The organism is Acinetobacter sp. YH16042, assembly GCF_013417245.1.
GTDB classification, from domain to species: Bacteria; Pseudomonadota; Gammaproteobacteria; order Pseudomonadales; family Moraxellaceae; genus Acinetobacter; species Acinetobacter amyesii.
Genome location: NZ_VPEJ01000018.1, coordinates 1 through 57,671 on the forward strand (window position 1 = coordinate 1; position 57,671 = coordinate 57,671).

Genomic DNA, 57,671 nt, shown 5'->3' on the forward strand with positions numbered 1-57,671 from the left:
TTTGGCCAGAAAAATGAGTCGTTCTCGCTGTTCTAAACTAAGTGGTACAGAAACAATCCGAGGCATGTGTGAACATCTGTTAACTAAAAAAACCTTTTCGCATGATTAGTTATTTTTGTCAACTTATAGTTTCATTTAACCTTAAAAACAGAAAAAAATGTTCAGATGAAAGAAGAATAGATATCCAAGTAGTTATTGATTTTGCAATTTACTAAAAATATTTGGATAAATGTCAAAATCTGATGATTTAGAGTGCTTGTTTATTGAGGCTGATGCTCATCAAAATGCAGTTGGTACACTCCGTATTGCAAATAAACATCTTTGGAAATAACCTCAAAATACATTTAGCTGAGGATACTTATGGGGGACAGATAATGTATAAATTGCACCGAATCTACTTGATGCATTCGATATAGAGTTGGCTGGTATTTTATGTGTTGGTAAGAAATATGATTCTAAAAAATTATCGAAATAGATGCTAAAGTGAATTTAAAACTTTCTCTGATCATATGGGTTGACGGCTATATAAAATCAGGTGCTTAGTTGAAAATCCCAGTTGTGGAGTGGAATATTCTATAAAAATTTCAACCTGATATGACAAGCTAAGGCGTAACGATGAAAGTCCAATTGGCTTAGCTTGTATATGTATTTGGTTGCCATTATAAAATACCTACAGATGCCAACCTGTATAATTTTTATTTTGGGAAAAAGAGGAATAGAGTCATTCCTTCTCCGCATTACCTTTCAACACCATATAAATCAAACCGACAAAGATTAATAATGCACCTGCAAGGCTGCTGACACAGAATAAAACGATTCGGTTATAGGTGGTTAAGTTGAATAATTCATTGGCTAAAATGTAGCGCATGAACAACCATTGTACGACAGAAAAAACAATCAACACGATTGCACGACGACGGACTTCAGGACGCATAGCCATAGGAGAATCACTTAAAGTGGAAATTGAGGCTATTATGCCACTGTCGATAATCGATCTCAATTGAATAAGATTAATCCAAACCCGTGATACACAAATCTTAAGGTTGAGTTTTGTTCAGATCACCTTTATTTACGGTACATATTGATGTTGCCAAAGCAGACCCGAAAGCGTTTATAAGACCAGATATACTGTTCAGGTGCTTGGTTAATGATGTCTTGCATCGCGATGTTCAGTGCGTCGACTGAGCATTGTAAATCTTTAGAGGAAATCTCTTCTGCTAAGGTTTGGCAATGCACATCAAAGTGCCTTAAGTTAGGTTGTCGGATACAACTTAATCCAATGACATTGCATTGGGTTTTTGCAGCAAGTTTTGAAACAAGTGTGATCGATAAAGTATTTTGCCCAAAAAAATTGGAATAAATGCCGCCTGAAGGCTTTGGTAAATGATCAGGTAAAATGACCGTCAGACCACCTTGTTTCAAATGTTTAAAAATGGCACGGATCCCTGTTTCATCTGTCGGGACTAGGGTTGCATTAAACTTCTCACGTGCTTCTAACAGATACCGATTGATTCCTTTATTTTTATTTGGTTTATACATAATCATGGGTTCTGTATACAGATTCAGCCATGCATTGAGTAATTCCCAGCAGCCAAAATGAGGAACCACCACGATCACACCTTTTTTATTTGCCAGTGCTTCCGTGAGGATATTTTCACCATAAATGTTTTTCAATAAGCTCAGGCTATAACTTGGCGGCATGCCCCAACATTTAATAAATTCAATATAGGTCAGGCATTGGCTGCGGATACTTTGATTGATGAGCTGTCTCTGCGCAGTCTCTGACAAATCGGGGTAGGCCAGTTGAATGTTGATGCTAGTGATACGTTTGATCGATGAATTAAATAGATTAAGAATAAACGCGATCATCAAGGCCAAGTTTTGTAACAGCCAAAGTGGCAATAGCGCGATGATTTTGAATATAAAGTACATGAATCACAAGGTCTCAAAATTGACAGCATGGGATAAAATAAATTTTGCCAAGAGACCGGACTTATTCAGTGAAAAGTACAAAAAGATCTGAATCTAAAAACAAAATAATTGGAAGTGGAAAATTGAGCTGTCCATTGCTCAAACGAAGTGGTGCATCATCATAACGTACTTGAAGCGTTTTGATATTAGCAAAGTCAATCAAATCTTTAATTTATGTTTTGTAGGTTTTCGACCACCTTTTGTAGGTTGAAATAAAAAAACCCTGCATAGCGCAGGGTTTTTTGAACCTTAAAATCTAAATCTTAAAATGTAAGATTATTTAGATTCTTCAGCTTTTGGTTTTTCACGTAAGCGAATACCTAAGTCACGTAATTGGTTCGCTTCAACTGGCGCAGGCGCTTGAGTTAAAGGACATTCCGCAGTCTTAGTTTTCGGGAATGCAATCACGTCACGGATAGAAGATGCACCAGTCATCAACATCACTAAACGATCAAGACCGAATGCTAAACCACCGTGAGGAGGCGCACCGAATTTCAAGGCGTTAAGCAAGAAGCTGAATTTCTCTTCTGCTTCTTCTTCAGAAATACCAAGCGCTTCAAAGATCGCTTTTTGCATTTCTAGATTGAAGATACGTAATGAACCACCACCGATTTCAGTACCGTTCAATACCATATCGTAAGCAACAGAAAGTGCAGCACCTGGGTTGTTCTTCACTTCTTCAACGCTTGATTTTGGCAGCGTGAATGGGTGATGAACAGACGTCCATTTACCGTCATCAGTTTCTTCGAACATTGGGAAGTCAACAACCCAAAGTGGCGCCCACTCGCAAGTTGCAAGTTTCATGTCGTGACCGACTTTAATACGTAAAGCACCCATCGCATCGTTTACGATTTTCGCTTTATCTGCACCGAAGAATACGATATCGCCATTTTCAGCGCCAACACGTTTCAATAGATCAAGCACGATTGGCTCGATGAATTTAACGATTGGAGATTGAAGACCTTCAATACCTTTTTCAAGTTCGTTGACTTTGATGTAAGCCAAGCCTTTCGCGCCATAAATGCCAACGAATTTAGTGTATTCGTCAATTTGGCTACGTGGAAGCGCGCTAGCACCTGGTACGCGAAGCGCAACAATACGGCCTTTAGGATCTTTTGCAGGACCTGCGAATACTTTGAACTCAACGTCTTGCATCATGTCTGCAACGTCAACCAATTTCAAAGGAATACGTAAGTCAGGTTTATCAGATGCATAGTCACGCATTGCATCTGCATACGTCATACGTGGGAACTTGTCGAACTGAACGTTTAGAAGTTCTTTGAACATCTTAACCGTTAAACGTTCCATCAAATCCATAATGTCATCGTCACTCATGAACGATGTTTCAACGTCGATTTGTGTGAATTCAGGCTGACGGTCAGCACGTAAATCTTCATCACGGAAACATTTCGCGATTTGGTAGTAACGATCAATACCACCCACCATCAACAACTGTTTGAATAGCTGTGGAGATTGTGGAAGCGCATAGAAGCTACCGTTAGAAACACGGCTTGGTACTAAGTAGTCACGTGCACCTTCAGGAGTCGCACGCGTTAAAATAGGTGTTTCAACGTCTAAGAAACCATTTTCTTCGAAGTAGTTACGAATTAGGTTAGTCAATTTAGAACGGAAACGAAGACGATCTAACATTTCTGGACGACGGATATCCAAGAAACGATATTTCAAACGTACTTCTTCAGAAATATTTGTGTTGTCGTCATTCAATGGGAATGGCGGAGTTTCTGAACCAGCAAGCACTTCGATTTCTTTACCAAGAACTTCGATTTGACCGCTAGTCATATTCGCGTTTTCAGTACCTGCGTAACGACGACGTACACGGCCTGTAATTTTTAATACGAATTCTGAACGTGATTTATCAGCAGTCGCGAAAGCTTCAGGAGTATCAGGGTCAATCACTACTTGAACAAGGCCATCACGGTCGCGCATGTCAAGGAAGATTACACCACCGTGGTCACGGCGACGGTGAACCCAACCGCATAATGTAACGGTTTGGTCAATTTGGGCTTCAGTAAGTGAGCCGCAGTAATGAGTTCGCATCATAGCGTTAGAAATCCAACTATATGGGTTAAGGTCAGCGAATACGTAAACAGCGTACCGCTTTTATTCGAATAGGGGATTATGCCTCTTTTTGGCTGTTTTGTCACAAGGACTTATTGCTAAAACAGCCAAATTTACAGCAAATTTTCGGTCAATGAAGGGCTTAAGCCGATGACGTAGAAAAAATGTTAGTGCTCTTGCTTAAGATCAGAAATATCAGACTACCAAGGCTAAACGTGGCCAAAAATGCACGAAAAAAATAATTAATGGCTTTGCCGACATAGGCATACAGGTCATGCACAAAGGCATCTGAGTAAATACTGTCAGCAAAATAAAAATAACTTGCGATTCCCGCAGCTAAAGACAGGGCCGCTAAACCATATACATAGACTTTGATGGATGTGGGGATGCTTACTATACTTCGATAGTGAAGATGATGACGATAAATCATCCATGCTAAAACGGGGAGCGCCAATCCAGATAATCCAATTTGCAACACACGATGTAGGGGATATGAATGACCGAAAAATTGAATCGGCAGACTTAACAGATCCTTAAAAGCAAAGGTGCGAAAGTCAACATGGGTCAAGCCATCCCAAACAATATGCGTCGAAGTTCCAATGATGAGTGCGAGGATGAGGCTGAGGATAAACCCACAACATTGATTAAGACTCTGTAGATGCAGCGGCTTATTTAAACCAAAAAAAGCAAATAACATCGGGCGATAGAGCACATACCACAGCACACAAAACAGCAAACCAAGGATTAAGTTTGGAACAATTAACCCCGACCATTGATGGGATCCATTGTAGTCAGCATTAGTAAATAAACGGAATAAATCCGGCACCATGCTACCAATTGCGAGTGCTGCAATAGGCAGGCGGTTTCCGCTTAACTTGGAAATAGGCGGTGCGAGTACAGCATGGGATATGGTAAAAGGCATTGAACTAAAATAAATATATGAATAAATACAATGTAGTATCGGTGAGTGTATATGATTTGGGCAGATTAGAATGTTTTTTATTGCAAAACGAATGGAATGTTATATTATAACATTATTCAAAAATAGCCTGATTTGAGTCTCTCCAACATGTCTTTTCATAAGAATTTAATAACTGTTTCGATTTTTGCAGTGATTGCACCCAACCTTTATGCCGATGACCCAGAACAACAGGTACAAAAGCTCGAAGCCATTAATGTTCAGGTCCATCCCTTAAACCAAAGTGCGGCAGATTTTGCTGTTGCCGATAATGTCATTCAACATAAAGCCCTTGCACAAGGTGGCGTCACAATTGGTGATGCGTTAGCCGGACAGCCGGGTGTATATTCAAATCAGTTTGGTGCAGGTTCAAGTCGTCCTGTGCTGCGTGGTCAAGATGGCCCTCGTGTCAAAGTCTTAGAACACGCCTCAGAAACTGCAGATGTTTCGACTTTATCTCCTGACCATGCGGTTACGGTAGATCCGATTTTGGCAAAACAAATTGAAGTGATCCGTGGGCCATCAACACTGTTATACGCGGCAGGCACAGTTGGCGGTTTGGTTAATGTGACGGATCAAAAGATTCCTACCTCTATTCCTGATAAAGGTTATGAAGGGCAAGTTGGGGTTCGTTATAACTCAGGCAGTGATGAAAAATTGGCGAGTGCCGGTGTGACGGCTGCTTTAGGTGAGCAATTTGCCATCCGTGTAGAAGGTTCGAAACGCAAAGCCAATGACTATATTGCACCCAATTATTTCCATGATCATGATGGTGAATTAGAAAAAGAACGCCGCGTTGGCAACACTTTTGCAGAAGGGCAAAATGTCAGTGTGGGCACGTCATGGATTCATGATCGTGGTTTTGCTGGACTGTCTTATACGAATCGTCAGGATCAATATGGCTTGCCAGGTCATAGCCATGAATATGAAAGCTGCCATCCACATGATGATCATTTGCATTGTGACGGGCATGATAATCATGATCACAGCGATGAGCATGACCATTCTGCCCATGACGACCACGATCATGACCATGATGCTGCTGGTCCGTGGGTCGATTTAAAGTCAGAACGTTATGATTTTCGTACCGAACTTGCGAATCCGTTTGCGGGCTTCCAAAAAATCCGTGCACATGCAAGTTATACCGATTATCAACATGATGAAATTGAAGGTGATACAGCGGCAACTACCTTTAAAAGTCAGGGCTATGATGGCCGTTTAGAGTTGGTGCATAACCCAGTTGCGGATTGGGAAGGGGTAATCGGTACCCAGTACAATCAGCAAAAGCTCAATATCAGTGGCGAAGAGTCATTGATGAACCCAAATAAAACCCAAAAATGGAGTGTATTTGGTTTAGAACATAAACAATTTGGTGATTTTCATGTCGAGCTGGGCGCCCGTGTCGATCAGCAGAAAATTCAAATCGATTCTGCACAAAAAGATTATGATGATTATGGCATCTCTTATTCAGGTGCTGTGAATTGGGCGTTTGCACCCAATTATAAATTGTCCTTGGTGGGTTCTCATCAAGAGCGTTTACCGTTGGCGCAAGAGCTGTATGCAGATGGCAAGCATTTTGCGACCAATACCTATGAACGTGGGAATGAAAATCTAGATGTTGAAAAATCTAATAATCTAGAATTAGGTTTCCATTATGAAAAAGATCAGTTGGATTATCACGTTCATGTGTATCACAACTGGTATGACAACTACATTTATGCTGCAACCAAAGATAATTTTGAAAACTTCCGCTTAGTTGATTACACCCAAGACAAAGCCAAGTTCTATGGCGCGGAAGCTCAAGTGGGTTATGCAGTAAATGACATGTATAAACTCAGTGTCTTTGGTGATTATGTACGCGGCAAAATTGATGGTGAAAATGCGCCACGTGTGCCTGCAGGGCGCTTAGGAACCAAGGTCGATGTTGACTTTGCCGATGGTTGGTCAGGTCTTGCAGAATATTCACATGTATTCAAACAAGACAAAATCACTGCATTTGAGCGTGAAACAGATGGCTACAACATGGTGAACTTGGGTGTGGCCTATAGTGGTCAGTTGAAAGATCAAAATGATTATCGAGTCTATTTCAAAGCCAACAATTTATTGGATGAAGATGTTTATTCTCACACGTCATTCCTTGCCAATATTCCTCAAGTCGGTCGTAATTTTACGGTCGGTCTTGAATTTGGTTTCTAATTGAATTTGCACAGACTTTTCTAAGTAAGTCTAGGTTAAGTCACAGAAATCCTCTTGAAAAATCAATGAATAAAACCTAGTCTGAGCGCATTAGACTAGGTTTTTTCTTATGCGCATCATTCAACGAATACATCACAAGCTCAATTGGTCACGTCGTCGCTATGTGGGCGTGGTCATTGGTTTATTGGTTTTAGGTTATTTGGCATCGGCAACTTATCACACGCTGAAATCACTCCCCGAAGGGCTGAACTACACAGGAAAACTTCGCCATGCCGAAGTGAACTTTTTAGTGGATGAAACCTATATCGATGCGCAAGGAAAGCAGCAACAGGAACATCGCATTTTTAAAGAAATGCTGAAAATGATTGAGGAAGCACAATCCACCATTGTGATGGATATGTTCTTGTTTAATCAGCAAGTGGGCGACTCTCAACTTGAACATGAGCAGCTTACGCAAGAATTAACTGATGCGCTGATTATTAAGCGTCGATTATCACCACAAGTTGAAATTTTTGTCATTACTGATCCAGTGAACTCCGTCTATGGTGGCATTCAACCTGAACATTATCGTCAATTGCGTCAAGGTGGAATTGAGTTAATCGAAACCAATTTGGTACCGCTTCGTGCATCCAACCCAGCATGGTCAGGTTTTTGGTATATCTGCTGTCAAGATATTGGCAATAATCCTGAACAAGGCTGGTTACCGAACCCATTGGGAACCGAGAAAGTGACGATCCGCAGTTATATGGATCTTTTCAACTTTAAAGCCAATCACCGAAAAACTTTGGTGGTGGATACCGTAGATGGGTGGAAAGGCTTAGTCACCTCTATGAATCCACATGATGGTAGTTCGCGACATTCGAATGTTGCCCTGACTGTAAAGGGAATGACTGCAATTGATCTATTAAAGACCGAGCAAGCCGTAGGCATGATGTCCAAAGCCAATATTCCATTTGTAGTGATTAAAGATGTTGAAGCCGCGAAAACTCAGCCACAGGTTCAAGTGCTGACTGAAAAAGCCATTTATGATGCCACACTCGACTTAATTGATAGTGCGAAGAAAGCTGGAACTGAAATTGATATTGCTATGTTCTACTTGTCAGAACGTAAAATTACCAAGGCACTCATTGCTGCGCATGAACGTGGCGTGAAAGTTCGTGTATTACTCGATCCGAATAAGGATGCTTTTGGGCGGACTAAAAATGGCATTCCAAATCGACCTGTAGCATCCGAATTACATGATGCGGGTATTGATGTACGTTGGTGTAATACCCATGGTGAGCAGTGCCATAGCAAGATGATTTTAAAACGAACTGCTTATCAAGCCGATATGATTTTAGGTTCGGCAAATTTCACGGCGCGTAACTTGAAAAACTATAATTTAGAAACGGATTTACGCGTGATTGGTCTGAAAGATGCGCAAGTTTTTAAAGATGCATCACAGTACTTCAATACGGCTTGGTCAAATCTGGATGGTAAACAAATGAGTGTCGATTATAGTAAATATGCGGATGAATCGACCTTGAAATATGTGTTGTATCGCTTTATGGAATGGAGCGGAATATCTACTTTTTAGAATTGTCTTAATCTCCCAAATCCCTCTTTTTTAAAGAGGGACTTTCCTCCCTTTTTTAAAGGGAGGTTAGGAGGAACTTAATCAGTTTTAATTCTTCGGTACAGGATTCGGCGGAACGATTTGATCTAAATCTTTATCCGTCATTTGATCCAATTCTTTAATATCGGTTTTGATTTTCCATTTATCGGCATCATCTACTGGTTGTGGCAAACGAGCTTCTAACCAGTCACAGATGATATCTGGTGGAAAATCGGCATGGTTACATTGAATCACCCATGATAAAAATTGTTTGGCTTCACCATTCATATACGGTGGTGGAGAAACAGGTAAAAACTGTGTCGGTAAACGTTCGTTCTTGGAAATATAATTTAAAACGTGACCCAACTCTTGAACAGTTTGCCATGCCAAAGGATGGTCGACATTGATTTGAAATTTAAACCACCAAGCAGTTTTACCATCGGTTCCGTACGAGTCAATGAGTTGTTCTTGAATACTTGGAACTTTAGAAAAAAATTGATGAAGTCGGTCAAAACTTAATTCAGACACAGCGTTGATCCACTACGAAATAAAAGGCATCTTAGCATATTCCGTCGAAAATCGAGTGCATCATCTGCTGATCCGAATCGGGTGGATGATTTAACAAATTATTGCATTTGATGGATTTTTATCCATTTTTTCTCCTACAATGGAATTTATACTGAGCGTATAAACCGTTGAGGAGAGCTTAAGTGAAAACCACATTATTCTATGCGATTGCAGGTGTGATGCTGATCAGTGCTTCAGCCAGTACTTTTGCGGAAAACAAATGGGCAAATTACCAAGGTGTAGATACATCAAAACCACAACACCGTCCACCGTCGATGAATCGGCCTGGCTATCCGCAGCATGCGCCGAATTATCCTCAACATTATCCTCAGTATCCAAGTCGTCCGCCGGTTTATCCGCAATATCCAAATCGACCTTATCCGCAGTATCCTCAGAGTGGCATTAGCATTCAATACAATGCACCGACCACGATTACTCAAAATTCACAAAGCTATAGTTGGGTCAATGGCGATCCTGCGAGTGCCAGTATTTCCAGTTCGACCTATACCTTTATCAGCGATTGGAAACGGATTGGTTTACCAGCACCCCCAAGTGGCATGTATTGGATCTTTGAAAATGGTCGCTATGTATTAGTGCCGAATCGGTAATTTAATCTCCCCAAACCCCTCCTTAAAAAAGAGGGGCTTTAATAAGACTAAGCTAACTCATCATCTTGCGGACGTGGGGTTTTTCCTTCAGGCAGTGGCTTCTCGGAATGCTTATCTCGAATAACCGAAGGATATGTCCAAGAGGCATAGCGCACAATCAAAATGGCCACAGCAAGGATGAGGATCGAACCTGTAGTAATGACCAAGCCCATATCCGCTTTATGGTCATGTTGAATGTCCGAAATCAGTAAACGGGTCAGGGCAGTAATAGCAATATAAATCAGGAAGCGAACAGGCATGTGGTTGGTTTTAAAATAAATACCAACCATGGCACCGAGTTCGAGGTAAATAAACAATAATAAAATATCGTCAATCGTGGCGAATTGCTTAACTGTAATAATTTCAAAAATGGTATGACCCGCAGACCATAAGATCATACAGCCGATGACAAACAGCGCAAGATAATGAAAACCTTCTACAGCAAGATTGCCAAGTCGGTCGAGGAGGGCTTCAATTTTTTCTACTTTAGGATCACGGTGTGTCATATATCTTCCTCCTGTGTAAATTGCGTGAATATTCAATCAAGAACAAGTCATTAAATACCAAGCAAATTTCATGCACATGAAGCGCATATGACAAAAATATTTTTTAGGTTAAATAAAGTCTTTAATGTTAAGTTTGAGCTTAAATTTTGTCCTATAAGAATGAAGCGACGATGTATCAACCAACGCATTTTAAACAGAATGAACTCCTTGATCTGATTGATCTTATGCGTAAGCATGCTTTGGCGACAGTAATACTGACGGCACCCAATGGTGAGTTGGAAGTGAATCATTTACCACTAGAATATGACACTGAGTCAGGCGAATTGGGTATATTACGCGGTCATATTGCTAAGGCCAATCCAATGTTTGAATTGCTAAATCAGTCAGCACAAACCTATGTGATTTTTCATGCCGACGAAGCATATATTTCGCCAAATTGGTATGACGGCAAGCAGGAACATCATCGCGTTGTGCCGACATGGAATTACCGTGTGGTGCATGTCAAAGGCACAATTCGTAAAGTTGACGATGAAAAATATTTACGAGGGGTTCTGGCTCGGTTGACTCGACAACATGAAGCAAGCCAACCCGTGCCATGGAAAATGGGCGATGCGCCTCATGATTTTATTGCGGAACAACTGGAAAAAATTGTAGCAATTGAAATCGATATTCAGTCGATGATCGGGAAATTTAAAGTGAGTCAAAATCGCAGCGCTATAGATGCAATGAATGTGGAAAAAGCTTTGGAAAGGTCGAATGCTGAAATGGCGGAGTCGATCAAAAAATTTTATCCCATGAAATAACAGGCTAAACAATCATGCCCAATATGATTGAAACTGAACGTTTATGCCTGAGAAAGTATCAGTTAGGAGATGAAATTTCATTATTTGATACATATTTTTCGAATATAGAAGCAACTCGTTATCTGCAGCGGTTGCCACATAAAACGATTCAACAGACTAAGAGTGTTTTAGAAAAGTGGGCAGATCATTATTGGTCGATACACAATCCTGATTTTGCATGGGTGATTAGTGATAAGAATACGCATTTAGCGATGGGCTTACTGTATTTCTTCAATCAAGAAAACCATGGAGAAATACATTTTGGGTTAGGGGGGAATTTTCATGGTTGTGGTTATATGACTGAGGCTTTAATTGGAGGAATTAAGTATTTAAAGCAGAATCATGTCACGAAGGTTGTTTCATCTTTTTGTGCTGAGGAACATCTAGCATCACAAAATGTCTTAATGAAGGCAGGATTTAAACAAGATAAAGATACAACGCATTGGGCTACATTTCCAATGCTAGACGATCAGCTCCATTCTTGTTTTACATATCGAATGGAATTATGAGATTATGAATAAGTAAATATGCTTATGATTTTTTGAAAAAGTTGCACTCAGTGTTTATGTAATAAGAGCAGTAAAATAAAAAAATGCCCGATAAATCGGGCATTTTTGATTTTGTACGGCTAATTAAGCTTGGTTGGTAAAGTAATCTTCAGAGAAGTTCATGATCACTTCAGAACCTGCTTTCACTTTAGCAATGCGTAAAGCCAATTCAGGCAAAATACGCTGCGTGAAGTAAAGAGTCAGTGCAAGTTTGTTTTGGTAGAACTCGCCATCTTTGTTTTTTGCTGCATCTGCAATGCGGGCAAACATATAGGCAAAGCTGAGTAGGCCTACAGCATGTAAGTAATCAACTGCTGCTGAGTTCGGGAATTCAATGTTTTCACGAGCAGCTTCAAGTACATATTGAGTCACAGCTTCAACTTCAGCTGCTGCATCTAATGTTGCATCTTTGATGTAGTTCAAGCTGGCATCTAAGTTGTTGGCAAAATCACGAATTTCTTGGATATATTCAGCAATGAATTCACCATTGCACTTAATGGTTTTACGACCAATTAAGTCTTGAGATTGAACGCCGTTGGTCCCTTCGTAAATCTGTGCGATACGCAGGTCACGGATACATTGTTCCATACCCCATTCACGAATAAAGCCGTGACCACCGAAGACCATTTGGGCATCTAGCGTTGCTTGGAAAGCTGTATCTGTTAAATACGCTTTCGCAATAGGTGTTAACAGCGCAACACGGTTATTGGCTGCTTTGACTGCTTCTGGGTCAGTAGAGAACTTGGTAATGTCCAGTTGTTGACCAACATAAACCGCAAATGCACGAGACGCTTCATTGTTGGCACGTGCGTTCAGCAACATACGACGTACATCACCATGAACTAAGATGCTGTCTGCAGGTTTTGCAGGCGATTGAACGCCAGAAGCGCTACGGCCTTGTAAACGATCAGTCGCATATTGCGCTGCATTTTGATAAGCAAATTCAGAAGCACCTAGGCCTTGAATACCCATAGACAGACGTTCGTAGTTCATCATGACGAACATCGCTGCAAGGCCTTCATTTTCTTTACCAACCAGGTAGCCTTTCGCGCCATCAAAGTTCATCACACATGTTGCAGACGCTTTGATCCCCATTTTATGTTCAATAGAACCAGGGCCTACAGCATTACGCTCTCCCAATGAACCATCTGCATTCACCAAGAATTTAGGTACGATGAATAGTGAAATTCCGCGTGAGCCCGCAGGCGCATCAGGCGTTTTCGCTAAAACTAAGTGGATGATATTTTCAGAAAGGTCGTGGTCACCGCCAGTGATGAAAATCTTCGTACCTGTAATGTTATAAGTACCGTCTTCATTACGTTCGGCTTTAGTTTTGATAATACCTAAATCTGTACCTGCATGCGGTTCAGTTAAGCACATGGTGCCTGACCATTCGCCTGTATACATTTTTGGTAAATAAGTTTCTTTTTGCTCTTGTGATGCATAGCTGTTTAATGCCATGCCTGCACCTACAGAAAGAAGCGGGTAGAGCATGAATGATGGGTTGGTTGCAAACAGCATTTCGTCAGACAGAACAGTCAGCATTTTTGGCATGCCTTGACCGCCCCATTCTTCATCTGCGCCTAGACCAATCCAGCCGCCTTCTGCATATTGTTTAAATGCTTCTTTGAAACCAGCAGGAGTCGTGACATTGCCATTGCTATAGGTTGCGCCTTCTTCATCACCTGTGCGGTTTAAAGGATGAGTGACGTTTTGCGCAAATTTTGCCATTTCTTCAAGAATGGCTTCTGCAGTTGCAGCATCAACGTGAGCAAGATTTTCGTTGTTTTGCCAGAATTGTTCTGCTTTAAAAACATCATTTAAGATGAATTTCATATCTGCAAGCGGCGCATTATAAATTGGCATGTTCGTTCACCTGTTTATTGTTTGAATCTGTGGACTTGGGGCAATTTGTATCGACACAAAGCGTGGAGAAAATTGACCAAAGTAAAATTATGGGACTATTTATAAAGAAAAAGGACTGCCAATGCTATGACCGTCCTTTCTCTATTTCTGCACTCAAGAGTACAATTTTTTGAATATGTTTTAGATATTCACATTAGAATGCAAAGTGTTCTGCATCCAATGCCATAAGAGGATCTAGGCCACCTGCAATCACTTCTACATGAGAGCGAACGCGTGGTAAGATTTTCTTGAAGTAGAAGCGAGCAGTCGTTACTTTTGCATTGTAGAAATCAACATCTGTTGTTCCTGCAGCTAAAGTTTCTTGTGCAACTAGCGCCATGCGAGCCCATAAATAAGCAAGCGTCACATAACCAGAGAAGTAGAGGTAATCGACTGCAGCAGCACCTACTTCTTCAGGGTTTTGCATTGCTTTCATACCAATCTGCATGGTTAAGTCGCCCCATTCTTTGTTTAGCGCAGCAAGCGGCTCAACAAATTCTTTCATGGCAGCGTTGTCTTTGTTAGCTTCAACAAATTTATGGATGATCTTGGTGAAGTCTTTCAACATTGCACCTTGCGTACCCAATACTTTACGGCCTAACAAGTCAATTGCTTGAATTTCAGTCGTACCTTCGTACAAGCATGAAATACGTGTATCACGTACAATTTGTTCCATACCATGTTCAGAAATGAAGCCGTGGCCACCAAATACTTGAACACCGTGTTTTGCAGATTCAGAACCTGTTTCAGTCAAGAATGCTTTAGCAATTGGAGTTAGTAGAGACAAAATGTTGTCAGAGAACTTACGTTCTTCTTCCGTTGCACCTTGTTCCACGATATCGGCATGGAAAGATAATAAGTAAACCAGAGCACGACCAGCTTCAGCAAATGATTTTTGCGTAAGCAGCATGTTGCGCACTGCAGGGTGCACGATAATTGGATCTGCTTCTTTTTCAGGTGCTTTAGGGCCTGAAAGTGAACGCATTGCCAAACGGTCTTTTGCGTAAGCAAGTGCACCTTGGAAAGCACCTTCAGAAGCTGAAAGACCTTGTACAGCAGTACCGATACGTGCAGTGTTCATGAATGTGAACATGCAGTTTAGACCGCGGTTTTCAGGGCCAATCAAGAAGCCTTTTGCGTTATCAAAGTTGATGACACAAGTCGCGTTACCATGGATACCCATTTTGTGTTCAATCGAACCACAACGTACAGCATTGCGCTCACCAATTGAGCCATCAGCATTTACATTGAATTTAGGTACGATGAATAATGAAATACCTTTCGTGCCTTTTGGTGCACCTGGTAGACGAGCAAGGACGATATGGATGATGTTTTCAGCCATGTCGTGTTCACCAGCAGAGATAAAGATTTTCTCGCCAGAGATTGCGTAGCTACCGTCTGCTTGTGGTTCAGCTTTAGAACGGATAATACCTAAGTCAGAACCTGCATGAGATTCTGTTAAGCACATCGTACCTGTCCATTCACCTGAAACAAGTTTAGGCAGGTAAGTGTCTTTTTGTTCTTGAGAGCCGTGATGTTCTAATGTGCGGACAGCACCGTGAGACAGACCAGGGTACATACCCCATGCCCAGTTCGAAGTACCCACCATTTCTGAAATGATATTGCCTAAAGAAACCGGTAAGCCTTGACCGCCGTATTGCTCTTCAGCAGATAGAGATGGGAAACCGAGTTCGATATATTTTTGATACGCTTCTTTAAAACCAGTTGGTGTTGTGACAACGCCATCATTCCAAGTACAACCTTCACGGTCGCCGACTTGGTTAAGAGGAGAAAGTTCATTTTCACAGAAGTCAGCAGCAGCTTCTAGATATTGGTCAACCAACTCACGGCTTACGGTGTCAGAAAATGCAGGCAGTTGTGCATAGTGATCTTCTGCTTTTAAAAGTTCATGCAGAACAAATTGCATATCACGTAAGGGCGCTTTGTATTGTGGCATATCGTTTTCCTCAATACTGGTTTCTACCAGCGTTAGTAATCCTAAATAAACATTTGAACGTGTCTTCAATGACACGTATTGGAATGGTTCTAATCGTGCAACATCTTCTTATTGGGTACAAGCATTTCAGGGTGATTTGTTGGTGACTGTAAAGTCAAAGAAATATCCCTTGAAAATGCTAAGTGCATTGAGTGTAAACACTTTTGGCTGAAAATGAATGACACAAATAGTCAAAAAGCGTAAAAAGATATGTCCAATAAAAAAGGCACTCCTGGGAGTGCCTTTTTTACGCAATGATATCGCGATCTAAGTTTGGATTATTTTACTGGTGCTGGCGTTGGGGCAACAGGGGCTTTAGGTTGGAAACGCACTTCACATTTACCATTGATTTGCTGTTCGCCAACTTTAATGGCAACTGCACTGCCATCAGTCTTGCCTTGACATGCTTTCATAATCGCTTGTTGCTTCGCTTGGCGTTCTGCTAAACGTTGATCAAACTGTTTAGTCAGTTCTGCACGTTTTGCATCAGTCAGTGGCTCACCGCGTTGCATCTGACCACGCATATCGCCACGCATTGGACGGTGTTCACCGCGCATTGGTTTGTGTTCACCACGTGCTTTTTTCATGTCTTGACGGTCTGCTTTGAACACCATGGTACATGTACCATCAATGCTATTATCGCCAGCTTTTACTTGAACTGTTGAACCTGTAGTCTTGCCATCACAGGCTTTTTGCATATCAGCAAACACTTGACGTTGCTCGGCACGCATTTGTTTAAAATGTTCACGTTGCTCAGGTGACATACGACGATCTTGATCACCATGATGTTGTTTCATCATACGGCCATGATCGTTATCTTTTGGTGCGGTTGTCGATTGACAGGCAGTTAATGTACCCATGCTCAATACGCTTGCACCGATTAAAGCCATTTTGGTCATTTGTTTCATAGTCTTTACCCCACCAGATTAGATATTTTTTTCGATGGTTAAAGATTAAATAATAAAGATGTAGAAACAATGGAGAGTTTTTTAGTTGCGTGTTCGCTACAATAATGAATATAGAAGAAAAATGAGAGTTCTCTTTTGAAAATACGTCGTATCCCGATTGCCCTACGCTTGTTTCTGACTGTGCTGTTGACGACGCTCGTCATCACAACGGTAAGTCTTGGCGTTTTGCATTGGAATATGCAGCGTAATTTCACCAAATATGTGGCCGATGTCGAGATGCAAAAGCTTGACCATGTCATTGAAAATTTAGCCGATGTGTATACGGTCTATCATGATTGGGGCAATGCGATTCAGGCACAGATTCTGCAAATTGAAGGGCAGGCAGCACCAGATGACTATGATCGTCTCTCTCGGTGGTGGCTGCGTCGTCAATATGACATTGCATTGCAGCAGCGCTATTTCCAAGATCATAGTTTGAATGCAGCATCGATGTTGGCAACGCCACAGCAAACGGCAGAACAAAAAACTGAAGAGCTAAAATGGCTTGAACAAAACTTACCGTCTGAGTTTCAACCCTTTGAAGGTTTAAAATTTCCTTTAAGCGCGAATCAAAATGTGTTCCGCCCCAAAGAGTCGAATGCGGATGAAAAAGATAAAGATGCCGGTCAATCCTCTCAAAACAATACCAACAATGGTGGTAAAAAACAGTTTATTCAAATGCCTGACCGCTTGGGCTTGAGTTCACGTTTATCTTTATATGATGCACAGCGCCAATTTGTGGTGGGTGAGCCGACAGATGAACAGATTTCTTATCGTCCGATTATGGTGAATAATCAAATCGTGGGATATTTGGGGCTCAAACCTGTCCTCGATCAAGATGATGCGATCAGTATTAACTTCTTTAGTAAGCAAAAACGTTATTTATTATTGGTTTATGTGCTTAGTTTTATTGCGAGTTTGATTGCAGCATTGTTATTGGCAACATACTTTAAAAAACCGATTCAGCGTTTGTTAATGGGAACACGTGAATTAACCAAGGGCAATTATCAACATCAAGTTGCAGTGAACCGTAATGATGAGCTTGGTGATTTATCGAATGAATTGAATCAGTTGGCCGTAATTCTCGATCAGCATGAAACGTCACGTCGTCAATGGGTGGCTGATACTTCACATGAATTAAAAACGCCATTGGCGGTGTTGCAGGCTCAAATTGAGGCGATGCAGGACGGTATTCGTAAGCCAACGCCAGAGCATTTTACTTCGATGCTGAATCAAGTGAGTAGTTTGAAAAAATTGACCAAAGATTTGGCAGATTTGGCACAAGCCGATGCACAACAACTGAATTGTTATTTGACCACGCTCAATCCTTGGGATGTAGTGATCCAAGAGGTTGAAAGCTTTAAGCCGAAGTTTGAGCAAGCAGATTTGAAAATTACCGCAATGGGCGAAGGGACTTCATTACAATTAGATATAGACCGTTTTAAACAGATTATGGTCAACTTATTGGGTAACAGTATTCGTTATACGGAAGCTGGTGGTGAAGTGCATGTTCATACTGAGCAAGATGAAACCCAGTGGACCGTGTATGTTGATGACAGCCCATTTGGTTTAACTGATGAACAGTTGGCACGTTTAGGTGAGCGTTTCTATCGTGTGGATGATTCACGTACGCGTGCAACTGGTGGTACAGGATTAGGATTGGCGTTATCCGTAAAAATAGCTAGAGCATTGGGTGGAGAGTTGAGTTTTGATCATTCTCCATTGGGCGGTTTGCGTTGCAAATTGACATTTCCCAAACAGATGAAATATTAAAAGGAAGCATGCATGAAACATATCATGTTGGTTGAAGATGAAGTGGAACTTGCACAGCTAGTGCGTGATTATCTAGAGGCTGCAGGCTTTGAAGTCAGCATGTTTCATGATGGTCAAGAAGCCTATGAGAGCTTCACGCAGCGTAAGCCGAGTCTAATGATTTTGGACCTAATGGTGCCACGTATGGATGGCTTAACCATTTGCCGTAAAGTCCGTGAGCAGTCTGATCTGCCAATTATTATGGTGACTGCACGCACTGAAGAAATTGACCGTGTATTGGGGCTCAATATGGGTGCTGACGATTATGTCTGCAAACCGTTTAGTCCGAAAGAATTGGTGGCACGTGTGCAAGCGGTATTACGTCGTTTAGAACGTAAAGCAGAGCCAGAGGTGAATGATTTATTCCGTATGGACAAAGCACAGCAACGTATTTGGTATCAACAAAAAGCGTTGAGCTTAACGCCAACAGAGTTTCGTTTACTTGAGTTGTTTTTAGAGCATGTAGGGCAGGTGTATTCACGTGCGCAATTGCTTGATCATATTAACCCAGACAGTTTTGAAGTGGCTGACCGTGTGATTGATAGTCATATTAAAAATTTACGTCGTAAGATTTCAGATGCAGCGGAAACTGGCAACCGTCATGAGTGGATTCAAGCCGTGTATGGCGTTGGCTACCGTTTTGAATATCCAGAAGATTAAAACATAGATTGTAAATTCTAAAAGACAGGCTTTGGCCTGTTTTTTTGTACATACCTAGCTAAATTAATTTTAAAAACAAGAAAAACAAAGCAATAAAAACATAAAATGTGAAATTTGCGCATTTAGTGGAAATTGGGTATTATTTTGCTTGAATATTGACCAGTATGTTTGGGCTGGCAGAGTTCAATGTAGACATAACAATTTTTAAAAATGGAACAGCCAGAGGGCAGAACAGATGAAAAATATAGCATTTGCAAAAATAATAATGGTCACGGGTGTCTTGGGTTTAACGGCATGTGGTGGTAGTGATCGTGATGAGACAGGAAGCGTACCGTCAGAGCCAGTTGCCGATGCCATGGTACAAAAAAGTGTAGAAGAGCTGACGCTGTTGGATGTAAATAATCTTGCATTAAATGCTGCGTCGATTCAGATTTTAAGTGATGAAGAATGGCAAAAAGTACAAGCAGGCAGTCTGAAAATAGCAACGAATACAATTATAGCGGATGATTCTGAACAGTTATTTCCACCGATCAATAGTTTACCGACAGCGACTCATTTTAAAGGTCAAAGTTACCTTGCTAATGCTCAAGGCATCGTTAAGCTGCCTAAATTGGCTGCAGGCACATATTATGTTTTGGTCACTAAAAATGGACAGTCTGCAGTTTCAGCATTCTTGATCCATCCTAAAAATACCAATAAGAGCATTGTGCTGAATGTAGTCCTCAACTGTTTAGATCAAGACTGTCAGACTCTAAGTGATGCGCCAGTCAATGATGCCGTGGTCGGAACATTGTCTGGTCAAGTGATTTTTAAAGGGAAGCCATTGGCGAATGCACAAGTCGCATTATCTGGCGGTGCGGCGACCAATGGCGCATTTGTCAGTGCTTTGACCGATGCCAATGGTTATTTTAGTTTGTCATTTAATGTGAGCAATGATCTGCTTGAAGCATTAAAAAATGCCACGCTCACCATTAGCAGTGCAGGAATTAATACCATTACGAAAAAAGTTACGGTCATTGCTTCTTCTGCATCGGGCTATCAATTTGAAGTGCTGCCTGAAACGACATCTGCAGATGCCATATGGCGTGAAACTTTTGAAGCGGACTCTGCTACTCGCAATGCATGGACAAGGTCACAGCCTAGTGTGGCCAATGTCGATTGGCAGCTGCTCAACAAAGGTCACAATATTCGTAATAATCAAGTGAATCAACGTGTACGCTTAGCGCCGAATGACCAAAGTCAAGGCAAGGTGCCTGAGCCACTGCAAGGTAATACGGCATATTGGTATGGTGATAAAGTAAATGGCAACTTTATTGGCGCTTTAAGTGATTCATCTACGGCTCCAGAGTTTGATGGTGGCACTTCGCAGTATGACAATAGGGGAGAATTGATTTCACCTGTCATTAATCTGAGTCAATATCATGCGCCTTTGAGTTTAAGCTTTAAAACATGGTGGGAAATTGAGTCGGTCAATCCAAATAATCAGGGATTCGACTTGATGAATATTTTAGTTTCTACCGACGGCGGCAATAGCTTTAAGACTTTAGCTCGTTTAAACCCGCTGGCAGATCCATCCTCTGCATATGAGCGCGCGCCGATTCCATACAGTAATTTAGGTTTTAACCTTGCACCAGCTGCTGTTCAGCAAGAAGCAATTTCATTAGATGAATATGCAGGCAAGGCCAATGTTCAGCTGAAATTCCAATTCAGAACAGTCGATCAACTTTATAACGGTTTCCGCGGCTGGATGATTGATGATGTGGTGATTCAGAAAAAAGCCGGAACTTTCCCATTATTTGATGGTGCGAGTTTTGATGAAAATTTAGATGGTTTCTCTCAGGACTATAATGGCGTCGCTGCAAAACAAGCGGGCGTTTTGTTGAAAAGCACGAAGAGTTATGCACGGTGGGCTGACGAGCCACAGCGTAAATAAGCACTTATAGATGTTAATTATCTAAGTTACTGATGTTACGCACGTAAAAGTACTTATGCACTTTTAAAATGATTTTTAAGTCTATTCGACGGAGTCTTACATCTAAGGATTGAATAAAGGGATTAGCCTTCGGCTGGAGGTACTTTTGTTTCGGCAAAAGTACCCAAAACCATTGTCATCCGCAAAACTCGTTCACTACCGTCAAATTATTCAAAGCATCGCAAAAACATTTTTGATTAGAAGTAGTCCTGTCTCAAACACTTGCGGATGACGTTACCGCGTATCGCTGTTTTATTTGAATCAAATTGCACTTCTGGTGTTACTGCGTAACATCAGTAAGTTACATATAAGTGATCAATCACTGCGGATTCGCTTTTAAAACAGCGCTCAATTGGGCGCTGTTTTTATGATGTAGGGCATATTGCTGTGTGATGAAGCCTCAAAAATATTCAATAAAAGTATAAATTTGAAAAAAATAGGCAAAAGATTGTCTTGACCTAAGTTATTTAAACCAATCAATAAAACTTTACATTTGATGCTCATCTGATCTGTAAAAATACCTTTAAGTTAAAATTGTTGGATATCAAGATGTAGTTCTTAGCGGATGCACAGGCTACAATCCACTTTTTTATAAGATGAGAACATGTTGTGAGCAGCGAAATGCCTCAACTACAGCGCCGATTAAAGAACCGCCATATTCAGCTGATTGCTATGGGCGGGGCGATTGGTACAGGGCTATTTTTAGGTTCTGCGCATATTATTGAGTCTGCAGGGCCATCGATTATTTTGGGCTATTTGATTGGTGGCTTGATTGCTTTTCTGATTATGCGCCAGTTGGGTGAGATGATTGTACAAGAGCCAGTCACAGGTTCATTCAGTCATTTTGCTTTTAAATATTGGGGCAAGTTTTCGGGCTTTTTAACGGGCTGGAACTACTGGATTCTGTATATTTTAGTGGTGATGACCGAGCTGACCGCGATAGGCAAATATGTCAATTATTGGTGGCCACATGTGCCTGCTTGGGTTTCAGTTCTGGTGTTTTTTATGGTGATTACCCTTGCCAATTTAGCCAATGTCAAACTGTATGCAGAATCTGAATTTTGGCTGTCGATGATTAAGGTTGTGGCGATTGTTGCTATGATTGTTTTTGGTGTATATCTGCTACTTACAGCAGGCGCAGACTCTACGGCTTCGATTAGTAATTTATGGGTACATGGCGGCTTTTTTCCGCATGGCTTTGATGGCCTATTTTATATGCTGGCCTTTATGATGTTTGCTTTTGGTGGCATTGAGCTGATCAGCATGGCGGCGGCTGAAACTGAAAATCCAGATCAAAACATTCCCAAAGCCGTAAATCAAACGGTGATCCGCGTGTTCTTATTTTATATCTGTTCTTTGGCGGTACTGCTGTCGCTAGTGCCGTGGAATCAGTTGAAACTTGGTGGTTTGGATCATAGTCCTTTTGTGATGATTTTTAATCAGATGGGGATTGATTGGGCAGCGCATTTGCTGAATTTTATTATTTTGACGGCATCCGTTTCGGTCTGTAATAGCGGTATGTATGCCAATAGCCGCATGCTGCTCGGTTTGGCAGAACAGGGCAATGCGCCAAAAACGTTTAAACAGGTAAATAAACACGGCACGCCGATTGCCGCGGTTTTATTTTCTGCTTTGCTGATTTTTGGTTGCGTGCTGCTGAATTATTTCTTGCCTGAAAAAGCCTTAAGTTACCTGATTTATATCGTGGTGAGTGCTGCGGTGCTGAATTGGATGTTAATCAGCTTGATTCATTTGAAGTTTAGAAAAGCGATGCAGCAGCAGGGTATACAGACCAAGTTTCCTGCTTTATTTGCACCGTTTACCAACTACTTTGTCTTAGTGTTCATGCTGATGATTTTGTACATCATGTGGAATCAGGGCTTTATGCTATCGGTGTTGATGCAGCCGCTATGGATTTTACTGCTGTATGTGCTGTTTAAAGTGATGCAAGCAAAGAAGGTTTAATACCATGAAGGCTTAGGGAAGAGCCTTTTGAAGTTTTAAATTCTTGGTTTAAAGTTGTTTAACAACGATTTTGAAAGAGTTTTATTAAATTGCTTGAATTAATAATTTGGTTTATTTAAGTAATTAAAATGTAAGTTAAAATATGTGATTTGTGTTGATTTTAGAATCAATAAATTTCATTTATTTTCTTGAATGATAAGTAAAATGAATAATTTATCAATTAACTCTCCTAATTCTCGCTGGGTTAAATCTTAGTTTTACTTTGGTTGCTTTAAGTTTCTTTGGGCTATCAAAGGAGCTTGCTTTAGCAGGAGTTTCAAGTACTTTAGGATTCTTATGTTTTTGGTGTCTGTGGAGTCAAATGACGGGGGGAATCTATCAAGAATTTTTTAAAGTGGATGATCAAGTGGCGAGTAAGTCTTATACCTATTTAACACTCATTGCTACTCATGAATTTCATGATGATCGATTTATTACCTAATGGATGGTAATAAAAATGAAGCATACTACATTAAGTCTATTTATTTATTTGAATTATATTAAAATATTTAATAATGGAAGCAGAAAAGATTTTAAATTTTAGTTTTAAATTCACCTAAATGACTTCAAAAAATTAAAGTCATTTAGGCGTACTTTCACTTTTTATGGATTGAGGGCTTCTTTAAACATTGGAACTAAAAGCTTATTTCCATATTCACTTAAGTGATTACCATCACGATAAATCGGGCGTCCTTTATACTCAGAAATACATTCATTTCCTTTACATAGATGTAATGCAGGGTCTAAGACTTTGGCCTGACATTGCTCTGCACTTTCTTGAATAATTTTGCGAATCTCTCCTGATCTTTTTAAATATGTGTCGTGTGAAATAAATATTTTTTCATTACGCTTGTAGAATACATTCTTAATGATTCTTTGCGGTAAATTGAAACCAACTTCTGGAATGGGTTGCACGATATAAACAGGATTGGTCTTAGAGGTCTGACACAAAACTTCAGTTAGATTCTTTTGAAATGAAATCATTCGATTCTTTTGAGTGATGTTTGGATTATCATCAAAATAAACAATAGGTTTAGAACTCTTAGCATCCATGATATCAGGGTCATTTTCTCCAATTAAATAGCTTGGGTACCTTGCAATGAAAACCATTGGAATATTTTCATATTTTTTGGATGCAATTAAGTTTAAGCGTTTCTGATTAATTTCTGGGCAAGGACTTTTATCTTTGTAAAACTGTAGATTGGGAATAAATGGGCAGGCAGAAGTTGTAAATGAAATGATACCGTCAGCTTTCAAATTAAAAGTGGTTGCCACAGAGGTGGTCATTGCATCAGCATGGCTATCTCCAATAACAATGGCTTTAATTTTAGTTGGGTTTCCTATAATACATTCATGCAACTCTTGTTGGTCACAATCATAAGGATTGGTATTATTGATTTCTTCATTTGCGATTTTAGCTACTTCTGGAAGTCGAGAATCGACACCATCATTAGATTTGATGAAATGGCCGACGCCTAAAAGGAATAAAGCGAGATAAATTGCTTTCACTTTATAAAGCTTTTTCCAAGATGAATAGCGTGGGAAATGAATCTTTTCAATAGCGTGATAACTTAAGACGCCACATAAAATTGACAGAGGGATTCCGTATATCCACCAATTTTCGAGGCCAAGATAGAAACCCAAAACAACCAAGGGCCAATGCCAGACATAAATTGAATATGACCATTTTCCAACGTGGTTAAAAATTGGATTATTAATCAATATATTTTGCTGATGATTACTCACAATAATTAAATAAGCACCAAATACAGGAATAAGGGCCATATAACCCGGCCAAAGTGTTTCACTAGATATAAAGATATACGATGCTAGAATCAGAACGAGTCCTAAGCATTGTGTCATGAGCTGTGATTTTTTGTTTTTTAGTGACCAAGGATAGAGGAATGCTAAACCACCTATGAGCATTTCCCATGCGCGACTTGTTAGTAGAAAATAGGCAGTTTTGCTGTCTTTATAGGTTGCAAAAATACAATAAATAAAGCTGACTAAAAAGAGCAAAAACACCACGCGTTTTAAATTATGAAGGTTTAAATATTTTTTTAAAAACAAAATGATAAGTGGAAAAACAATATAAAATTGCCATTCAACAGACAAAGACCATGTGTGTAATAACCATTTTGTGTGTTCAGCAGTATCAAAATAGCCACTGCCTTTTGAAAAAAGAATATTGGAAATAAAGAAAGAGCTTTTTTCGACTTGTCGTCCTAAATCCTTGTAATCAACTGGTGCTAAATAGAACCAGCCAAATATGACTAAAATGATAGACATTGTGGCTAAAACAGGAATAATTCGGTTTGCACGCGCTGTATAAAATTTAAATAGATTAAATGTGTTTTTTTCTATGCCATTAAAAATAATGGCGGTCATCAAGAAGCCTGAGATGACAAAGAAAACATCGACGCCTGCGAAGCCGCCGGTTAGCCATTGTGGATTAAAGTGAAATAGTACAACGGCCAATACGGCTATGGCCCGTAATCCATTGATATCGTGTCTGAATTGCATAAATAAAATAGCTAATCATTTAATTTTGGATGATTCTAACTTTAATTGGAGAGTGATCGATTAAAATTTCCATTTTTTTAATTTTTTGTTCAAAACAGGCAGACTGTTTTCCAATTTGATTTGAAATGATTTTAGATCAGTGAGGTGCTGTTTTTATTTTGAGTTTTGAATTAGAAAATAATAGTTAAAAATTAAGCTATAGACGTTGGAGGAGCTCAATCCTCTGCCGCTGTCCTTTGTTTAACTTCGATACCACCAATTCATAAGAGTTCAGCACCAAATCTTGCAGAAGTTCTTCTTCTAATTCTTCATCTGTAAAAACAGAAATCCAATGCTGCTTATTCATATGCCAGCCCGCACGAATAAAGGGATAAATATCTTTAAGCATTCCGCCATTGTCTGGCAGCACTTTTAAATTGATAGCTGCTTTGCCTTCTAAATGAAAACTCAGCATAAAAACCTTATCCATCACTTTAAACACATCACAGCCTTCACCAAAAGGCTGGCTGCATGTGGTTTCTGGCAGGGCTAAGGCTGTCTTCGCAGCTACAGCATGTAATGCAATCATAGGGGATACCCAAAAATAAGCCTGAGCGTTAAAGCCTAAGGATGAATATTAATCGCTGTATCATTATTCACCAGTTGCCAAATTTCATCCATATCAATATTGCGCACTGCAATACAGCCCCAAGTCCAATCTTTTTGTGGGAAATACGTCATCAGTTGTGGTGCAGCTTTTATTTGTAAACTGGTCGCCGAACCATGAATCATAATGTCACCACCTGCAGAAACCCCTAGATTTTTAGCCTTCTGTTTATCGGCCGCATTGGGGTAAGAGATATGCAAAGATTTATAAAATGCGCTTTGCGGATTGCGCCAATCTATATGATAAGTTCCTTCTGGCGTCTTGCCATCACCTTCTTGAACTTTATGTCCAAGCGGTTGAAAACCCAGACGCATCGGGTAACGCCGAATGACCTGATCCTGATGTTTTAACTCTAAATAACGCTCAGCTTTATGTACTTGAATACTGTCGATCGGCGTTTCTGTGCGAATTTTTTGAATTTGCAAATCACTTAATTTAGGTGGAAAGGCCAGTACATTGGTAGGTGTAGGTAGATATTTTTCAAATTTTTGATAGGCAAGGTAGGCCGCCACAATACAGAAGAGGGTAGCGAAACTAAAAATAGCGATACGTTTTCTTGTCATTATTTTTTAGAGGATGGACGGCATTACAGTCCATCCATTTCGGTATTGTGGATAATGTCTAAATTATCCACAATTTTGCTTCGATTGATGCATGAATTTGTGGATAAATGTTTAAGACGAGCAGCTCACCATCACTTCAGGCACATCACTTGGCAAGGGGCCTAAATCTTCTGTTGTTTCCAGTTCAGGCTGTTTCAGATAAGGCTGGCTTAGTAATATAAATAAACGTTCTACCTCTGAAAAATCATTGCGTTCAGCTAGCTCAATCGCCTTTTGCGCCATATGGTTGCGCAAAATATATTGCGGATTGGCCTTTGCCATTTCAGCATCTAAAGCATCGGTGTCCTGATGCGCACGGATGCTTTCATATTGGGCCAAGAAACCTTCAAATGCGCGACGGTCTAAACAGTCATCTTTAATGGCTTCATATTCATGATTTTGCAGACGAATAAAGCTTTGCGTGTAATCCAGCTGTTCACTTTGCAGAATACGCAAAAAGGCCATGGCGCAGTCAAAGCTGTCTTTATGAAAACTTGGCAAACCCATTTTCTGAGCTAAGCCCAATTTATAATGTTCCAAGAAGGTCAGTTCAAAATGCTCTAAGCACTTAGCTAAATCTTCTTTCCACTGTTCTTTGTCATAGTCCGTAGGGCAGAGCGGAATGAGATTATTCAGCCATTGCCATAAATTCCAATGCCCAATGCTCGGCTGCTGCTGATAGGTATAGCGGCCTTGGTAATCCGAATGGTTGTTGATCCAATTTGGACGGAAACGTTCCATAAAGCCATAAGGGCCGAAGTCCAAAGTTGAACCTGTAATATTCAGGTTGTCGGTATTCATCACGCCATGCGCAAAACCAATCAGCTGCCATTTGGCAATCATCACTGCGGTACGCTGAATGACTTGAGTGGCAAAAGCTAAAATCGGTTGTACGGCATCCAAGCATTCAGGGTAGTGCCACTCAATACATTTTTGCGTGAATTCAGGTAGCAAATCACCCTGATATTGATTGATCCATTCAAAATGTCCCAATCGGATATGACAGTCAGATGTACGCAGCATCATCGCGCCGAGCTCGAGCTTTTCACGCTGCACGCCTTGCTCGGAACTGGTAAAACCCACTGCATTACTCGATGCAACACCTAAGCTGTTCAGCACATGTCCTGCCAAATATTCACGAATAGTCGAGCGCAATACTGCACGACCATCGCCCATGCGTGAATAAGGCGTAGAGCCGGCACCTTTAAGGTGCAGGTCAATGGTTTGCCCATGTTTATCGATGATTTGCCCAATCAATAAGCCGCGTCCATCGCCCAATTGGCCGGCCCATTGTCCAAACTGGTGACCTGCATAGACCATGGCCAAAGGTTCAAATTCAGCAAAGGTTTTTTGACCGCTGCAGATTTCAACCCAAGCCTGTTTATCTGTCTCAGACCATTGCAGCTCATCTGCAAGAGCCGCATTAAAATGCCCAGCTTTTGTGCCTTTTAAGGGTACAGGCTGTTGATGGTGGTACAGGCGAGGCGGCAGGGTGTTATAGCGGGCATTGAACTGCATAATGATCTTTAAAAAATTCAAGTTATGTTGGAACTATAGCAAAGACCAGATAGAAAAACTGTAGCTTAAAATCAATAAAGCCTCCACAAGGGAGGCTTTACATTTGAGAGGCTTAAAAGAATTAAGCAGTTTTCTTTTTCAAATTACGCATCAATTGATTCAATGCTTCACGGTGCTGTGACAAACGCTGTTCAACTTGTAGGAATTCAAGTTTGAGTTTGTCATCCATCTGATGAATTTTTTCAGCAACTGCAGTTTTCTTCGCTTGAATTTCCTGTTCTTTTAATTTTGCCCAGTCATTCAAAGTTTGCGAAAACGCATCATATTCTTGAGAAATACGTTGCTTAGCGGTCGCAATATCATCGGTCATGTTGAGACCATAGATCGCAAGGTCTTGTTCCGCATACTTGAACTTCATAGCCAACTCAGCTTTTTTAATATTAAAGCTAGGAATACGGCGTAAATTTTTGGCAAGGCCTAATTTAGAGCAGCTCCAAATTAACCATTTTGTTGGATCGTATTGCCACCATTTCACACCATTACGGTAGTCGTATTGGAAAATGTGGTGATAGTTATGATAACCCTCACCCCAAGTAGCAATAGCGAGCCAGAAGTTATCACGAGCGGTATTTTCGTCAGTATATGGACGTTTACCCCACATGTGGCACAGTGAGTTAATAAAGAACGTCACATGATGGCTCAAGATTAGACGCATTAAACCGCCCAATAATAGAACGCCCCACATGTCGCCAACAGCCCAACCAATTGGCACTAAAATCGCTGCATGCACAGCAATCACCAGTGGAATGTAGTATTTATCTTGGAACAAAACGACTTTATCTTTTAAAAGATCTGGCGCGTTTTTGTAGTTCGGTTCTGCTGCTGGATAATCACGAAGCATCCACCCGATATGGGCATACCAGAAACCACGATTAATCGAGTATGGATCTTGGTCAATATCGTCTACATGACGGTGATGTGTACGGTGACCTGAAGCCCAGAACAAAATACTGTTCTGAACAGCAAAAGTACCCATGAGCATTAAAATGATTTTTAAAGGCAAGGTTGCTTCATAAGCACGGTGTGCCCATAAGCGGTGATAACCTGCGGTAATACCTAAACTGCTGACACCCAGTAAAACAAACATACTGATCCAAGCAGCGGCACTAAAATCATGATTAATGGCATATAACGGAATTGCAATAACTGCGACAATAGGTAAAAACACCAATGCAAAAATAGCAATCCAGTTCATTGGGGCTTTGGGTAGGGGAGCATTCATCTCCAACAGCACTCCTGAAACCTTGGGAGGTATAGATAGGACGAATCCCATTAATTTTTTAAGGGATTTTAAACGTACAGAATAGTAGCACGGGAAAACCCGTTTTCACCACTGTTATTGTACAGTTGTATTGTTCTAAACAGTAACATAATACGACTGAAGTTATTTGACTTTTTGTGGGGTAAAAAAGATGCTAAAAAAACAGCAAAATCGTCAAAATAATCCGCAATTTTTTGTCAAACACTGTATCTGTGGCGGCTTTCTGATCAGTTGTCTAGGACTCATGGCCTGTCAAAGTTCTCCAACGCAGAAGGTGACTACAAAGTCACAAGGGAAGTCACATGGCAACAGTGTTGAACAGCCATTAAAAGTCATTCGCATGAATGATGGGATACAAGATATTCCATGGACGATTGTGCAAATTGCAGGGCAAAAAGCCAAGTTCTTTCATCATCAACCTTATTTGCAGTTCAGTTCACAATTTCGCCAAATTCAAGGCAATACGGGATGTAATAACATCAGTGGCACTTATGTGATTGATACCTTAAAACACAGCATTGATTTGAATGCGCGAGCAGGCTATTTCAGTTGTGATTCGGCTTTGGCTCAAGAGGCTGAACTTTCAGATGCATTGCAAGCCGCAACACAGTTTCAAATTCAAGCGAAACAGATGACAATGCAAAACAGTCGGGGTCAAACCGTGTTGGTTTTAGAACGAAAATAGGCCAGTTGAAAAAGCCACGTGTTGATCGAAGACTGAATTACATAAAACTAGGGGAATAAAGCAGCATTAAAAATGCTGCATCATTAATTTAGGATAGTCGGTAATTAAGCCGTTAATGCCCCAATCTTTAAGTTGTTTAGCACGATCAACGTCGTTGACAGTCCATACGCTCACATTTAATTTTGCCTGCTGCGTGGCCTGAATAATGTCTGAATTGGCGAGTTGGTTCATCCAACCGATTTGGATACAACCTAATTCAAGTGCTTGTTCAATCGCTTTAAATTTTACGTCCGTTTCAACCAGTAGCCCGCGTTTGAAACCGGATTTTTTTTGTTGCAAAGCAAGATGAATTTTAGGGTCAAAACTGGTGATCACCGCGGAATGTTCGAAACCTTGGAGCTGTTGTTCCAAGGTTTCAGTCAGCGCTTCAGCTTCAGTCTGTGTCTTCACTGCTTTCACTTCGACTTCAATATGATCGAAGTTATGAATAATTTTGAGCGTTTGTTCGAGCAGTGGCGTCGGCTCAACTTTATTCCATTCTGACCATGTCACTGCATGGTTATAGGGTTCTAACTCTTGTGAACTACATTCATATAGATGTTTATCTTGACCTGTCGTTCGCATAAATTGGTCATCATGCATGATCACTAGGGCACGATCTTTAAGTTGCCGAACGTCAAATTCGACAGCACGAATCCCTAAGTCTTGAATATATTGAAAACCACCAAGGGTGTTTTCAGGTGCTTCGCCACGAGCGCCACGGTGTCCGATTATGCGCATAAAGGGCCTGCAAAATTGAAAGATAAAAACATAGTGTCCTGTAAGCATGACAGGGAGATGACACTATTATTTTGATCCGATCATCCTGAAATACAAGAATGATCGGACGAAATGTTTCGATTTATTTCAATGTAAAATAGACTTTTAATTGGTCAAAGGATTTGAGCAATTTTTGAATCCAAAACTTATTGATCAATCGTGTCGTTAATATTTTTCTGCCACAGCACCTCAGAACCACCTTCAGCGCGTTGTAATGTACGCGATGCGACAAATAACCAGTCAGAGAGTCGGTTAAGTAGCTGCAATGACGGTGCTTGAATGTTCTGGTCACGGTTATGTACAGCCATTAAACGACGTTCTGCACGGCGGCAAACTGCACGCGCTTGATGGGCAAAGCTGCACACCAATGTTCCTGATGGCAGGATAAAGTCTTTGAGCATTGGCAGTGCTTCATTCATACGGTCAATGTCATTTTCCAAAAACTCAATTGACACAGGTTGTACCAAGTTGAAGTTTGGAATGCAAACTTCACCGCCAAGGTCGAATAACCAATGCTGAATCAGGCTGAGCGATTTATCCCAAGCCGCTTTGTCTTCAATACTGCTTAGTGCGATGTGCGAACGCAGAATACCAATGCTTGAATTGAGTTCATCGACATCTCCTAAGGCTTCAATGCGTAAATCATCTTTGGCTACGCGTGATCCGTCGCCAAGACCTGTCGTACCTGAATCGCCTGTGCGGGTATAAATTTTACTTAAGCGGTGGCCCATTTTAATTGTCCATTTTTTGATTAAAAGTTGAATAAATCAGTGTGAAATTAATATCTAACTGTGATGCCAAAGGAAGCCAAACGGCCGCCATTTAAATAGAATTTGCCGTCGAAATTGCCAGCAGAAGCCGTTTTATATTGAACATCGCCGACATTTTGAATATTGGCAAAGAAGCGCAGTTGCTCGTTGGGTTGGTAATAACTATTGAAATCAATCTGAGCATGTCCAGGGATCACATCCTCATCATAATTACTGCTGTCTGAATGGCTGTTCGCACTCAGTGTTGTTGACAGCCCATAATGTTCATCAGCCCAACCAGCTGACAATGCCAGTTTTTGACGTGGGCGGCGGCTCAAATCCAAACCTGTTTTATCATTTTTTGCTTGATTGTAGCTATAACTGGCCTTTGTAAAAAATGCCTCATTGCTCCAATTCACATAGACTTCTGAACCTTGAATGGTCACTGCATCAATATTGGCAAACTTCCAGTTATTGTTGGGATCAGAATCAATAAGGTTATCAATTTCAGTTCTGTAGATAGACAAACCAGTTTTTAGTTGTGGTGTCATTTGTAGGTCTAGCCCAATTTCATAGGATTGACTTTCTTCGGGTTTTAAGTCAGGGTTTGCATAGTCGCCATAATATAAGTCGTTCATGGTTGGCGCTTTAAATGCTGTACCAATATTGGCATAGCTACTAAACAACGGCGTGAAAAAATAACGCGCAGCAACTTGTCCGACCGTGTGTTGACCATATTTTTCATGGTCTTCACGACGAATACCCGCTTGAGTTTTTAATTTATCAGTTTGATATTGGTGCTGTAGATAATAACCCGTACTGTTTAAGTCTTGATGAAAAGACTCTGCAGTTTTTAGCGTTGATGTTTCTAGCTGCCGATGGGTGATGCCTGCAATGATGTTCTGAGACGGCGTCATTTGCTGTTTTGCGGTCAGTTCATATTCAGTGGATTCATAATGGGTCTGTTCAAAGATTTTGAGCTGTTCCAACTCATCTTTAAAATAAGACACGCGAGCATTCAGGGTCAGCTGATCTGTGGGGTTGAAGTGTGACTTCAGGGTTGCAATTTGATTTTTAAAATCTTGCGACTTTTGCTCATATTGCAGTGAATTCCAGCTGTATTGCTCATATTGAGCATTACCTTGGTTTTCAGAATAATCCAATGAAGTGCCAAAGCGTGTTTCTTCATAGCCAAATTTGGTAGACACGCCTTTTTGATTAAAGCTAGAAGCTCTGGCATTTTCATGTTCATGAATCAATGTGCCGTCGGTTTCTAAACGCTGTCCACGAATTTGCGCATAAAAACCTTGCTTGGCTAGGTCTACCCCGACAGTACTTTTATAGGTTTGATTTCCACCTATTTCAGCGCTGATAAAAGCTGCATTTTTTTCAGGGGTTTTGCTAATGATTTGTACCACACCACCAATGGCATTGGTGCCATAAAGGACAGATGCTGGGCCTTTTAAAACCTCAATCTGCTTAATGTCTGTGGTATCTATAAAATTATTTGGCGCTAAACCGCTGGCATCATTATTTAAACGGACACCGTCACGCAATACCAAAGTGTGGTCTGACTCTGTGCCACGTAAAAAAAATGAAGCTTGTTGTCCATAGCCACCCAGCTGCACCATATTGATAGAAGCATCACTCATTAATAAATGTGGAAATGATGCAATTGGTGATTGATCTATGAGCGACTCATCAATAATGGAAATACGTGCTGGCACATTTTCCAATTTTTCTGCAGAACGTGTTGCTGTGACGACAATGGTGTCCATTCTAGGTTGTGTAATGGAATCCGCTGCAACAGACATTTCGGAGTTAAAAATACAAAGCGCAGATATGCCAGCTGCAAGCGCAGTCGGCTGAAAAGGAAAAGGCATACAAAGCTCCATGCATTTACCCCACGTAAATGATTGAGTGATAGAACACGGTCGGCAGGTATCGGACTGGCAAGGTTTCGCTTGCGCACCGTTGCGGGGGCAGTGTTGTAGAAACTTCCCATGCCAACTGTTGTGAATGGTTTAAGTATAGAGAACTCCGATTTATCGAACAATCGAATCCGTCGGGCATTTTAAGATAGCTGCATATACAGCTTGACTTGCTGTGGGGCAGAAACTAATCTGCCCATGCTTCAGGTGCTTCCTTAATTGAGAAGTGAAACTGGGAAGTCAGTCCAGCAGTATAGATCTGTTGTTATCTGACACTGCCCCCGCAACGGTGAATAGGCTTTATTTCGATAAATCCTTAAGTCCGGAGACCGGCCTGATGCAGACCTATACATAATGCGGCGGGCGTTATAGCGGGATTGCATCATTGCGCCAATATTGGCCTTGCATTGCTGACCCTGAATCCCCCTGCGTTATCCATTTTATTATTCGCACGGGCGGTGCGATCGGGGAATACAGCATGCATTCTTTTTCTAAGACTCTACTCGGGTCACTTTTTGTTTTATCTCCACTTTCTGCTGCGATGGCAGCAGACCAAGTTTATCAACTGCCAGTGATTACCAACACGGTTGCCAATATTGTTGAGCAAGACGCACAAAAAACCTTGGCGGCAGTCACCGTAATCAACCGTGAAGAAATTGAACGCAAGCAATTTACTTCTTTGCAAGAATTGCTTCGTACAGTGCCGGGCGTAACATATAGCAATACTGGTGGTTTAGGGAAAACAACCAGTGTTTCTATTCGCGGTACAGGCAATCGCCATGCATTGGTCTTGGTAGATGGTCAAAAAGTGGGTTCTGCAACGCTTGGTGAAACGGCTTTTGAGCATTTCCCCATTGATCAAATTGAGCGTGTCGAAGTTCTGCGTGGTCCGCGTTCAAGCTTATATGGTTCAGAAGCCATTGGCGGTGTAATTCAAATCTTTACCCGTAAAGGGACGCAAAATGGGGTGAAGCCTTTTGCATCTTTTACCTATGGTTCACATGAAACATATCAAGGGAATGTTGGTTTAAATATTCGCCAAAATGATACTTGGGCAACTCTGAATGTTGCAGGAACGAAAACTCAAGGCATTGATGCGACAAATATTAATGAATCTAATGACTTGGATAAAGATGGCTACGAAAATAAGTCAGCATCTCTGCGTATGGGGCATAAATTCAATGATCAATTTGATGTTGATGCAAGTGTCTTAGTCGTTGATGGTGAAAATGAATATGATAATAGGGATGACTGGGGTTCTCCTTATATTGATGCAAAAAATGTGCATAGTAAAATCGAGCAAAATGTTTACAGCATTGGTGCTACCTATAAGCCTTTTGATATATGGACAACACAAGTCAAGTTAGGTCGCTCTGAAGACAAGTTAGATAGCCGAGATGGCTATCCATCAGTGATTAACACCCAGCGAGATAGTTTATCTTGGCTGAATACATTGAACTTTAATCAGCAAAATACATTGATGCTTGGCTTTGATTATCAGAATGATGAAGTCTCAGGTACTAAAGCGTATGCAGTTAAAGAGCGTGATAACAAAGCTTATTTTGCGCAATATCTAGGTTCATTTGGTAACTTCGATGTGCAAGGTGCAGTCCGTCAGGAAGATAACGAGCAGTTTGGTAATCATACGACTGGAAGCGCAACTTTAGGATATCGCTTCAATGATGCAGTGCAAACTTATGTCAGCTATGGCACTGCATTCAAAGCCCCGACATTCAATGATTTGTATTGGCCAGGAAGTGAAAGCCCGACATTGGTTCCAGAGGAATCTGAAAACTATGAAGTTGGTTTCAAGGGCGTGGTCAGCAATGTTCAATGGGAGCTAAACGCTTTCCATAATGAAATTGAAAACATGATCGCATGGGCACCAAATGCATCGGGGAACTATGTTCCAAGCAATATAGATAAAGCCAAAATTAAAGGCGCTGAACTATCACTTACTCAGCAGTTGAATAATTTTCTTTGGAATATCAACTATACCTATCAAGAGCCTGAAAATGAGACAGCAGGGTCCCATGGCAAGCAGTTGGTCTTAAAGCCAAAGCAAATCTTTAATGCATCAGCTGATTATACGATGGATAAATGGACTGTCGGCGCTTCAGTTCATGCCGAAGATAAGCGTTATACCAATGCTGCAAATACTGATGAGTTGGGTTCTTTTGCCACAGTAGATACGCGAGTAACTTATCAAGCAACGCCTGAATTCAGTGTTCAAGCCAAGCTTGCCAATATGTTTGATAAAGAATATTCGACCAACTACAGCAATAGCACTTTATTTAATCAAGACGGCCGCACAGCTTGGATAACCTTACGTTATGCGATGAAATAATTCATTAAAATTTCAAAAGGCCCTGATCATTCAGGGCTTTTTATTTTTGCGCAGTAATCATGCTGAAAATCCACGCAATGCATGAAAATTGCATTACAATGATTCGCCTTTATATTCATAGATAGGCTATGAATAGGGCGGAGTCAGAGCCAAAACAACATGCGAACCCGTGCCAAAATCTGCGGAATTACACGTACTCAAGATATTCAGTCTGTCGTCCAAGCTGGTGCAGATGCGATAGGATTTGTATTCTTTGCGCCCAGCCCGCGCAGTGTAACGGCAGTGCAGGCCGCTAAACTGATTCAGCATGTGCCGCCGTACGTGCAGACCGTGGGTTTATTTGTGAATGCGTCGGCTGTGGACATACAGGCTATTTTAAAAATTTCACCTGTAGACATACTGCAGTTTCATGGCGATGAAAGCCCTGAACAGTGCCAAACGATTGCGAAGTCCGTTGGACGCCGTTGGTATAAAGCCATTCAAATGAAACCTGAATTGGATGTGATTGCAGAAATCCAAGCTTTTCAGCAGGCAGGGGCAAGTGCCGTACTATTGGATGCATGGCATCCAGAGTTGAAAGGCGGTACAGGGCATAGCTTTGACTGGGCACAGTTCCCAAAACTCGATATTCCTTTAATTTTGGCGGGCGGTTTAAAGCCTGACAATATTGAAGAAGCGATTCAAACCACAGGTGCTTACGCCGTAGATGTGAGCGGTGGTGTAGAATCGGCAAAAGGTATTAAAGACCAACAACTCATAGAACGCTTTATGCAAGGAGTCCATCGTGGATCAGCAAAATAAGATTGACTATACCCAATTCCCTGACGCACAAGGGCATTTCGGTATTCATGGCGGGCGTTTTGTGTCAGAAACTCTAATGGCAGCACTTGAGGACTTAGAAAAACTCTATTTCCGTATGAAAGATGATGCACAGTTTTTGGCAGAATTCGACCGTGACTTGGCGTATTACGTCGGTCGTCCAAGTCCTTTGTATTATGCTGAGCGATGGTCGAAAGAATTGGGTGGTGCGCAAATTTACTTAAAACGTGAAGACCTGAACCATACAGGTTCACATAAAGTGAATAACACGATTGGTCAGGCTTTACTGGCTAAGCTGTCAGGTAAAAAACGTATCATTGCGGAAACAGGCGCAGGTCAGCACGGTGTAGCAACGGCAACGATTGCAGCTCGTTTGGGCCTTGAATGCGTGGTGTTCATGGGTGCTGAAGACGTAAAACGTCAAGCCATGAACGTATACCGTATGCGTTTGCTTGGCGCAACGGTTGTACCTGTGGAGAGCGGTTCAAAAACATTGAAAGATGCTATGAACGAAGCGATGCGTGACTGGGTCACAAACGTAGATTCTACTTATTACGTGATTGGTACAGTTGCAGGCCCGCATCCATATCCGCAATTGGTTCGTGATTTCCAATCAATCATTGGTCGTGAGGCGCGTAAACAAATTCAGGAACAAGCAGGCCGTTTACCGGATGCGCTTGTTGCATGTGTGGGCGGCGGTTCAAATGCAATGGGCTTGTTCTACCCATTCTTAAATGATGAAGATGTGAAAATGTACGGTGTCGAAGCTGCAGGCTACGGCATTGAAACAGGCAAACACTCTGCACCACTCAATGCAGGGCATGTCGGTGTACTTCACGGTAACCGTACTTACCTGATGTCAGATGATCAAGGTCAGATCATTGAAACACATTCAATTTCAGCAGGTTTGGATTACCCTGGTGTAGGACCAGAACACAGTTTCTTGAAAGATATGAACCGTGTTGAATATGTGCCGATCAATGATACTGAAGCGTTGCAAGGCTTCCGTGATTTAACCCAAATTGAAGGTATTATCCCTGCGTTAGAAAGCTCACATGCCATGGCTTATGTGACGAAACTTGCGCCGACGATGGACAAAGACCAAATCATTATTGCAACAGTGTCAGGCCGTGGCGATAAAGACTTAATGACTGTTGCCCGCATTGATGGCGTGGAAATGGTTGAGATGTAAAATCTCCCCCAACCCCTCTTTAATAAAGAGGGGAAAAGCCCTCCTTTGTTAAAGGTGAGGATTTCAGAATGTATTCTGAATCCGCAAGGGGAGGATTAAAAAAAATCGCGCAGAAGTAATTCCGCGCGATTTTTTCTTGCTGAAAATTTTATTGAGGCAAATCACTATAAAATAGATGCAGAATAAAAGTGTGAAATAAATCACAATACTGTGGAAATTTTATTGCTTTAGAAAGACTTTATAACAATGACATTTACCCAATTGGTTCGTGCAGAATCCTTTCCAACCCATATTTCTTGGCAATGGCGTGATACTTTTGCGCTGTGTATTCTTCCGCTGATCTTGCTCAACAGTTATGTCTTAGACCAATTTTTTGGTGTTTCAGCTCAGGTTGCTTTGGGTGATTCGATCTTTCGCGGTATTTTATTTATTGCCGTGTGTTGGCTCTATAAAACGATGCTATATACGCACTGGCAAAAGTATAAGCAGGCCTTTTGGCGCTCAAGTCTGTTGGTGGTTGTTGGTGCAGTCGCTTTACAAGTAGTGATTTCTTTTACACGCAGTCTGTTGCCCGTTGGTGAGAACATTGAAAAAGAATCGACCATTGATCCCAATACGATTGCGTTTTTTAGCTTGCTGATCATCAGCCTTGGGCCATTATTTACCGCATTGCTCGAAGATATTATTTTCCGCTATACCTTGCTACAAAAGCTATTTATACAGCCTTGGCTGTGGCGATTGATATTGGTATTACTGAACTCAATTTTATTTGGCTTGATTCATTATCATAATTTCGATGGCGATTTGATTGCGACCATCAGTTTTATGGTTGCAGGTCTATTTCTCAACCTCATCTATTTGTGGACGAGAAATATTTGGCATGTCTTACTCATTCATTTCGTCAACAATGCAGTACTCTCTTTAGGCGGCGTGATTTTGTTGAAATTACTTCAGCCCTATGTGGGCAGTTGAAGTCAAAAATAGGGGGAGATTGTGTCCAGTTTATTTATGGTGATGCTCGGCGGACGCCATCCAAGAGCAAATATCGAAGTGCATGATGTCATTCTTGCAGTGGGTAACGCATTAGAAGAGGTTTATCCACAACTGAGAACGGCATGGTTTGGTGAGCAAAAAGGCTTACATATTGATGCTTGGGCACAGGTACATACAGTCAGCACTGAAAATCGGCATTATCGTATCCAATTTTGTGATGCCGCGCCCCGAGCTGAAAATGAAAAATTATGGCTGATTAATCTCGGGGGATATGATGCCCGCGAATTTGGTGAATTACATCGTTATGTTTTGGTGACGGGACAAAACGCTAGTGTTGCGAAACAACGAGGCAAGGCTTTTTTTGAGTCACATTGGCAAAAACAGCATACCGACCGAACCCTAGATGTTGATGATTGTATTGCGATTGATCATGTGTATGGGCGCTATATCGAATTGGTTGAAACGCCGCATAGCCAGCAAAATTCATGGAAAAATGATTACATCTTAATAAATGAACATTTGTGATGATTAAGAGCTGAAATGTCAGCTTTTATATTTTTTTGTGATATTCGCCTGAAATCAGATGGATTGTCTTTTCAGGCGTTAAATAATAGGCATAATAACATTCAGGATTTAGACCTTAAACCTCAATGGAATGGCGTATATGGATTTAATACGGCCGAATGGACAGCCGCATTATGGGCGTTTTAGTGAACTTCCCAATCGCATCGATTTAAGTAAGTATGAATATAAGACACCGTATGGAAAACGACTTCAAGGTTGGCGTAAGCGTTTAAAATATAAAAAATTTAAATTTTGTTGTATTCAGCATGAACATTATACGATTGGTCTAGCGATCGCCGATATCGCGTGGGCGGGGCACGGTTTTGTCTATGTGTATGATCATATTACGAATGAAGTGTTGGAATGGAATTCGATTAATTTCCTATCACGCAATACCGTTTTAGATGAACAACCTTTATTTAATCAAAGTCATTTTATCAAGTCAGGGATTCAACTGGACATTCAGCATGCCAATGGTGTGCGATACATTCAAATGTCGAAACATGGCGAACTCAAACTGAGCGCTCGAGTGTTTTGTGCGGGGACTGATCCGCTGAGTATGTGTAGCCCCACAGGGATTAATGGTTGGACCTATACTCAAAAATTGACGACGTTAGGCTGTGAAGGTTTCTTTATCAATAAGCAAGGCAAAACCATTCAATTCCATGACCGGACATTGGTGTCTTTAGATGATACCTGTGGTTTTCTTCGTCCTGAAACCGCATGGTTTTGGCTTTCGTGTAACTTTTGGGACAGTCAAAATCGACGCGTTGGGATCAATCTTGCCTCTGGTGTAAATGAAAGCTTTGGCAATGAAAATTGTCTGTGGGTCAATGGACATCTGTATGCCATGTCTGATGTGCTGTTCCAGCAACAAGGCGATAATCAATGGAATATTAGTTCATTAGACAACAGCTTAAATTTGATCGTCACCACAGGTTGGCGGCGCTATGAAAACCTGAATTTAAGATTGGTCGGTAGTCAGTTCAGTCAATGGCAGGCAAAAATTAGCGGTACAATTCAACGTGATGGCGAAGAAATAGTATTCTTAAATGAATATGGTTTACTTGAGCAGCACTATGCCAAATGGTAAGTCTAAGTCTATAAAAAAAGCCGCAATCGATGCGGCTTTTTTTATTCAGTTTTTATTTTGCAGCTTGCCAAAACACTTCCGCAGCTTGAATTGGATCATTGGTTTCTTCATAAGTTTTTAACCAGAGATCATAATTTTGCACAATGGGATGCTGACTCGGATGGAAGTCTTTTTTAAACCAATCTCGATATGGCTTGCTCATACGGGTGAGGGTGCCATTTTTACCAAAGAACCACGGTAAGCCTTTCATATTTAATTTTAAACGTTCAGTGAAGCTGAACCCGTCATGTTTCAGCATCACATTAGCACGGTATAAGGTAAAGCCAAGCATCAATCCACTGGTCCAGACCAAAGTAAATTTCTTTAGATTTTCATCGACCTTAGCCACATCTTTCATCACATCAAAAGCCACATCGCGATGTTCCATTTCTTCTATCGCATGCCAAATAAATAATGCACGGACATAAGGATGCGCAGATTCTAAGACGGACTTTTGGCTACAAAAGGTTTCAGCCATCAGCGCAGTCAAGTGCTCGGCAGAAGCCGTCATGGCAATGTTGTATTCAGGTGAGCGTTTGCTCAGTTCAAATTTAAAAATTTTATTTAGACGTTTAATGAACGCATCGACAGGCATGCCTTGTTGTTTCATCAACATATTCATTTTGTCATGCGCCATACCGTGCTGCGCTTCTTGACGAATAAAGTCAGCGACACGTTGTTGTAAATCAGGGTCTTGAATTTGACTGCGGAACAGACGTACAGATTCAATAAAATAGCGCTCGCCATCAGGAAAGGTCAGGCTCAAGGCATCAAACATACGTGTTAAAAAGGGGTCTCCGCCAAACCAATAGCGCGGGATTTCTTCTAACTTAAAATTTAGCTTTGTGCGAACAATGGGTTCGACTTGATATTTGACGATAGCATTCATGATATTTTTTCTGTGCGAGTCGTGTTGATTGCAGTATGTCGGAGAAATTGCACTTTGTTTTGACAGATATTGCCAATTTTTATACATTTTACGCCATGATGAAAATATAAAATGTCAGAATTGGCAGGTCAGAAAGAGGGGCGAGATGGCTGAAATTCAGATCCCAAATGGTTACTTCCAATTGTGGAGTATGGTCTTAATTGAGCGTGAATTAAACTATACACAGCTCGAATGGATTGCACCGTATGCTGCGCAAATTCAGCATGTGCTATCTTTGCCGATCGACTCTCAATCGCCGAATTCTTTTTTTAACAGCATTATGCAACTGACTCAGCAGCATCTGGATTGCCCGCAATTAGTTTTTGAAATGGCCAAGTATATTCGTGCGGAGCATTTTGGGGTGTTAGGCTATATGGCGACACTGAGCAACAGCGTTGCAGATGCGTTGCAATATGTGATGCGGTTTAGTCGTTTGGTGATTGATGGCGCGCAAATTGTGCCGATGAATATGAGCCATCAAGATCATCAAATTATACTGTCTTGGCCGCAGCATGATGATGAATATGCGTTGGTGAATGAATTGACGATGGCCTGTATGGCACATTTGGCCAAGCAAATTTTTCCAGATTCTTTAAAGTTACTCCGCATTCATTTTGCCCATGCGCCGCGGATGGCGTGTTATCACTATGAAAAGTTTTATGGCTGCCAAATGGAATTTTCGACCCTTAAATATTCATTTGTGATTCATGCCGATAGTTTGGATTTAAAGTCAGAACTTGCTGATCCGTCACTGATGCAATTGTTATTACGTCAAGCCGAAGAGGCGATAGCCGCTCGTCCGCAACATGCAGATCCAATTCAACAGATGCAACAATGCATCGCTGATCATCTCAAACGAAAACAGCAAGCCCCGAAAATAGAATGGTTAGCAGAGGAGTTACATCTGTCAGTCAGAACCTTGCAACGACAGTTACAGGAGAAAGACACCTCGTTTAAACGGCTTTTAGAGCTTGAACGGATGAAACGCTGTGAATATCTACTTATACAACAAACCCATTTGACAGATATCGCGTTGCAGTTAGGATATTCAGATCAGTCTGCTTTGGCACGTGCTTTTAAGGCATATAGCGGAGAGACATTATTGGCGCGGAAAAAAGCCTTGAGATTAGAATAAAACGTGCAGATTGCTCGTCAAGAAAAGCCTTTCAAACAACATTAAAAAAAGCGGTCAAACGACCGCTTTTCTTTTAAGCCAAGCTTATGCCGCAGCTTTTAATTTTGGATAACGAAGTAAAATGGCAAGGATGGCAAAGATTGCCAAGACCCAACAGTAATACACACTACCAATCAGTTCCACAGGTGAAAGTTTTGCGATCGAACAAGCCAGTAACAGCTGTGCACCATAAGGAATGAGACCTTGGACTACGCAAGAGAAAATATCCAAGAGCGCAGCAGCACGTTTAGGGTCTACACCATATTCTTTGGCGACTTCACGTGCCATGTCACCAGATAAAATAATTGCGACAGTGTTGTTTGCCACAAATAGGTTGGAGAAAATTACCAAGAAACTGATACCAATTTCACCTGCGCATTCAGCACCAACTTTAAAGCAGCGTGTCATGCTGTAAATACGTTGAATCAGCCATTCTAAACCGCCTTCTTTTTGCATAATGGCAGAAATACCACCTAAGAAAATAGAAAGCAGGGCAACTTCAAACATGCCGGTAAAGCCCTCATAAATAGAATTATTTAAGCTTAAAAAATTAAATTCAGGTTGAATGACCAAACCAATCAAGCCAGACAGTAAGACACCAATAGTCAGCACAGCAAGCACGTGCAAACGTGAAAAGGCCAAAATAAATACGGCTAAATACGGCAAGATCAGCCACGCATTATAAGTTTTGTATTCAATCGCTTGTGAGCCTTGACTCATAAATAAATAAATACAAATGCTAACGATCGATGCAGGAACAGCAATCCAAACATTGACGTTAAATTTATCGCGAAGCTGAACTTTTTGACTGTTCGTTGCAGCAATGGTGGTATCTGAAATCATCGACAGATTATCACCAAACATAGCACCGCCGACCACAGCACCAATGGCATACACCACTTCAATTTCGGTGACTTGTGTAAAACCAAAGGCAATTGGTGCACAGGCTGCAATAGTGCCCATGGAGGTTCCCATCGCTGTGGCAATAAAGGCCGCAATAATAAACAGCATAGGCAGCACGAACTCAGGCGCAATTACCGATAGTCCCAATTGCACTGTTGCATCGACACTACCGATGGCACTGCTGACACTGGCAAAAGCACCAGCGAGCATAAAGACCATGAACATTAAGATCAAATTCGGGTGGCTGGCACCTTTCATAAATGTATCAATCGCGTCATTGATCTTGCCGCGATAGAGCAAAATTGCCAATACAATTGCAGGAAGAGCAGCGACTGGGGCTTTCACTTGATAGAACGCAAACTCAGTTCCAATGATGGAATGGTAAATACCACTGCCCAAAAAAATGGTCAGAAAAACAATAAGCGGGAGCAGTGCAAATGCCCGAGCAGGCACTTTCGCTTGTGAATCGGAGGACATAGGAGATAAAAAAATAAAAGAATGGCGCTAGTATAATGCAGGTTTTGCTATTTAAGAAAAATTTAAATGTAAAAGCTAAGCCTGTTATTTATAACATTTTTTTGTAGATAAAATTAAGTTAATCTAAATGCTTAGGATTTTATCAAATCCCGAAATTAGGCATCTTTGATCATTGTGAAAAAAACAGAAATATCGGTAAATGATGCTTTCGGGTTGTTCTGGAAAATTATGTTTGCATGAGAAATACCGACTGAAGATTGTATACCCTGTTCAATGGGTAAAAAATAGCGTTACAATGCGATGTCTTGTATTTCTACAAAACCCACATCATAGTTTTGATTCATTCAAGGAAAGTATAACCCTATGTCACGTTTAGCCACTCGATTTGGAACGCTTAAATCTCAACAGCGTAAGGCCTTGGTTTCTTATGTTATGGCTGGTGACCCTCATCCACAGGTAACTGTTCCATTGTTACATCAAATGGTTGAGGCTGGTGTTGATGTGATTGAGCTTGGTCTCCCATTTTCTGATCCGATGGCAGATGGCCCAGTCATTGCACTTGCTGCAGAACGCGCTTTAGCAGCTGGCACAAATACTTTAGATGCTTTAAACATGGTGAAAGAGTTCCGTAAAAACGATACTGAAACACCCGTAGTACTCATGGGATATTTAAACCCTGTCGAAGTGATTGGCTATGAAAAATTCGTAGCTTATGCACATGAGTGTGGTGTAGACGGCGTGTTACTTGTGGACTTACCACCTGAAGAAGCTACTGATCTTGATGTTGTATTGAAAAAATACGATATGAATCAAATCTTCCTGCTTGCGCCGACATCTACGGATGAGCGTATTCAGCATGTTGTGAAACAGGCGAGTGGTTTTATCTACTATGTATCTTTGAAAGGTGTGACAGGCGCTGCAACACTTGATGTTGCCGAAGCTGCGGCACGTATTCAAAAAATTAAATCATATACCGATGTTCCTGTCGGTGTTGGTTTTGGTATTAGTGATGCTGCATCTGCGAAAGCAATGGGTGTAGCTGCTGATGCAGTCATTGTAGGTAGTGCCTTCGTTAAACAATTTGCAAACTTAGCACCAGAACAAGCTGTAATTGAAACAGTGAATAAAGTGAAGGAGCTTCGAGCTGCGCTCGATGAGTTAGTATGAGTCAAGACGCAAAAACAGGCAAAATTCTAAGCGCATCTACGCCATGGACTGAGCGTGTTGTACCCGGGATTCATGTACCGGATGAACAACAAGCACTAAAGGCGACATTTACTGAGCCAACAATTGAATGCCCTGAGTGTCATGCTTTGGTGACTCGTACTGCGATGTCATTTAATGCTTATGTTTGTCCTCAATGTGATGAACATTTGCGTATGAAAGCCCGCGATCGTTTGAATTGGTTCTTTGACCAAGTACAAACAGAATTGGGTCAAGAATTTAAAGCCAAAGATCCGCTGAAATTTGTTGATAGCAAAGCTTATCCAGATCGTATGGCTGAAGCGCAAAAGAAAACAGGTGAAACAGAAGCACTTGTGGTGATGCAAGGTTTGGTTAAAGGCATTCCAATGATTGCAACCGCATTTGAATTTGATTTCATGGGCGGTTCAATGGGTACTGTTGTCGGTGACCGTTTTGTTCAGGCTGCTGAACTTGCGATTAAATCACAACAACCATTAATCTGTTTTGCTGCTTCAGGCGGTGCGCGTATGCAAGAGGGCATGTTGTCTTTAATGCAAATGGCACGTACTTCAGCTGCAATTCAAAAAATGAAAGATGCAGGTCTTCCGTATGTAGTGGTATTAACGCATCCAGTTTACGGCGGTGTAACGGCATCTCTTGCAATGTTAGGTGATGTGCATTTGGCTGAACCAAAAGCAATGATTGGTTTCGCAGGTAAACGCGTTATTGAGCAAACTGTGCGTGAAAAATTGGAAGAACCGTTCCAACGTGCAGAATACTTGCTTGATCATGGTGTAGTCGATCAAATTGTCCACCGTCATGCATTACGTGATACAGTTTATCGTATTGTAGCGAAATTGATGAATTTGCCTTGAACACAGCACCACTTGCAACTGATTCTTTAAACACATGGCTCGATTATTGGAGCCATGTTCATGTTACGGGTATTGATTTAGGACTGGAGCGGGTAATTCCTGTTGCAGAACGATTGGGCGTAACTCAGCCTGATGCCAAAGTTTTGACGGTTGCTGGAACCAATGGGAAAGGCTCAACCACAACGACATTGGCTGCCATTTTAAATGCGCAAGGTTATAATGTGGGTTTATATCAATCACCGCATATCTACCGTTTTAATGAACGTGTAAAGCTTCAAGGTATGGAAGTGGACGATCAAACCCTGATTGATGCATTTGTTGTAGTTGATCAGGCCCGTCGTGAATGTGATTTAAGTTTATCTTTCTTTGAAGCGACCACTTTGGCCGCTTTTGTTATTTTTAAACAACGTGCTTGTGATGTTTGGGTACTCGAAGTTGGCCTGGGTGGTCGGCTTGATGTCGTCAATGTGGTTGATCCAAATGTTGCCGTGATTACCAATATTGGTCTGGATCATACCGATTGGCTTGGCGACACCATTGAAAAAATTGCTTTTGAAAAAGCCGGTATTATTCGTCCTGATATTCCAGTGGTATTTGGCGGTGATCAAGTACTGCCTGAAGCTATCCGTAAAAAAGCACAAGATTGCCATGCGCAATTGCATGTGCTCAATCGTGATTATTTCTATCAATATGCAAATGACGGTCAGTCTTGGATGTTTGCATCTTCTGGTTCGACCTTAAAACTACCGGTTGGGTCTTTGGCACTGGAAAATATTTCTACTGCCGTGGCTGCTATATTGCTCAGTGGCTTGGAAGTGACTCAAGAAGCGATTGCTCAAGGCATTATCAATGCCAAATTACAAGGTCGTTTTGAAGTACGAGAAATTGCAGGAAAAACGGTGATTTTTGATGCTGGACACAATCCGCACGGTGTTGAATTTTTGTTAAAGCAATTGCGAAATTTCCTTCATTACAATAAACAGTATTCAGAAGTGATTAGCGTTTTTTCAATGCTGACTGATAAAGATATAAATTCTGTCGTTAACTTATTGAAAGATACCGTAAGAATGTGGAAAATTGCACAATTAACTGTTCCGCGTGCGGCTGAGATCACACAATTAGATGACGCGTTACAGAATCAGGTCGTGCAACATTACGACAGTGTAAAATTAGCTTTTAAGTCAGCGCTTGAAGAATCAAAAAATAATCAGCTGATTCTGGTATGTGGTTCATTTCATACCTTAGAAGCGGTATGGGAGTATCTGGAAGAATGTCAATGAATAACAAACAGCGTTGGATGGGTGGCGTTGTTTTATTAGGTGGTGGTGTGCTGTTGGGTGCGCTATTGCTGAAAGGCAAAGAAGAAATACATCATAATCAGAACCAAGCTCCTGAAATGGCTCAAGTGCAACAACAGGGCCAAGGCTCAAAAATGTCGTCTTTGACTGTGGATGTTGAAACTGAAAAGCGTTTGCTTGAAGAACAACGTCGTACGCGTGAAAAATCGGTTGCAGAACAAGAAGCACGTGCAGCTGAATTTTTAGCGATGCAGCAACAAGCCGAAGCAGATGCTGCGCGTAAAGCAGCAGAAGAATATGCGGCTTTAAATGCGCACCGTTCTGCGCAGCAAAGCTCAGACAATATTCCACCTGAACTGATTGAAGATGAAAAAGCCAAACAAAAGCGTATCGCTGAGGAAAAATTGGCGGCTCAAAAAAAGTCCGAGACTCAGTCAGCACAGCAAAAGTCTGATCAAGCTCGGTTAGCGGCGGAAAAGCAAAAAGCTGAAGAAAAACGTCAAGCGGATGCTCAAAAAGAAGCTGAACGTAAAGCACATGCTGAAGCTGAGAAAAAAGCAGCAGATAAGAAAGCAGCCGAAGCGAAGCAACAAGCTGAAGAAAAGCGTAAAGCCGAAGAAAAACACAAGGCAGAAGAAAAGCGTAAAGCCGAAGAAAAACACAAGGCAGAAGAAAAGCGTAAAGCCGAAGCCAAGAAAAAAGCTGAAGCTGAAAAAGCACGTGATCTGTTGGAAAATGGCGATAAGCAATGGATGGTACAAGTTGCACTGGCTGCCAATGAAGCCAATGCAGATGCCGTCGCTGCAAAATTACGTGCAAAAGGCTATAAAGTGACGAAGAGTCCTACATCTAAAGGCATTCGTATTATGGTTGGCCCTTCGAAGGACCGTGATGCTGCGGACGCAACACGTAAAAAGATCAATTCAGATGCAAGTTTGAATATGAAATCGGCTTGGGTGATTGATTGGGTACCTCTCGATAAACGCTAAGTTTATTTGAGGAATGACCTTTAATAAGATGGATTCAGTAGTTGTTGCTGAATCCATTTTATATTTTCAGGGCTGAATAAACGGTCAATATTTTTCCAAATAGGGTGGAAGCCATAGCCACCTTGTTTCATTTCACGCTTTGCTTCCTCAATGGACCAATGCTGAAAAATAATTCGGTACATTGCCACACTCGCACCTGTACGGTCTGAGCCGTGGTAGCAATGGATTAACACTTTTTGCTGCTGTTGTTCAGCTTCTTTTATGGTTTTCATCACCGTCAGTAAATCTTCACGATCGATTTGCCACGTGTGTATCGGAATATGTACAAATTTAACCTTTTGCGTATCAATGACATTGTTTAAGCGTTCTGGGTCATGGTGCCGTGAACGTAAATTTATGATCACATCGATGTGCTGTTCTCGTAGAACAGGGGCGAGATCTACATCAGGTTGTTCACTGCGAAATACTGTTGGGCTGATTTGATAAAAATTATGCTGTTGATGAACGACTTTTCCCCAATGCTTAGGACGTTCATTTAACGGTAATGGATTTGATGTCATGCAACCCGTGAAGCTGAAGCTAACACTAAGGAGGATCATTGGCAGGATTTTAGCGGTCATTGCTTGTGTTCTGATAGCGAGCGAGTTCGAATGGGTCATGTGCGCAGATGAGATCGATGTCCGGATGCTGTGCTAACTGCTGAATCTTATGAAGTGTGTGCAGTCGCTGTGTATTGTCGGTGGCAAATAAACGCTCAAGCTGATTTAAGGCCCGCGAATGAAAATTTGGATTTAATTGATGCTGTGAGTAATAAGCATCGCCGCAATATAACAACCAGCGATGGTTGTTTTTAATCGCAATACCGGCATGACCCGCGGTATGTCCCAAAAGTGGGAGCATTAAAATATCCTCTTGAAAAATAGATAGACCGGCAGTGTGCTCTAAGTTAAACCATGCTTGCGTCCCGATGTTTTCGATAAAGTTCCAATAACGATGCTGTTGGAACTGCTGTGGTCGATAGCGCAGTCGTGATTTAAGGTTGTGAAGATTTTGAGTGGCGTTATATTCACTGGCTAAGACATGCACGGTCGCCTGCGGAAAATCTGATATCCCGCCAGCATGATCAAAATCTAGGTGTGACAACAAAATGTGTTGAACATCTTGAGCCCTATAGCCTAATTTTTGAATGTGATGAATCGCACTTAGTTGCGGATTAAATTTGATCTGCGCTGTGCGTGAAATAAACCGACCTAAACGATTTTGTGGATGTATATAATCTTGTAAGCCCAGTCCTGTATCGACTAAGACGAGCCCTTTATCTGTTTCAATGAGCAGGCAATGACAGACCAAATGTGCGCGAAAGCCTTTCTGTCCAAATAAAGGGGCACACGTTGGACAAAAACTACCACAATGTAAATGATGAATTTGATGAATCACGGTTTGTTGTTTTCAAGTTTTTCTTAGTTATAACGGAATTGTGATGTTTAACCAATCTAATCCCAGAGAGGAATTTGTAATCAAAAAAAAGCTCATCCGAAGATGAGCAGGTTGGAGAATGCCAGAACGGGCTCGTAATTCGTTCTGAGGGGAAAACTATAAGTAACTATAAGTAACTATGGTTATGATTCTGAGTTGGGTCAGGTGCTGCACTTAAAAATAGTTAAATTTGTACCTTCGCTTTGGTCACTCACAGCAGAGCTTCTTATCTTGCGCTCGGACAGCGTAATGCTCCGTTTTATCCTCACTTAGGTTGAGGCGTTAAACGAAGGTAAGGCGTAACTGCGTTATATCCTTGAGGAAAGCGTTGTTTGATTTCCTCTTCATCTTTTAATGACGGCACAATCACCACATCTTCACCTTGTTGCCAGTTGGCCGGTGTTGCAACTTTATGGTTGTCTGTCAGTTGCAAAGAGTCAATGACACGTAAAATTTCATGGAAGTTACGCCCTGTAGATGCAGGATAAGTAATGATTAAACGGACCTTTTTATTTGGATCGATGATCACCAAAGAGCGAACAGTTAATGTTTCGCTGGCATTGGGGTGAATGAAATCATAAAGGGTAGACACTTTACGGTCTTTGTCTGCAATGATCGGGAAGTTCACCGTGGTATTTTGAGTATTATTAATGTCATTAATCCAACCATGATGCGACTCAACATCATCAACAGACAGGGCAATGGCCTTGACACCACGTTTGCTAAATTCATCTTTTAGTTTTGCGGTAAATCCAAGTTCTGTGGTGCAGACTGGGGTGTAATCGGCTGGATGCGAAAATAAAATGCCCCAACTGTCACCTAAAAAGTCATAAAAATGAATGCTGCCTTCGCTTGAGTCTTGAGTAAAGTCTGGTGCAGTATCACCTAAACGAATCGTCATGGAATATCCCCGTATTTATTGAATTTGTTTAACTCAAAAATAAATATGAAGGATTTTTTTTATGATTAAAAATAGTGTTTTTTCATTTCTTTATGAATATATTTCATATAAAACAGTTTTATTGGGGGATAAATGCTAAATATCTCACGACAGAGTCACTATGTTGTCTGCAGAAAATTTGTTACATTAGCTTGCCTTAAGTCTCCGGGGCTAGAACCCGAGCGCAGAATATTTAAGGGGATTTTTGTGCAAAACCCTTGTACTTCGAATTTCTAGCACCATAATAACGACTAAGAAAATATATTCATTTGACAAGCAAGATTTAGAGAGTCTATTCATGTTGGCAAGTCTGATCGGAGGAATCTTCGGTACCAAAAATGAGCGCGAACTCAAACGCATGCGTAAAATCGTAGAGAAGATAAATGCGCTCGAGCCGACGATATCTGTTCTAAGCGATGCAGACTTATCTGCAAAAACTGAAGAATTCAAAGAACGTTATAAAAAAGGCGACAGCCTTGATAAATTATTACCTGAAGCGTTTGCTGTTTGTCGTGAAGCTGCAAAGCGTGTCATGGGCATGCGTCATTATGACGTACAGCTGATTGGTGGTATTACTTTACATGAAGGTAAGATCGCAGAGATGCGTACCGGTGAAGGTAAAACCCTCATGGGAACGCTTGCTTGTTACCTCAATGCGATTAGTGGTGAAGGTGTTCACGTGATTACGGTGAACGACTATCTCGCACAGCGTGATGCTGAATTAAACCGTCCATTATTCGAATTTTTAGGTTTAAGCATTGGGATTATTTACTCAATGCAAGACCCAACTGAAAAAGCTCAAGCATATCGAGCTGACATTACTTACGGTACCAACAACGAATTCGGTTTCGATTACTTGCGTGACAACATGGTGTTTTCTGCTGCTGAGAAAAAACAGCGCAGCTTAACCTATGCCATCATCGATGAGGTCGATTCGATCCTGATTGATGAAGCACGTACACCGTTGATCATTTCTGGTCAATCAGAAGACTCTTCTCAGTTGTATGCTGCCATTAACAGCATTCCACCAAAACTTCATGCACAAAAAGAAGAAAAGGTCCCAGATGGCGGTCACTTCTGGATTGACGAAAAACAGCGCTCTGTAGAAATGACCGAAGTCGGTTATGAAACTGTTGAAGCTGAATTGATTCAAATGGGCTTGCTTGCTGAAGGTGAAAGTTTATATTCATCTGCTAATTTAAACTTGGTACACCATGTTTCTGCGGCCATTCGTGCGCATTACCTATACCAACGCAACGTGCATTACATCATCCACGAAGGTGAAGTGATCATTGTCGATGAAAACACTGGTCGTACAATGCCGGGTCGCCGTTGGTCAGAAGGTTTGCATCAAGCAGTAGAAGCAAAAGAAGGTTTGGAAATTCAGCCTGAAAACCAAACTTTAGCAACTACAACATTCCAGAACTATTTCCGTCTATACAAAAAATTATCGGGTATGACGGGTACTGCAGATACTGAAGCTGCAGAAATGAAAGAAATTTATGGCTTGGATGTAGTACTGATTCCAACCCATCGCCCGATGATTCGTAATGACCAAAACGATTTAATCTATTTAAACCGTGAAGGTAAATACAATGCCATCATTCAAGAAATTCAACGTGTTCATGAAGCGGGTGTTGCACCGATCCTGATTGGTACAGCAACCATTGAAGCCTCTGAAATCTTATCAGATAAGCTAAAAGAAGCAGGCATTCAACATGAAGTGCTCAATGCGAAACAACATGAGCGTGAAGCGGATATTATTGCGCAAGCGGGTTCACCGCGTGCAGTGACGATTGCTACCAACATGGCCGGTCGTGGTACCGATATTCTGTTGGGTGGTAACTGGAAAGCCTTACTGGCGAAGATTGAAGAACCAACGGCAGCAGATGAAGCGCGTTTAAAAGCTGAGTGGGAACAAAATCATGACATGGTGTTGAACTCTGGTGGTTTACACATCATTGGTTCAGAACGTCATGAATCTCGTCGTATCGATAACCAGTTACGTGGTCGTGCGGGTCGTCAAGGTGACCCAGGTGTATCACGTTTCTACTTGTCGCTTGAAGATGACTTGATGCGTATCTTCGCTGGTGATCGCGTGGTTGCGATGATGCGTGCCATGGGTCTGAAAGAAGATGAAGCCATTGAACATAAAATGGTGTCACGTTCGATTGAAAATGCACAACGTAAAGTTGAAGCACGTAACTTCGATATTCGTAAAAATCTATTGAAATACGATGACGTAAACAACGAACAACGTAAGATTATTTACTCTCAACGTGATGAAATTCTTGAAGAAGCATCATTGCAAGATTACATCGAAACGATGATTCACGATGTGACTAAAGGCATGATCGAAGTATATATTCCACCTGAATCTATTCACGATCAGTGGGATATTGAAGGTCTTGAAAAAGCACTTCGTGAAGATCTATCGATTGAACTGCCAATTTCGCAGTGGCTAGAGCAAGATCGTCGTTTAGATGAAGAAGCTTTGGTTGAACGTATTACTGATGAAGTTCTTCAGCACTACCGTTCACGTCGTACGCAAATGGGTGACGAAACGGCTGCAATGCTAGAACGTCACTTTATGTTGAATTCATTGGACCGCCATTGGAAAGAGCATTTGGCAGCGATGGATTACTTACGTCAAGGGATTCATTTACGTGGTTATGCGCAGAAAAATCCTGAGCAAGAATACAAAAAAGAAGCCTTTAATTTATTTGTAAACATGCTTGCTGTGATTAAGTCCGATGTCGTGACAGATTTATCTCGTATTCATGTGCCTACAGCCGAAGAACTTGCAGAAATGGAAGCTCAAAAACAGGCTCAAGCAGAATCAATGAATCTTCAATTGTCACACAATGACTTTGATAATTTATTGGCTGAAGCTAATGGTGATGACATTATCGATGCGCAATATACACCTGCAGAGCAAGTGATTGTGCCACCGGAAAGCCGTAACTCACCGTGCCCATGTGGTTCAGGTCTGAAATATAAACAGTGTCACGGTAAAATCTAAACGACATTGCTTAATTTCAAATAAATCAGAGCCTTCGCGCTCTGATTTTTAATTTACACTGCTGATCTGACCTGAATGGTATTTGCAGTTCAGCAGATTAAATGTTATTTAGTTTCTATCAATAACCGTAAGACGGAAAAGACAATGAAAAAAGTACTAAAACCGTTCATGATTGCTGCTTTGGCTTTGCCAACTTTTGCCTTTGCAAACGCTCCTCAGACGACTTCTGTCGAGAAAGTTCAACAAGCAGTTGGTCCAACAACAACTCAAGTACAGGTTGGTACTGACGGTCAAGTGACTGTAGCAAGCCCGCGTACGGGTATTCGTTATACCTTTGCCAATCCAAATCGTCCGATCGTATTGCAAACTGCGAAAATTGCAGCAGCCAATGCAGCGAATGCTGACCGTATTGTGGCTGAAAACCCAGCACTTTCTGCTGCGAGTCAACAAAAAGCGAAACAAGTGCTTCTTGATGAAGCAACTCAGCTGGCGCGTAACTAATTTACGACGAACAGTGGTAAAGACCAGTCGGAAGACTGGTTTTTTTATGCGCAAAAGAAATGCACAATAAAATTACAGCAAAACCGTGCTTCTGCTCGATTTTTTATAGAATTTGCACTAAGCTGTATTTTTTATAACTCATATAGTTGGACGTTGAAAAATGGCAGTTGGTGACGTATCTATGCCACAGATGCATGTGGTGAAAGGTGTAAAAATCGGTTCGGCTGAAGCGTATGTGCGCTATCAGAACCGACGTGACCTTGTCATTTTTGAATTTGCTGAGGGTTCTAATGTCGCAGGCGTTTTTACTCAAAATGCATTTTGTGCAGCGCCGGTGCATATTTCGAAAGCACACTTATTAGCAGGTAATCCACGTTATCTAGTGATTAATACCGGAAATGCCAATGCCGGTACTGGCAAAATCGGTATGGCAAATGCTGAAGCGACGTGTGCGAAACTGGCGGAACTGGCAGGTGTTCAAAATACAGAAGTCCTTCCTTTTTCAACGGGTGTAATTGGCGAGCAATTACCTATTGATCGTTTGGTTCAAGGCTTGCAACCCGCATTAGATAGTTTACAAGAAGATGCTTGGTTGGATGCGGCAACAGGCATTATGACCACAGATACCACACCTAAAGGTGCATCTGAGCAGTTTGAGCTAGATGGGGTTCTGTATACCATGACTGGTATTTCTAAAGGTGCAGGCATGATTCGTCCAAATATGGCGACCATGTTGAGTTATGTGGCAACTGATGCACCCATTAGTCGTGAGTTAGTGCAACAGCTTTTGAAAACCACAGTTAACCTGTCGTTTAACCGTATTACGGTGGATGGTGATACCTCAACGAATGACTCATGTATTTTGATTGCAACGGGTCAAGCTGGTGGCGTAGAAATTACTTCAGAAACAGATTCACGTTATGCTGCTGTTTTAGACGTGTTAACACGTGTGATGAAACGACTTGCACAGCTTATTGTCCGTGATGGTGAAGGTGCGACGAAGTTTATTACTGTGGCGGTAGAAGGCGGTGCAGATACTCAAGAATGTTGTGATATTGCTTATAGCATTGCACATTCACCGTTGGTTAAAACTGCAATCTTCGCATCAGATCCAAACTGGGGTCGTATTTTGGCAGCAATTGGTTATGCCGGTGTACCAAACTTAGATGTTGAAAAAATTCAGGTCTGGTTGGGTGATGTTCAAATCTGTAAAGACGGTGGTGCCGCAGCAGATTATACCGAAGCAGCAGGGGCTGCAGAGATGGAGAAATCTGAGATCACGATCCGTGTAGATTTAGGACGTGGCAGTGCGCGAGATACTGTGTATACCTGTGACCTGTCGTATGACTATGTTAAGATTAACGCAGATTACCGTTCATAAATTTGATGTTTTTGAAAAGCCTCCGTTGTGAGGCTTTTTTATAAGTGGAACTTTTTAATGACCGGTAAAAAATAGCCAAGTGTCATATTTATGGGTCAGTTGTGAAGCACCTGTGTAGTAACAGGCATTAAGGATAGAGAAGACGTTGTGATGAATAATGCAAACAACTTAATTGCAAATGAAGCAAAATCAATTGTACAAGCGCATTTGGATCGTTTGGGCGATGTTAAAGAGCATCACTTAACGGAAGCTGCAAAGCTTGAAAAGTTTGAATTAATTAAAGCGGAACTCAAAAAACGTAACGCTGTCCTTGTTGCACACTATTACTGTGATCCTGAAGTGCAGGAACTAGCAGAACTGACCGGTGGATGCGTTTCGGATTCACTTGAAATGGCACGTTTTGGTCGGGATCATGAAGCAACGACGTTGGTGGTTGCAGGAGTGAAATTCATGGGGGAGACCTCGAAGATTTTATCTCCTGAAAAAACCGTACTGATGCCTACTTTAGAGGCAACATGCTCACTTGATTTGGGTTGTCCTGTCGATGAATTTACCAAATTTTGTGATGCACATCCGGATCATACGGTTGTGGTATATGCCAATACCTCGGCGGCAGTGAAAGCACGTGCAGATTGGGTGGTAACCTCTAGCTGTGCTGTTGAAATTGTTGAGCATTTAGATAGTTTAGGTGAAAAAATTATTTGGGCACCCGATCAGCATCTCGGTCGCTATATTCAAAAGAAAACCGGTGCAGACATGTTGCTGTGGGATGGGGCATGTATTGTTCATGAAGAATTCCGTGCACGTGGTATTGCCAATATGAAGGCGTTGTATCCTGATGCAGCAGTTTTGGTGCATCCTGAGTCACCAGAATCTGTCGTGGATATTGCAGATGCCGTCGGTAGCACCTCGCAATTGATCAAGGCTGCACAAACCTTGCCACACGAACGTTTAATCGTGGCAACAGATCGTGGTATTTTTTACAAAATGCAGCAAGCTGTACCAAATAAAATTCTCATCGAAGCACCGACGGCAGGTGAGGGAGCGACTTGTCGTTCATGTGCGCATTGCCCTTGGATGGCGATGAATGAATTGGATGGCATTCTGGAAGTTTTACAAAAAGGCGATCAGGAAATTTTTGTAGATCCGGCATTGGCTGAACGTGCTAAATTGCCTTTAGATCGGATGTTGAATTTCAGCGCCAGTTTAAAACGTTAATTTTTGCTTGAAAAATGATTAAAGTGCTTGATAAATAATCGCTTGAAATGATTTTTTATGTTTTTTTGAAGATAGGTGTTGACGTTAATCAACGTCACGCCTAGAATGCACACCGTACCGCACGATATGCGATACAGCGAAAGCTGAGATGAAACGGAGCATAGCACAGCCTGGTAGTGCACCTGGTTTGGGACCAGGGGGTCGTAGGTTCGAATCCTACTGCTCCGACCAATTTCTCAAGGCAAAAATCGCGTGATAG

At 41.4% G+C, this 57,671-nt stretch carries 47 protein-coding genes, 1 tRNA gene, 1 pseudogene and 1 riboswitch; of the genes and pseudogenes, 26 read left to right on the forward strand and 23 right to left on the reverse strand.

Annotated elements, in window-relative coordinates; genetic code table 11:
- From FTV37_RS18095 to FTV37_RS12285, 5 genes and pseudogenes are all read right to left on the reverse strand, one after another.
- Nucleotides 1–66 (reverse strand): annotated as a pseudogene (locus tag FTV37_RS18095) (helix-turn-helix domain-containing protein); the annotation flags it as partial.
- Between the two features lie 655 nt (nucleotides 67–721).
- Nucleotides 722–940, reverse strand: coding sequence for a hypothetical protein (locus tag FTV37_RS12270; protein ID WP_168378747.1), 219 nt, complete (start codon nucleotides 938–940; stop codon nucleotides 722–724).
- Nucleotides 941–1,065: 125 nt separating this feature from the next.
- Entirely contained in the window at nucleotides 1,066–1,932 is an 867-nt protein-coding gene (locus tag FTV37_RS12275; RefSeq protein WP_180063982.1) for a lysophospholipid acyltransferase family protein, read from the reverse strand.
- Between the two features lie 315 nt (nucleotides 1,933–2,247).
- Nucleotides 2,248–4,032, reverse strand: a complete 1,785-nt coding sequence (aspS, locus tag FTV37_RS12280) for an aspartate--tRNA ligase (RefSeq protein WP_180063983.1) — start codon at nucleotides 4,030–4,032, stop codon at nucleotides 2,248–2,250.
- Between the two features lie 160 nt (nucleotides 4,033–4,192).
- Nucleotides 4,193–4,972 carry a DUF4184 family protein gene (locus tag FTV37_RS12285; protein WP_180063984.1) on the reverse strand — a complete coding sequence of 260 codons (780 nt, stop codon included), beginning with the start codon at nucleotides 4,970–4,972 and terminating at the stop codon, nucleotides 4,193–4,195.
- Nucleotides 4,973–5,119: 147 nt separating this feature from the next.
- Between FTV37_RS12285 and znuD the strand changes: the two genes are divergently transcribed.
- Nucleotides 5,120–7,204 (forward strand): zinc piracy TonB-dependent receptor ZnuD, encoded by a 2,085-nt coding sequence (znuD, locus tag FTV37_RS12290; RefSeq protein ID WP_180063985.1) that lies wholly within the window; start codon nucleotides 5,120–5,122, stop codon nucleotides 7,202–7,204.
- Between the two features lie 109 nt (nucleotides 7,205–7,313).
- Nucleotides 7,314–8,780: a phospholipase D family protein gene (locus FTV37_RS12295; RefSeq protein ID WP_180063986.1), complete on the forward strand. Its 1,467-nt coding sequence runs from the start codon at nucleotides 7,314–7,316 to the stop codon at nucleotides 8,778–8,780.
- A gap of 87 nt (nucleotides 8,781–8,867) precedes the next feature.
- Here FTV37_RS12295 and FTV37_RS12300 read toward each other — a convergent pair whose 3' ends face one another.
- A complete protein-coding gene (locus FTV37_RS12300; RefSeq protein ID WP_180063987.1) occupies nucleotides 8,868–9,326 on the reverse strand; it encodes a hypothetical protein in 459 nt (152 codons plus the stop codon).
- Between the two features lie 182 nt (nucleotides 9,327–9,508).
- On the opposite strand from FTV37_RS12300, the gene FTV37_RS12305 reads away from it, so the two are divergent.
- Nucleotides 9,509–9,973 carry an RcnB family protein gene (locus FTV37_RS12305; protein WP_078191247.1) on the forward strand — a complete coding sequence of 155 codons (465 nt, stop codon included), beginning with the start codon at nucleotides 9,509–9,511 and terminating at the stop codon, nucleotides 9,971–9,973.
- Nucleotides 9,974–10,020: 47 nt separating this feature from the next.
- Here FTV37_RS12305 and FTV37_RS12310 read toward each other — a convergent pair whose 3' ends face one another.
- The gene (locus FTV37_RS12310) at nucleotides 10,021–10,518 is read right to left on the reverse strand and encodes a phosphate-starvation-inducible protein PsiE (protein WP_180059425.1); all 498 of its coding nucleotides are present in this window, start codon (nucleotides 10,516–10,518) and stop codon (nucleotides 10,021–10,023) included.
- A gap of 170 nt (nucleotides 10,519–10,688) precedes the next feature.
- Between FTV37_RS12310 and FTV37_RS12315 the strand changes: the two genes are divergently transcribed.
- Nucleotides 10,689–11,321 carry an FMN-binding negative transcriptional regulator gene (locus FTV37_RS12315; protein WP_180064011.1) on the forward strand — a complete coding sequence of 211 codons (633 nt, stop codon included), beginning with the start codon at nucleotides 10,689–10,691 and terminating at the stop codon, nucleotides 11,319–11,321.
- A gap of 14 nt (nucleotides 11,322–11,335) precedes the next feature.
- Nucleotides 11,336–11,869, forward strand: coding sequence for a GNAT family N-acetyltransferase (locus FTV37_RS12320; RefSeq protein ID WP_180063988.1), 534 nt, complete (start codon nucleotides 11,336–11,338; stop codon nucleotides 11,867–11,869).
- Between the two features lie 123 nt (nucleotides 11,870–11,992).
- Here FTV37_RS12320 and FTV37_RS12325 read toward each other — a convergent pair whose 3' ends face one another.
- The 3 genes from FTV37_RS12325 to FTV37_RS12335 form a co-directional block, all read right to left on the reverse strand.
- Entirely contained in the window at nucleotides 11,993–13,774 is a 1,782-nt protein-coding gene (locus FTV37_RS12325; RefSeq protein WP_180063989.1) for an acyl-CoA dehydrogenase C-terminal domain-containing protein, read from the reverse strand.
- Nucleotides 13,775–13,967: 193 nt separating this feature from the next.
- Nucleotides 13,968–15,770, reverse strand: coding sequence for an acyl-CoA dehydrogenase C-terminal domain-containing protein (locus tag FTV37_RS12330; protein ID WP_078194152.1), 1,803 nt, complete (start codon nucleotides 15,768–15,770; stop codon nucleotides 13,968–13,970).
- A 317-nt stretch (nucleotides 15,771–16,087) separates the two neighbouring features.
- A complete protein-coding gene (locus tag FTV37_RS12335; RefSeq protein WP_180063990.1) occupies nucleotides 16,088–16,717 on the reverse strand; it encodes a hypothetical protein in 630 nt (209 codons plus the stop codon).
- 135 nt (nucleotides 16,718–16,852) lie between these two features.
- On the opposite strand from FTV37_RS12335, the gene baeS reads away from it, so the two are divergent.
- The 4 genes from baeS to FTV37_RS12355 all read left to right on the forward strand — a co-directional run bounded on the left by baeS (nucleotide 16,853) and on the right by FTV37_RS12355 (nucleotide 23,165).
- On the forward strand, nucleotides 16,853–18,529 hold the full coding sequence (gene baeS / locus FTV37_RS12340; protein ID WP_180063991.1) for a sensor histidine kinase efflux regulator BaeS: 1,677 nt from the start codon (nucleotides 16,853–16,855) through the stop codon (nucleotides 18,527–18,529).
- Between the two features lie 12 nt (nucleotides 18,530–18,541).
- The gene (locus FTV37_RS12345) at nucleotides 18,542–19,228 is read left to right on the forward strand and encodes a response regulator (protein ID WP_111885370.1); all 687 of its coding nucleotides are present in this window, start codon (nucleotides 18,542–18,544) and stop codon (nucleotides 19,226–19,228) included.
- Nucleotides 19,229–19,463: 235 nt separating this feature from the next.
- The gene (locus FTV37_RS12350) at nucleotides 19,464–21,161 is read left to right on the forward strand and encodes a carboxypeptidase regulatory-like domain-containing protein (protein WP_180063992.1); all 1,698 of its coding nucleotides are present in this window, start codon (nucleotides 19,464–19,466) and stop codon (nucleotides 21,159–21,161) included.
- Between the two features lie 648 nt (nucleotides 21,162–21,809).
- Nucleotides 21,810–23,165, forward strand: a complete 1,356-nt coding sequence (locus FTV37_RS12355; RefSeq protein WP_180063993.1) for an amino acid permease — start codon at nucleotides 21,810–21,812, stop codon at nucleotides 23,163–23,165.
- Between the two features lie 642 nt (nucleotides 23,166–23,807).
- Here the strand turns inward: FTV37_RS12355 and FTV37_RS12365 are convergent.
- The 5 genes from FTV37_RS12365 to FTV37_RS12385 all read right to left on the reverse strand — a co-directional run bounded on the left by FTV37_RS12365 (nucleotide 23,808) and on the right by FTV37_RS12385 (nucleotide 29,775).
- The gene (locus FTV37_RS12365; protein ID WP_168378762.1) at nucleotides 23,808–25,727 is read right to left on the reverse strand and encodes an acyltransferase family protein; all 1,920 of its coding nucleotides are present in this window, start codon (nucleotides 25,725–25,727) and stop codon (nucleotides 23,808–23,810) included.
- Nucleotides 25,728–25,923: 196 nt separating this feature from the next.
- The gene (locus FTV37_RS12370; RefSeq protein WP_218947597.1) at nucleotides 25,924–26,295 is read right to left on the reverse strand and encodes an MmcQ/YjbR family DNA-binding protein; all 372 of its coding nucleotides are present in this window, start codon (nucleotides 26,293–26,295) and stop codon (nucleotides 25,924–25,926) included.
- Nucleotides 26,296–26,330: 35 nt separating this feature from the next.
- On the reverse strand, nucleotides 26,331–26,936 hold the full coding sequence (locus FTV37_RS12375; RefSeq protein WP_180063994.1) for a murein L,D-transpeptidase family protein: 606 nt from the start codon (nucleotides 26,934–26,936) through the stop codon (nucleotides 26,331–26,333).
- 111 nt (nucleotides 26,937–27,047) lie between these two features.
- On the reverse strand, nucleotides 27,048–28,493 hold the full coding sequence (locus FTV37_RS12380; RefSeq protein WP_180063995.1) for a YdiU family protein: 1,446 nt from the start codon (nucleotides 28,491–28,493) through the stop codon (nucleotides 27,048–27,050).
- A gap of 121 nt (nucleotides 28,494–28,614) precedes the next feature.
- Nucleotides 28,615–29,775: an acyl-CoA desaturase gene (locus tag FTV37_RS12385; RefSeq protein ID WP_180055849.1), complete on the reverse strand. Its 1,161-nt coding sequence runs from the start codon at nucleotides 29,773–29,775 to the stop codon at nucleotides 28,615–28,617.
- 190 nt (nucleotides 29,776–29,965) lie between these two features.
- On the opposite strand from FTV37_RS12385, the gene FTV37_RS12390 reads away from it, so the two are divergent.
- Nucleotides 29,966–30,499 (forward strand): META domain-containing protein, encoded by a 534-nt coding sequence (locus FTV37_RS12390; RefSeq protein ID WP_180063996.1) that lies wholly within the window; start codon nucleotides 29,966–29,968, stop codon nucleotides 30,497–30,499.
- A 66-nt stretch (nucleotides 30,500–30,565) separates the two neighbouring features.
- On the opposite strand, the gene FTV37_RS12395 is transcribed toward FTV37_RS12390, so the two are convergent.
- The 3 genes from FTV37_RS12395 to FTV37_RS12405 all read right to left on the reverse strand — a co-directional run bounded on the left by FTV37_RS12395 (nucleotide 30,566) and on the right by FTV37_RS12405 (nucleotide 33,950).
- Nucleotides 30,566–31,279: a glycerophosphodiester phosphodiesterase gene (locus FTV37_RS12395; RefSeq protein WP_180063997.1), complete on the reverse strand. Its 714-nt coding sequence runs from the start codon at nucleotides 31,277–31,279 to the stop codon at nucleotides 30,566–30,568.
- 185 nt (nucleotides 31,280–31,464) lie between these two features.
- Nucleotides 31,465–32,049: a cob(I)yrinic acid a,c-diamide adenosyltransferase gene (locus tag FTV37_RS12400; protein WP_111885379.1), complete on the reverse strand. Its 585-nt coding sequence runs from the start codon at nucleotides 32,047–32,049 to the stop codon at nucleotides 31,465–31,467.
- Between the two features lie 47 nt (nucleotides 32,050–32,096).
- Complete coding sequence (locus FTV37_RS12405; RefSeq protein ID WP_180022410.1) at nucleotides 32,097–33,950, reverse strand: TonB-dependent siderophore receptor; 1,854 nt, start codon at nucleotides 33,948–33,950, stop codon at nucleotides 32,097–32,099.
- Nucleotides 33,951–34,186: 236 nt separating this feature from the next.
- Nucleotides 34,187–34,351, forward strand: a riboswitch (cobalamin riboswitch).
- A gap of 125 nt (nucleotides 34,352–34,476) precedes the next feature.
- On the opposite strand from FTV37_RS12405, the gene FTV37_RS12410 reads away from it, so the two are divergent.
- The 6 genes from FTV37_RS12410 (at nucleotide 34,477) to FTV37_RS12435 (ending at nucleotide 41,006) form a co-directional block, all read left to right on the forward strand.
- Nucleotides 34,477–36,345 carry a TonB-dependent receptor domain-containing protein gene (locus FTV37_RS12410; RefSeq protein ID WP_180063998.1) on the forward strand — a complete coding sequence of 623 codons (1,869 nt, stop codon included), beginning with the start codon at nucleotides 34,477–34,479 and terminating at the stop codon, nucleotides 36,343–36,345.
- A gap of 159 nt (nucleotides 36,346–36,504) precedes the next feature.
- Nucleotides 36,505–37,146: a phosphoribosylanthranilate isomerase gene (locus FTV37_RS12415; protein ID WP_180063999.1), complete on the forward strand. Its 642-nt coding sequence runs from the start codon at nucleotides 36,505–36,507 to the stop codon at nucleotides 37,144–37,146.
- On the forward strand, nucleotides 37,130–38,356 hold the full coding sequence (gene trpB / locus FTV37_RS12420; RefSeq protein ID WP_180064000.1) for a tryptophan synthase subunit beta: 1,227 nt from the start codon (nucleotides 37,130–37,132) through the stop codon (nucleotides 38,354–38,356). The genes FTV37_RS12415 and trpB overlap by 17 nt, the downstream gene beginning before the upstream one ends.
- 246 nt (nucleotides 38,357–38,602) lie before the next feature.
- Nucleotides 38,603–39,328, forward strand: a complete 726-nt coding sequence (locus tag FTV37_RS12425; protein WP_180064001.1) for a CPBP family intramembrane glutamic endopeptidase — start codon at nucleotides 38,603–38,605, stop codon at nucleotides 39,326–39,328.
- Between the two features lie 21 nt (nucleotides 39,329–39,349).
- Nucleotides 39,350–39,874, forward strand: coding sequence for a DUF1543 domain-containing protein (locus FTV37_RS12430; protein WP_180064002.1), 525 nt, complete (start codon nucleotides 39,350–39,352; stop codon nucleotides 39,872–39,874).
- 139 nt (nucleotides 39,875–40,013) lie between these two features.
- Nucleotides 40,014–41,006, forward strand: coding sequence for a DUF2804 domain-containing protein (locus FTV37_RS12435; protein WP_078194136.1), 993 nt, complete (start codon nucleotides 40,014–40,016; stop codon nucleotides 41,004–41,006).
- A 52-nt stretch (nucleotides 41,007–41,058) separates the two neighbouring features.
- On the opposite strand, the gene FTV37_RS12440 is transcribed toward FTV37_RS12435, so the two are convergent.
- The gene (locus FTV37_RS12440; protein WP_078191325.1) at nucleotides 41,059–41,934 is read right to left on the reverse strand and encodes a metal-dependent hydrolase; all 876 of its coding nucleotides are present in this window, start codon (nucleotides 41,932–41,934) and stop codon (nucleotides 41,059–41,061) included.
- A 145-nt stretch (nucleotides 41,935–42,079) separates the two neighbouring features.
- Between FTV37_RS12440 and FTV37_RS12445 the strand changes: the two genes are divergently transcribed.
- Nucleotides 42,080–43,108, forward strand: coding sequence for an AraC family transcriptional regulator (locus FTV37_RS12445; protein ID WP_180064003.1), 1,029 nt, complete (start codon nucleotides 42,080–42,082; stop codon nucleotides 43,106–43,108).
- An 84-nt stretch (nucleotides 43,109–43,192) separates the two neighbouring features.
- Here FTV37_RS12445 and FTV37_RS12450 read toward each other — a convergent pair whose 3' ends face one another.
- Nucleotides 43,193–44,527, reverse strand: coding sequence for a Na+/H+ antiporter NhaC family protein (locus tag FTV37_RS12450; RefSeq protein WP_180064004.1), 1,335 nt, complete (start codon nucleotides 44,525–44,527; stop codon nucleotides 43,193–43,195).
- A gap of 363 nt (nucleotides 44,528–44,890) precedes the next feature.
- Here FTV37_RS12450 and trpA point away from each other — a divergent pair, with 363 nt between their 5' ends.
- Genes trpA through FTV37_RS12470 form a run of 4 tightly spaced genes read left to right on the forward strand, consistent with a single transcriptional unit; the run spans nucleotide 44,891 to nucleotide 48,874 of the window.
- Nucleotides 44,891–45,694: a tryptophan synthase subunit alpha gene (gene trpA, locus FTV37_RS12455; protein WP_067767674.1), complete on the forward strand. Its 804-nt coding sequence runs from the start codon at nucleotides 44,891–44,893 to the stop codon at nucleotides 45,692–45,694.
- Nucleotides 45,691–46,587: an acetyl-CoA carboxylase, carboxyltransferase subunit beta gene (accD, locus tag FTV37_RS12460; RefSeq protein ID WP_067767671.1), complete on the forward strand. Its 897-nt coding sequence runs from the start codon at nucleotides 45,691–45,693 to the stop codon at nucleotides 46,585–46,587. The genes trpA and accD overlap by 4 nt, the downstream gene beginning before the upstream one ends.
- Nucleotides 46,584–47,867 (forward strand): bifunctional tetrahydrofolate synthase/dihydrofolate synthase, encoded by a 1,284-nt coding sequence (folC, locus tag FTV37_RS12465; protein ID WP_180064005.1) that lies wholly within the window; start codon nucleotides 46,584–46,586, stop codon nucleotides 47,865–47,867. The genes accD and folC overlap by 4 nt, the downstream gene beginning before the upstream one ends.
- Nucleotides 47,858–48,874, forward strand: a complete 1,017-nt coding sequence (locus FTV37_RS12470; protein WP_373683583.1) for an SPOR domain-containing protein — start codon at nucleotides 47,858–47,860, stop codon at nucleotides 48,872–48,874. The genes folC and FTV37_RS12470 overlap by 10 nt, the downstream gene beginning before the upstream one ends.
- Before the next feature lie 20 nt (nucleotides 48,875–48,894).
- On the opposite strand, the gene FTV37_RS12475 is transcribed toward FTV37_RS12470, so the two are convergent.
- From FTV37_RS12475 to FTV37_RS12485, 3 genes are all read right to left on the reverse strand, one after another.
- A complete protein-coding gene (locus tag FTV37_RS12475) occupies nucleotides 48,895–49,434 on the reverse strand; it encodes a dual specificity protein phosphatase family protein (RefSeq protein ID WP_373683584.1) in 540 nt (179 codons plus the stop codon).
- Between the two features lie 49 nt (nucleotides 49,435–49,483).
- Nucleotides 49,484–50,311: an MBL fold metallo-hydrolase gene (locus FTV37_RS12480; protein WP_180064007.1), complete on the reverse strand. Its 828-nt coding sequence runs from the start codon at nucleotides 50,309–50,311 to the stop codon at nucleotides 49,484–49,486.
- 304 nt (nucleotides 50,312–50,615) lie between these two features.
- Nucleotides 50,616–51,251: a peroxiredoxin gene (locus FTV37_RS12485; protein WP_078194127.1), complete on the reverse strand. Its 636-nt coding sequence runs from the start codon at nucleotides 51,249–51,251 to the stop codon at nucleotides 50,616–50,618.
- Nucleotides 51,252–51,588: 337 nt separating this feature from the next.
- Here FTV37_RS12485 and secA point away from each other — a divergent pair, with 337 nt between their 5' ends.
- From secA to FTV37_RS12510, 5 genes are all read left to right on the forward strand, one after another.
- Nucleotides 51,589–54,312 carry a preprotein translocase subunit SecA gene (secA, locus tag FTV37_RS12490; RefSeq protein WP_180064008.1) on the forward strand — a complete coding sequence of 908 codons (2,724 nt, stop codon included), beginning with the start codon at nucleotides 51,589–51,591 and terminating at the stop codon, nucleotides 54,310–54,312.
- Between the two features lie 144 nt (nucleotides 54,313–54,456).
- Nucleotides 54,457–54,813: a hypothetical protein gene (locus FTV37_RS12495; RefSeq protein ID WP_078191213.1), complete on the forward strand. Its 357-nt coding sequence runs from the start codon at nucleotides 54,457–54,459 to the stop codon at nucleotides 54,811–54,813.
- Between the two features lie 160 nt (nucleotides 54,814–54,973).
- Entirely contained in the window at nucleotides 54,974–56,194 is a 1,221-nt protein-coding gene (argJ, locus tag FTV37_RS12500; protein WP_180064009.1) for a bifunctional glutamate N-acetyltransferase/amino-acid acetyltransferase ArgJ, read from the forward strand.
- Nucleotides 56,195–56,344: 150 nt separating this feature from the next.
- Nucleotides 56,345–57,412, forward strand: a complete 1,068-nt coding sequence (gene nadA / locus FTV37_RS12505; RefSeq protein ID WP_078191211.1) for a quinolinate synthase NadA — start codon at nucleotides 56,345–56,347, stop codon at nucleotides 57,410–57,412.
- 154 nt (nucleotides 57,413–57,566) lie between these two features.
- Nucleotides 57,567–57,643, forward strand: a tRNA-Pro gene (locus FTV37_RS12510).
- Nucleotides 57,644–57,671 lie beyond the last annotated feature (28 nt).

Bases quoted from the DNA above. Each gene is read 5' to 3' on its own strand.
- FTV37_RS12270 (WP_168378747.1), bottom strand. From the start codon at position 940: ATGGCTATGCGTCCTGAAGTCCGTCGTCGTGCAATCGTGTTGATTGTT.
- FTV37_RS12275 (WP_180063982.1), bottom strand. From the start codon at position 1,932: ATGTACTTTATATTCAAAATCATCGCGCTATTGCCACTTTGGCTGTTA.
- aspS (WP_180063983.1), bottom strand. From the start codon at position 4,032: ATGATGCGAACTCATTACTGCGGCTCACTTACTGAAGCCCAAATTGAC.
- FTV37_RS12285 (WP_180063984.1), bottom strand. From the start codon at position 4,972: ATGCCTTTTACCATATCCCATGCTGTACTCGCACCGCCTATTTCCAAG.
- znuD (WP_180063985.1), top strand. From the start codon at position 5,120: ATGTCTTTTCATAAGAATTTAATAACTGTTTCGATTTTTGCAGTGATT.
- FTV37_RS12295 (WP_180063986.1), top strand. From the start codon at position 7,314: ATGCGCATCATTCAACGAATACATCACAAGCTCAATTGGTCACGTCGT.
- FTV37_RS12310 (WP_180059425.1), bottom strand. From the start codon at position 10,518: ATGACACACCGTGATCCTAAAGTAGAAAAAATTGAAGCCCTCCTCGAC.
- FTV37_RS12315 (WP_180064011.1), top strand. From the start codon at position 10,689: ATGTATCAACCAACGCATTTTAAACAGAATGAACTCCTTGATCTGATT.
- FTV37_RS12320 (WP_180063988.1), top strand. From the start codon at position 11,336: ATGCCCAATATGATTGAAACTGAACGTTTATGCCTGAGAAAGTATCAG.
- FTV37_RS12325 (WP_180063989.1), bottom strand. From the start codon at position 13,774: ATGCCAATTTATAATGCGCCGCTTGCAGATATGAAATTCATCTTAAAT.
- FTV37_RS12330 (WP_078194152.1), bottom strand. From the start codon at position 15,770: ATGCCACAATACAAAGCGCCCTTACGTGATATGCAATTTGTTCTGCAT.
- FTV37_RS12335 (WP_180063990.1), bottom strand. From the start codon at position 16,717: ATGAAACAAATGACCAAAATGGCTTTAATCGGTGCAAGCGTATTGAGC.
- FTV37_RS12345 (WP_111885370.1), top strand. From the start codon at position 18,542: ATGAAACATATCATGTTGGTTGAAGATGAAGTGGAACTTGCACAGCTA.
- FTV37_RS12350 (WP_180063992.1), top strand. From the start codon at position 19,464: ATGAAAAATATAGCATTTGCAAAAATAATAATGGTCACGGGTGTCTTG.
- FTV37_RS12365 (WP_168378762.1), bottom strand. From the start codon at position 25,727: ATGCAATTCAGACACGATATCAATGGATTACGGGCCATAGCCGTATTG.
- FTV37_RS12370 (WP_218947597.1), bottom strand. From the start codon at position 26,295: ATGATTGCATTACATGCTGTAGCTGCGAAGACAGCCTTAGCCCTGCCA.
- FTV37_RS12375 (WP_180063994.1), bottom strand. From the start codon at position 26,936: ATGACAAGAAAACGTATCGCTATTTTTAGTTTCGCTACCCTCTTCTGT.
- FTV37_RS12380 (WP_180063995.1), bottom strand. From the start codon at position 28,493: ATGCAGTTCAATGCCCGCTATAACACCCTGCCGCCTCGCCTGTACCAC.
- FTV37_RS12385 (WP_180055849.1), bottom strand. From the start codon at position 29,775: ATGAATGCTCCCCTACCCAAAGCCCCAATGAACTGGATTGCTATTTTT.
- FTV37_RS12390 (WP_180063996.1), top strand. From the start codon at position 29,966: ATGCTAAAAAAACAGCAAAATCGTCAAAATAATCCGCAATTTTTTGTC.
- FTV37_RS12395 (WP_180063997.1), bottom strand. From the start codon at position 31,279: ATGCGCATAATCGGACACCGTGGCGCTCGTGGCGAAGCACCTGAAAAC.
- FTV37_RS12400 (WP_111885379.1), bottom strand. From the start codon at position 32,049: ATGGGCCACCGCTTAAGTAAAATTTATACCCGCACAGGCGATTCAGGT.
- FTV37_RS12405 (WP_180022410.1), bottom strand. From the start codon at position 33,950: ATGCCTTTTCCTTTTCAGCCGACTGCGCTTGCAGCTGGCATATCTGCG.
- FTV37_RS12410 (WP_180063998.1), top strand. From the start codon at position 34,477: ATGCATTCTTTTTCTAAGACTCTACTCGGGTCACTTTTTGTTTTATCT.
- FTV37_RS12415 (WP_180063999.1), top strand. From the start codon at position 36,505: ATGCGAACCCGTGCCAAAATCTGCGGAATTACACGTACTCAAGATATT.
- FTV37_RS12425 (WP_180064001.1), top strand. From the start codon at position 38,603: ATGACATTTACCCAATTGGTTCGTGCAGAATCCTTTCCAACCCATATT.
- FTV37_RS12435 (WP_078194136.1), top strand. From the start codon at position 40,014: ATGGATTTAATACGGCCGAATGGACAGCCGCATTATGGGCGTTTTAGT.
- FTV37_RS12440 (WP_078191325.1), bottom strand. From the start codon at position 41,934: ATGAATGCTATCGTCAAATATCAAGTCGAACCCATTGTTCGCACAAAG.
- FTV37_RS12445 (WP_180064003.1), top strand. From the start codon at position 42,080: ATGGCTGAAATTCAGATCCCAAATGGTTACTTCCAATTGTGGAGTATG.
- FTV37_RS12450 (WP_180064004.1), bottom strand. From the start codon at position 44,527: ATGTCCTCCGATTCACAAGCGAAAGTGCCTGCTCGGGCATTTGCACTG.
- trpA (WP_067767674.1), top strand. From the start codon at position 44,891: ATGTCACGTTTAGCCACTCGATTTGGAACGCTTAAATCTCAACAGCGT.
- accD (WP_067767671.1), top strand. From the start codon at position 45,691: ATGAGTCAAGACGCAAAAACAGGCAAAATTCTAAGCGCATCTACGCCA.
- FTV37_RS12470 (WP_373683583.1), top strand. From the start codon at position 47,858: ATGTCAATGAATAACAAACAGCGTTGGATGGGTGGCGTTGTTTTATTA.
- FTV37_RS12475 (WP_373683584.1), bottom strand. From the start codon at position 49,434: ATGACATCAAATCCATTACCGTTAAATGAACGTCCTAAGCATTGGGGA.
- FTV37_RS12485 (WP_078194127.1), bottom strand. From the start codon at position 51,251: ATGACGATTCGTTTAGGTGATACTGCACCAGACTTTACTCAAGACTCA.
- secA (WP_180064008.1), top strand. From the start codon at position 51,589: ATGTTGGCAAGTCTGATCGGAGGAATCTTCGGTACCAAAAATGAGCGC.
- FTV37_RS12495 (WP_078191213.1), top strand. From the start codon at position 54,457: ATGAAAAAAGTACTAAAACCGTTCATGATTGCTGCTTTGGCTTTGCCA.
- argJ (WP_180064009.1), top strand. From the start codon at position 54,974: ATGGCAGTTGGTGACGTATCTATGCCACAGATGCATGTGGTGAAAGGT.
- nadA (WP_078191211.1), top strand. From the start codon at position 56,345: ATGAATAATGCAAACAACTTAATTGCAAATGAAGCAAAATCAATTGTA.